Source organism: Pseudomonas benzopyrenica (assembly GCF_036884265.1).
In the GTDB taxonomy this organism is placed as follows: Bacteria; Pseudomonadota; Gammaproteobacteria; order Pseudomonadales; family Pseudomonadaceae; genus Chryseomonas; species Chryseomonas benzopyrenica.
Map to the genome: position 1 here is coordinate 1,477,107 of NZ_CP145723.1, position 56,405 is coordinate 1,533,511.

Sequence of the window (56,405 nt, forward strand, 5' to 3'; positions counted from 1 at the left end):
TTGCCGTACTTCAGCACGGTGTTGGAGATGCGGACTTTGACCGCAGCGCCGGCGGTGGAGTACTCGTCAGCAGGCTCGAGTCGGCTGTTGCGTGGCAGGTTGCCGGTGCCGGAGGTGCCCGCGCCGCCGTCGAGCTTGATGCCCAGGTAGCCAAAGGCGTCGACGCCGACACCCACGGTGCCTTGCGTAAAGCCCGATGCGTAGTTCAGCAGGAAACCATGGCTCCAATCGATACGGTCGTTCTGAGTATTCTTGAGATCCCGGTTGAAGTAGTAGTTACGGTTCAACAGGGTCAGCTTGCTGTCTTCGACAAAGCCCTTGGATTCGGACTGCTGGTCGGCGAAAGCCAGTTGAGTGGTCCCTGCAGCTACGGCCAGGGCGAGAATGCTCCACTTCATCGCTTGCATCAGAAATGCTCCTTTGGGTTGAAAGTCAGCCATCGTGTCAGCCGTGGCTGTTTGTTCTAATGGCGGCACATATAGCACCTCTCTTGGAGGGGCGATAGGCTTCATCAAAATTTTGCGTGTGATGAGCGGATTAACCAAGACTCTTAAGAAAATTCTTTAAGAGTTCCCTTCCGATCGTCGTACCCGGATCGTGATAGCAAAAAGCGTGCACAAAACGGCAATTCCTGTGCCCGCCTGTCTATCGCTCGGTTGTTCTCCAGGCAATGGGCAGTTTCGGAAGGACTGATTGCACCTTTGTGACACCAAAGGTTTCATTCACCCAAAGTCATGCACACTTTTAGTGCTGACCTGTGTTGGCAGGAGATGAGATGTTCCAAATCGATCCACGACTGGCGAGCGATTCCCTGGAAGTGGCGTCCTTGACGCTGTGCCAGGTGTTGCTGCTGAACGATCGCCGCTATGACTGGCTGGTGCTGGTACCCCGGCGCGAAGGTGTTACCGAGGTCCTCGATCTGTCACCCCAGGATCAGGCGCAACTGTGGCGAGAGGTGACACTTGTTGCCCAGGTGTTGCGTGGCGCTCAGCCAGCTCTAAAATTGAACATCGGTGCCCTGGGCAACATCGTCAGGCAATTGCACCTGCATGTTTTGCTGCGGCAGGAAGGTGACCCGGCCTGGCCCGGCCCGGTATGGGGGCACTCGCCACGTGAGCCCTATGGCGAAGCCGCCGGCCGCGCGGCCGCGCAGCGCTGGCAGGGGCTGCTCGAACAGGAGGCACAGGCATGACCCTCGAAGAACGTATCGCCGACCTGGAAATGCGCCAGGCGTTCCAGGACGACACCATCCAGACCCTCAACGACATCATCGTCGAGCAGCAGCGGACCCTGGATCGTTGCGCGGCGCAGATCCGCCTGCTGGCCGAACGCCAGGCGGAGTTGCAGAGCGCAGGGGGTGGCGGCATGCCGGACGAAGCCCCGCCGCCACACTATTGAGATCCGTTCCGCAGCTGAATCTTGTTGTCGCCCTGACGTACGTGCGCAGGCGGCTTTGCCGGCTACTCTAGCGGCACTGCATCCTTGCACTTTTTTGGTGCAGTCCGGCCTCGTCCCCTGTGGAACTCGCTCCGGGAGAGGCCTGTCCTCTGCGGAGCGAAGCCCACAGCACCTTCAGGACGGAGTACGGTTATGGCGTTTTTCACCGCTGCCAGCCAAGCGGATTTCCAACAACAACTCAAGAATGCCCTCGCGGCCCATGTCGAAGGGGATACCCTCGAACAGCTGGATCGCTTCACCGCCCAGTTCTTCGGCATCGTCCCGCTAGAAGAACTCACCCAACGTCGGCTGTCCGATCTGGTCGGTTGCGTGCTGTCGGCCTGGCGCCTGCTGGACGTCTTCGATCCGGCCGAGCCGCGGGTGCAGGTCTTCAATCCGGATTACGAGCGACACGGCTGGCAATCGAGCCACACTGTGGTCGAGGTACTGCACGCCGATTCGCCGTTCCTGGTGGACTCGGTGCGCATGGAACTCAATCGCCAGGGCTACAGTGTCCATACCCTGCAGAACAGCGTTCTCAGCGTCCGTCGAGATGCCCAGGGTCGTCTGCTCGAGCTGCTGCCCAAGGGCCAGCAGGGCGAAGGAGTGACCCGCGAAGCCCTGATGTTCCTTGAGATCGACCGCTGCGCGGCAACCAGCGAGTTGCGCGCCTTGGAGGCAGCGCTGCAGGAGATCCTCGGCGAGGTCCGCCTGACCGTGGGTGACTTCGCCGCCATGAAGGCTAAGGTCGGCGACCTGCTGACCTGGCTGGATCGGCGTCCGGCGGGCGTGGAGGAGGGGGAGCTGGCCGAGGTCAAGGCCTTCCTCGACTGGCTGCGCAACGACAGATTCACCTTCCTCGGCTACGAGGAATTCACCGTCGAAGGCGATGGCGAGACCGCGGTGCAACGCTATGTGCCCGACTCCCTGCTGGGGCTGTCGCGGCGCCTGCGCGGCCGTCCCGAGACGGCCGAGATCAGCCTGTCCGGTGATCCGCTGCGTTACCTGCGCGAGCCGGTGCTACTGTCCTTTGCCAAGGCGGCCGACCCGAGCCGGGTGCATCGTCCGGCCTATCCCGATTTCGTCTCCCTGCGCGAGGTGGACGCCAATGGCCGGGTGGTGCGCGAGCATCGCTTCATGGGCCTCTATACCTCCAGCGTCTACAACGACAGCGTGCGCGAGATCCCCTATATCCGCCGCAAGGTGGACGAGGTGCGCCGCCGCGCCGATTTCGACAGCAGCGCCCATTTGGGCAAGGAACTGGCGCAGGTGCTCGAAGGCCTGCCGCGGGACGATCTGTTCCAGACCCCGGTGGACGATCTCTTCAGCACCGCCATGGCCATCGTGCAGATCCAGGAACGCAGCAAGGTGCGCGTCTTCCTGCGCCGCGATCCCTATGGCCAGTTCTTCTATTGCCTGGCCTATGTGCCGCGCGACATCTACTCCACCGAAGTCCGCCAGCGCATGCAGCAGATCCTCATGGATCGCCTGCACGGCACCGACTGCGAATTCTGGACCTTCTTCTCCGAATCCGTGCTGGCGCGGGTGCAGTTCATCCTGCGCGTCGATCCCCTGCAGCCCCAGGATGTCGATCCGGCGCGCCTGGAGCAGGAGATGGTGCAGGCCTGCCGCAGCTGGAAGGACGATTTCGCCAGCCTGATGGTGGACAGCTTCGGCGAAGCCCAGGGCACCTCCATCCTGGCCGATTACCCGCTGGGTTTCCCGGCCGGCTACCGCGAGCGCTTCGCGCCGCACCTGGCCGTGGTGGACATGCGGCACCTGCTGGCCCTGAAGGACGATCGCCGTCTGGCCATGGGCTTCTACCAGCCGCTGACCCAGACCGGCGACAACATTCTGCACTGCAAGCTCTACCACGCCGACACGCCCCTGGCGCTGTCGGACGTCTTGCCGATCCTGGAAAATCTCGGCCTGCGCGTGCTCGGCGAATTCCCCTACGAGCTGCGTCATCGCAATGGCCGCCGCTACTGGATCCATGACTTCGCCTTCACCACCGTGGCCGGCCTCGAGCTGGATCTGCAGCAACTCAACGACACCTTCCAGGATGCCTTCGTCCAGGTGGTGGAAGGCCAGGCGGAAAACGACAGCTTCAATCGCCTGGTGTTGACCGCCGGGCTGCCCTGGCGCGACGTCGCGGTGCTGCGCGCCTATGCGCGCTATCTCAAGCAGATTCGCATCGGCTTCGACATCGGCTACATCGCCGCCACCCTCAACGCCCATGTCGATATCGCCCGGGAGCTGGTGCGGCTGTTCCGCATGAAGTTCTATCTGGCGCGGCGCATGACCAGCGAAGACCTGGACGACAAGCAGCAGCGGCTGGAGCAGGCCATCCTCAGCGCCCTCGACGACGTCGCGGTGCTCAACGAAGACCGCATCCTGCGACGCTATCTGGACCTGATCAAGGCGACCCTGAGAACCAACGTGTTCCAGACCGATGCCGCCGGCAAACCCAAGGCCTACTTCAGCTTCAAGCTCGATCCCAAGGCCATTCCCGAGTTGCCGCGCCCGGTGCCGCGCTACGAGATCTTCGTCTACAGCCCACGCGTGGAAGGGGTACACCTCCGCTTCGGCAACGTCGCCCGTGGTGGCCTGCGCTGGTCGGATCGCGAGGAAGACTACCGCACCGAGGTGCTGGGCCTGGTCAAGGCGCAGCAGGTCAAGAATTCTGTGATCGTGCCCGTGGGCGCCAAGGGTGGCTTCGTGCCGCGCCGGCTACCCACCGGTGGCTCCCGTGATGAGATCCAGGCCGAGGCCATCGCCTGCTACCGCATCTTCATCAGCGGTCTGCTAGACATCACCGACAATCTCAAGGATGGCGAGGTGGTGCCGCCGGCCGCGGTGGTGCGCTACGACGGCGACGATCCCTATCTGGTGGTGGCGGCCGACAAGGGCACCGCGACCTTCTCCGACATCGCCAACGGCATCGCCCAGGACTATGGTTTCTGGCTCGACGATGCCTTCGCCTCCGGTGGTTCGGCGGGTTACGACCACAAGAAGATGGGCATCACCTCCCGGGGTGCCTGGGTCAGCGTGCAGCGTCACTTCCGTGAGCGCGGCATCGATGTCCAGACCGATCCGGTCACCGTGGTGGGCATCGGCGACATGGCCGGCGACGTCTTCGGCAACGGCCTGCTGCGTTCGCGCAGCCTGGAGCTGGTGGCGGCCTTCAACCACCTGCACATCTTCATCGATCCCAACCCGGACGCCGAGCGCAGCTATGTCGAGCGCGAGCGGCTGTTCAACCTGCCGCGGTCGAGCTGGACCGACTATGACGCCAGCCTGATCTCCCAAGGCGGTGGCATCTTCCCGCGCAGTGCCAAGCGCATCGCCATCAGCCCCGAGATGAAGGCGCGCTTCGACCTGACCGCCGATCACCTGACGCCCAACGAGCTGATCAACGCCCTGCTCAAGGCGCCGGTGGACCTGATCTGGAATGGCGGCATCGGCACCTACGTCAAGGCCAGCTTCGAAACCCACGCCGATATCGGCGACAAGGCCAACGACGGTCTGCGCGTCGATGGCTGCGACCTGCGCGCCAAGGTGATCGGCGAGGGCGGCAACCTGGGCATGAGCCAGCTGGCGCGGGTGGAGTTCGGCCTGCACGGCGGCGCCTGCAACACCGACTTCATCGACAACGCCGGGGGCGTGGACTGTTCCGACCATGAGGTCAACATCAAGATCCTGCTGGGCGATGTGGTCTCCGCCGGCGACATGACCGTCAAGCAGCGCAATACGCTGATGGGCGAGATGACCGACGAGGTCGGCGAGCTGGTGGTCGCCAACAACTACATGCAGACCGGGGCCCTGTCCCTGGCGGAGTATCGGGCGCGGACCCACCTGGCCGAGTACCAGCGACTGATCGTGGATCTCGAAGGGCGCGGCAAGCTGGATCGTACCCTCGAATTCCTGCCCAGCGATGAGGTGCTCGCCGAACGCGCGGCCAAGGAACAGGGGCTGACCCGGGCCGAGCTGTCGGTGCTGATTTCCTACAGCAAGATCGACCTCAAGGAACAGTTGCTGGCCTCTTCGGTGCCGGATGATGACTACCTCGCCCGCGACATGCAGGGCGCCTTCCCTCAACGCCTGACCGAGCAGTTCCCCGAGGCCATGGCGCGCCACCGCCTCAAGCGCGAGATCGTCGCCAACCAGATCGCCAACGACCTGATCAACCACATGGGCATCACCTTCGTGCAGCGCCTGTGCGAATCCACCGGCATGAGCGCGGCCGATGTCGCCCGCGCCTATGTGGTGATGCGCGACGTGCTGCACCTGCCGCACTGGTGGCGTCAGGTGGAAGCCCTGGATCATCAGGTGCCGGCTGACCTGCAGCTGCGTCTGATGAGCGAACTGATGCGCCTGGGGCGCCGGGCCACCCGCTGGTTCCTGCGCAGCCATCGCAGTGGTCTGGATGCCGGCGCCGTGGCGGCCTTCTTCGGGCCACGCATCGCCGCTCTGGGCGTACGCCTGGATGAACTGCTGCAGGGCGAACCGCGTCAGGACTGGGAAGAGCGCTTCCGCGCCTATACCGAAGCGGGCGTACCCGAGCTGCTGGCGCGCGTGGTCGCCGGGACCAACCACATCTATACGCTGCTGCCGGTGATCCAGGCGGCGGAGGTCACCGCCCAGGATCCGCTGGCGGTGGCGGCCACCTGGTTCGCGGCGGGCGATGTGCTGGATCTGGCCTGGTATCAGCAGCAACTCAACCAGCTGCCGGTGGCCAATGCCTGGCAGGCCCTGGCCCGCGAGGCGTTCCGCGACGAGGTGGATGTGCAGCAGCGCACCATCACCGTCGCCATGCTCAATCTGAGCGAGGCGCCGAGCGATCCGGAAGCCCGGTTGTCACTGTGGCTGGAACGCCATAGGGCGGCGGTGGAGCGCTGGCGGGGCCTGCTGGTGGATCTGCGCAATGCCAGCGGCCAGGACTATGCGATGTACAGCGTCGCCAGCCGTGAACTGGCGGATCTGGCCAGCAGCAGCGTCTGAGGCGACGGGTACCCGCGACTGGATCTTGCGGGCGCCCTGATCCGACAGCGCCATGAAAAGGCGGCGTACCCTCGGGTGCGCCGCCTTTTTTACCGGTGGAAGCGGGTCAGGGTTTGGGCGGCGCCGAGGGAGCCTTGCGGGTGCTCAGCCCTTGCAGCAGTGCCTGGTGAAAGCGTTCCGGCGCCTGCATCTGGGGCGCATGGCCCAGATCCTCGAATTCCACTAGGGTCGCCTGGGGGATACGCCGCGCCGCCGCCTTGCCCAATTCGGGATAGCGGCCTAGCTGCGCCTTGAGCTCGGCTGGCGCGGCATCCTTGCCGATGGCCGTGGTGTCGCGCTGGCCGATCAGCAGCAGGGTGGGCATGCGCAATCGCGCGAATTCATAGACCACCGGCTGGCTGTAGATCATGTCGTAGATCAGTGCCGAGTTCCACGCCACCCGCTCCTTGCCCGGCCCGTTGTTGAGACCCGCGAGCATGTCGACCCAGCGGTCGTAGTCCGGCGACCACTGGCCGGCGTAATAGGTGCTGCGCTCGTAGTCGCGGATGCCATCGGCGGAGGTCTTGAGTTCCCGGGCGTACCACTGGTCGATGCTGCGATAGGGCACGCCCAGGGCCTTCCAGTCCTCCAGGCCGATGGGGTTGACCAGTACCAGCTGTTCGGTGGCCTCGGGATAGAGTAACGCATAGCGGGTCGCCAGCATGCCGCCGGTCGAGTGACCGATCAGCGTCGCCCGGGCGATGCCCAGGTGGTCGAGCAGGGCGCAGGTGTTGGCGGCGAGTTGCTGGAAGCTGTACTGATAGTGCGCCGGCTTGCTGGATTTGCAGAAACCGATCTGATCCGGGGCCACGATCCGATAGCCGGCAGCGCTCAGCACCTGGATGCTCTGTGTCCAGGTACCGGCACAGAAGTTCTTGCCGTGCAGCAGGACCAGGGTTCGGCCGTTCGGTTTTCCGCTCGGCGCGACATCGAGATAGGCCATCTCCAACGCTTGGCGCTGAGAGTCGAAGCTGAAGGTCTTGACCGGGAAATCGTAGTCGAAGCCTTCGAGACGTTCGCCATAGACGGACTGCGCCTGAGTGAGTGGGCTCAGCAACAGGGTGGCCAGGGGGAGGGCGAGGCGCAGGGACATGAATGGATTCCTGGGGCTAAACCAGGTCCGACCAGACGCCAGGGGTGAAGATTCCGGCTTGCCCCGGACGGGCTATCGCCTTTCGGGCAGGTGGTCAGGGTGGGTGCCGTTTCGCTTCGCCTCCCGCCCAGGGTCTGGTAGTCTGGACGATTCTTGATTCCCATTTTGCGCACCTCTTTCCTGCGTTTCTCCCCGATCACACGAGGTTCCCGGTTTGGCGCTCGAGTCACCCTCCAAGACGCAGCCCGATGCTCTGGCCGATTGTGCCAATGAGCCGATCCACATTCCCGGCAGTATTCAGGAACATGGCTTCCTGTTCGCCGTGGAAGAGCCGGATCTGCGCATCGTGCAGGCCAGCGCCAATGTGCTCGAGTACCTCGGGATCGCCGTGGAAGAGGTGCTGGGACGCACCCTGGGCGAATTGTTGCCGGATCGGGATCTGCCCGCGATGCTCGGCGCCCTGGCCCAGGAAGAGCAGAATCCCATCTATCAGGGCGACGTGACCCTGGGACCGCGACAGCAGACCTTCGCCCTGTTCATGCATCGCTTCGGCGGGGTGCTGATCGTCGAGTTCGAGGCGCCGGTGGACAGCCGACTCGGCCTTAATACCCTCTATCCCATGGTGCGGGTATTCATCGAGCAACTGCATCAGGCGGAAACTGTCGATGCCATCGCCACGCTCGCCGTGCGCGAAGCCAAGCGTATCTCCGGTTTCGATCACACCATGATCTATCGCTTCGACGACGACGGTCATGGTCAGGTCCTGGCCGAGGAGTGCGCGCCGGGGGTACCCACCTACCTGGGGCTGAGATTCCCCGCCTCGGACATTCCGGCCCAGGCCCGGCGCCTGTACCTGGCCAACCGTATCCGGGTGATCGGCAATGCCTGCTATCAGCCCTCGCCGCTGCAGCCGCCGATCAATCCATCGACCGGGCAACCGCTGGATCTCAGCTTCGCGCAGCTGCGCAGCGTGTCACCGGTGCATCTGCAGTACATGAGAAACATGGGCACCCTGGCATCCATGTCCATCTCCATCGTGGTCGGCGACCGCCTCTGGGGGCTGGTGCTCTGCCATGATCGTCAGCCCCAGCGAGTGTCGTTCCAGACGCGTACCGCCTGCGAGCTGTTCGGCCGGGTGCTGTCGCTGCAGATCGATGCGGCCGAGACTCACGCGGAATCCGACCGCCGTCTGGCCCTGCGCCAATCCATGGTGCAGATGCTGTCGACCATGGCCGACCGCGACAGTGTCTGCCAGGGGCTGCTGGAACTGCCGCAGGTCTATCTGGATTTCGCCCGGGCCCAGGGTGCCGCCATCATCTCCTCCGACGGTACCGAGCTGATCGGCCAGGTACCACCGCGCGAGGTGGTGGACAGCCTGGTCGAATGGCTGTCGGTCAACGTCAAGGATCATTACGTCACCGATAACGTGGCCAAGGACATCGCCGAGCTGCCCGAGCTCGCCGGGTATGCCGCCGGAGTCCTCGCCGTACCCATTTCCGAACTGCATTCCCACTACCTGATCTGGTTCCGCAGCGAGCTGGTCCAGGTGGTCAACTGGGCGGGGCGCCCGACCAAGCAGGAAGGCAGCGATGGGCGCCTGTCGCCGCGACAGAGTTTTGCGCTGTGGCAGGAGACGGTACGTGGTCTGTCGCTGCCCTGGTCCCCCCTGGAGTTGGAAAGCGCCATCGAACTGCGCAACGCGGTGCGCGGGATCGTCCTGCGCAAGGCCGAAGAAATGGCCGAGCTGGCAGAAGAGCTGCAACGCAGCAACAAGGAGCTGGCGGCCTTCTCCTACAGCGTCTCCCACGATCTGCGTGCGCCGTTGCGCCATATCGCCGGCTATGCCGAGCTGCTGGGCGACATCGAAGGCGGCAAGTTGTCGGATCGCGGTCGGCGCTTCCTGGAGAACATTGGCTCCTCGGCGCGCTTCGCCGGCAGCCTGGTTGACAATCTGCTGAGTTTTTCGCAGATGGGCCGGGCCGCTATTCGCTATTCCGACGTCAACCTCACGGCCTTGGTGGAAGCCATCCGTGAAGAAATGGCGCCGGACTATGAAGAGCGTCAGGTGGAGTGGCACATCGGCCCCCTGCCGGTGGTCATCGCCGACGCCGCCTTTGTCCATCTCGCCTTGCGCAATCTGCTGGCCAATGCCATCAAATACAGTCGCTACGAAGACCCCGCGGTGATCGAGATCGGCACCTTGCCGAGCGATTCCGAGGACATCGTCTTTGTCCGGGACAACGGCGTCGGCTTCAACATGGATTATGTGGGCAAGCTGTTCGGCGTCTTCCAGCGCCTGCACCACGCCGACGAATTCGAAGGGGTCGGCATCGGCCTGGCCAGCGTCAGACGCATCATCGAACGCCATGACGGTCGTGTCTGGGCAGAGGGCGCCATCGGCGAGGGCGCTACCTTCTATTTCGCCCTTCCCAAACAACGACCGTCGCCGGTACACAAAAGGTAGTTCTGTTCATGCTCAAACCCATTGTGCTGGTCGAAGACAATCCGCACGATCTGGAGCTCACCCTGGTAGCTCTGGAGCGCAGCCAGCTGGCCAACGATGTCGTGGTGCTCCGCGACGGCGCCGAAGCGGTGAACTATCTGCTGCGGCGAGAGCCTCATGCTGACCGGGAGCCCGGTAATCCGGCGGTGATGCTGCTGGATCTCAAGCTGCCCAAGGTCGATGGCCTCGAGGTGCTCGAACTGGTGCGCGGTACCCCCGAATTGTGCAGCATCCCCGTGGTCATGCTGACGTCGTCACGCGAAGAACCTGATCTCGAGAAGGCGTACGAACTGGGCGTGAACGCTTACGTGGTCAAACCGGTCGAGTTTCGTGATTTCGTCGCCGCGATCAGCGATCTCGGCGTATTCTGGGCTGTGCTCAATGAGCCGCCCCCAGGATCGCGACGTGTCACCAGGCGGACTGGCCGCTAGCGAGTGAGCAAGCTCAGTTCATCCGTATCCAGTTATCCGCGACAGGCAGACATGCGCGAACCGGTTCCCCTGAGCGAACAGATTCAAGGCCGACGCCCGTTTATGCCTCTCTCGAAACAGATCAAGATCCTGCTGGTGGAAGACAGCAAGCTCGATGCCGAGCTGATTCTGATCGAGCTGGAAAGACATGGATTCGAGCTGCAATCCAAGATCGTCTATGAGCGTACCGGTCTCACCCTGGCCTTGAGCCAGCAGACCTACGACATCATCCTCTCCGACATCATCCTGCCAGGCTTCTCGGGTGCCGAGGCCTTGCGGGTGGCGCGGGCGCTGGCTCCGGAAACGCCCTTCATCTTCGTCTCGGGCATCTTCGGTGAAGTGCACGCCGTGGAAATGATGCGCCTGGGTGCCAACGACTATGTGCTCAAGCAGAGCATGGAGCTCTTGGCCAAGGCCGTCGAGCGAGCGCTGCTGGTGGTGCACGAGCGCCGCGAGCGGCGTCGGGCCGAAGAAGCCCTGCACAGTCTCGAGGTCAGATCGCGCCTGGCCATGGACGCCTCGCGACTGGGCATGTGGGAATACCTGCCCGCCAGTCGTACCCTGGTCTGGGACGAACGCTGCAAGGCCATGTTCGGCCTGCCAGCCGATGCGGTGGTCGATCTCGAGGTGTTCGCACGGCTGTGCGGCAGCGACGGCCTCGAGCGCTTTCTCGACACGGTCCGCCAGGCGGGTGCCGACGAGCGCGACGACGACTACCGCAGCGAGTACCGCATCCGTCTGGACAACGGCGCCCAGCGCTGGGTCGAGACCCGTGGCCAGCCCTTTTTCGAAAGCGGCGTCTGCACCCGCTTCCTGGGGGTGATGCTCGACATCACCCAGCAGCGCGATGCCGCGGAAAAGCTCGAGCGGCTCAACGTCAGTCTCGGCGAACGCGTCGAAGAACGTACCCGCGAGCGTGATCGGACCTGGGATCTCACCCGCGATCTGCTGCTGGTGTGCAAGCCGGATGGCACCCTGGTGGCGCTCAATCCGGCCTGGGAAGAGAATCTCGGCTGGTCCCGCGTGGAGCTGCTCGATTCCTCGCTGCTGACGCTGGTGCATCCCGACGAACGCTTCATCACCGACAACGAACTCAAGCAGCTGGCCAATGGCGCGACCAGCCAGCGCTTCGTCAACCGTATCCGTCACCGCGACGGCAGCTATCGCTGGATTTCCTGGACGGCGGTACCGGATGCGGGCATGACCTATTGCTCGGGTCGCGACATCTCCTCGGAAGTCCTGGCGATGGAAGAGCTAGCCGCGGCGAATCGCCAATTGCGCGAGCAGATCGACGAGCGCGAGCGGGTGGAGGCGACCCTGCAGCAGATGCAGCGGCTGGAGGCCGTGGGCCAGCTCACCGCGGGCGTGGCCCACGACTTCAACAATCTGCTCACCGTGGTGCTCAGCAGCGCTAGCTTCCTCGAGCGCGACCTGACGCGCCTGGCGGCCAGCGACAAGACCCAGGGGCGGGTGCAGAACATCCGCGAAGCGGGCGAGCGGGGCGCCAAGCTAACCGCTCAGCTGCTGGCCTTTTCCCGCCGGCAGCGCCTGGCGCCCAAGCCGGTCAAGCTCAACGAAACCGTCGAGGGTATGCTCGAACTGCTGCGCAGCACCATGGGTGGCAGCGTCTGGATCGAGACCCATCTGCGCGCCGATTGCTGGCATGCGCTGGTTGATCCGACCCAGATCGAACTCATCATCCTCAACCTGGCGATCAATGCCCGGGATGCCATGGCGGTCGGCGGTACCCTGCGCCTGAGCACCTCCAACCAGACCATCAGCGAGCCGCCTCAACGTCCCGAAGAACCCGAACCCGGTGAGTACGTACTGCTGGCGGTGCAGGATTCCGGCACCGGCATGAGCGAAGAGGTGCTGGCCAAGGCCTTCGAACCCTTCTTCACCACCAAGGAGGTGGGCAAGGGCTCCGGTCTGGGCCTGGCCCAGGTGTTCGGCTTCGCCAAGCAGTCCGGTGGCGGTGTGCGCATCGAGACGCAGATGGGCAGCGGTACCACGGTGCTGGTCTATCTGCCCCGTACCGAGGCGGAGGATGCCCTGGATCCGATCGGGCTGCCCGCCATGGATCGTGACGAACAGGCCGCCGAACGCCGCATTCTGCTGGTCGACGACGATCACGCGGTACGCAACGTGACCGCCGCCCTGTTGGCCGATCTCGGCTATCAGGTGGTGGAAGCCAGCAACGGCTTCGCGGCGTTGAGCGCGCTGGAGCGTGATCCGCAGATCGATTTGTTGCTGGCGGACTTCGCCATGCCCGGCATGAACGGTGCCGAACTGGCCCGTCAGGTGCGCAAGCGGCTGCCACAGTTGCCGGTGGTCTTCATCACCGGCTACGCCGAACTGGGCGAGCTCGATCCGGAACAATCATTCATCGTACCCAAGCCCTTTCGCGAAGCGGACCTGGCAGCACGGCTGCAGGCAGCCCTGCGCGGCGAGAAGCCCCAGCCTTCGCCCCTCTGAAGGCCGCCGTCACCATGAGGTATTTGCGTGTCCACCATCCGTGAAATGTTGCGCGCCGAGGGCGGTGCCCTGCACGAGCAGGTCGATGCGACCTTCGGCCGCTATGCACTGCAGACCCGGCCCCATTACACCGCCTTTCTGCAGGCCCATGCCCAGGCGCTGATCGGCCTCGAAGCGCTCCTGGAGCGCTCCGGCATCCAGCGTCTGCTGCCCGATTGGGCCGAGCGTCGCCGTACCGAAGTGCTGGGGGAAGATCTGCAGCAACTGGCCGCCGCCCCGCCCGAACCCGTCGCCCTCGAGCGTCTGCTCGATGAGGGTGAGTGCTGGGGGGTGGCCTATGTGCTGGAGGGATCTCGGCTGGGATCGCGGTTGCTGGATCGCCATGCCGGCGAGAGTCCCGATGAGGCGGTACGCGATGCCCGGGCCTATCTGGGCCACGTACCCCCCCAGGGCGCCTGGCCGGGATTTCTGCAGCGCCTGGACGAGGCCGGCCGCGATGCGCGTTTGCACCCGGCGATGCTGGCCGGCCAGCGGCTGGCCTTCGAGGTCTTCCTGGCGGCGGGGCAGCGTCACGCGCCTGCGGTCATCGCCTGCTGAGCGATCGCTAGAGCGCCTGCAGGTAGCCGATCACCTCGGCCGCGCCCAGGCGTTCGAGAATCTCGGCGAGGACCCGGGTGCTCGCCACCTCGTTGGGCAGTAGCAGCCATTCCAGATCCTGGCCCGGTGCGGGCAGTGGCAGGCGCGCATAGTCGAGCTTCAGCCCCAGCAGCACCTGGATGAAGTCCGGGTGATTCCAGACCGCGTTGGGCAGGGCGTAGAGGGCAAAGGCCTCTTGCAGGCGGTCGATGGCCGCCGGGTCCAGGCGCAGACGCTGGATCTGCGCCGGCACCTCCACGGCGATGCCGCGAATCCGGGCATAGGCGATGATGCTGGCAAAGGCGAGCGTGGTGGCTGGGTCGTTTTCCAGGAATAGCCGAGTACCCCGCCAGCTGGCCTGGCGCAGACGCAGAGTCTGTTCCGCGGACAGATTCGGCAGGGTGCGATAGAGCGCCGCCTGAAAATCCCGATAGCCGATGATCCGCACCTGCTCGCGCGCCGCGGGCAGGGCGGCCAGCTCCTCCAGATGCACCACTGTCGCGGGTGTGCTGTCGCCTAGACGCTGGCAGAGTCCATCGATGGCGCGCAGGTCGAGAGCGGCGACCTGAACGGTTTCAGCCACCACCAGTTGACTCAGCAGGGCATGGGCCCGGCTCTTGATCTCCTGGGTCGGGCCGGACAGGGCGGCGCGTGGCAGGCCGAGGAGCAGATGCAATGGATGGCCTTCGTCCCACCAAAGGCTGTCGGTTGGCGCGGGCAAGGGGACGAAGGCGTCGGCCAGCCGCTCCAGGCAGCGCTGGATGCGGCGGCTGGCCAGGGAAGGATGCAGATGCAAGGCCAATGAAGACCAGGGGCTGCCCAGGAGGTTGGCACTGTTGCTCATGGGATCTCCGGGGCGGATAGGAACTGCACGGCCGATTCTAGCGTGGCAAAGACCGCGCTATCGTCAAATGATTCCCGAAAGGTAGGATCTTTTGTGCGAGTGACCGTTCGAGTCCGGCGCGAGCGACGTATGGCCGCTGGCAAGCCTGTATAATGCGCGTTTTCCGAATTGCCTGTGAGTCCGCCATGTACGACGCGCTCCGTCCTCTGCTTTTCAAAATGTCTCCCGAAGGATCGCACGATCTGGCGCTGGACCTGATCGGTGCCGCCGGTCGTCTGGGCCTGACCGGTCTCGGACGGCGGCCGGGTCGGCTGCCGGTCCAGGTCATGGGTCTGGAGTTTCCCAATCCGGTGGGCCTGGCCGCCGGACTCGACAAGAACGGCGCCGCCATTGACGGCTTCGCCGGCCTGGGTTTCGGCTTCGTCGAGATCGGCACCGTGACGCCACGGCCGCAGCCGGGCAATCCCAAGCCGCGGTTGTTCCGTCTCGAACAGGCCGACGCCATCATCAACCGCATGGGTTTCAATAATGCGGGTGTCGACGCCCTGATCGAGCGGGTCAAGGCGGCGCGCTTCCAGGGTGTGTTGGGGATCAACATCGGCAAGAACGCCAGTACCCCGGTGGAGCGGGCGGTGGACGACTACCTGATCGGCCTGGACCGGGTCTATGCCCATGCCAGCTACATCACGGTGAACGTGAGCTCGCCCAACACGCCCGGCCTGCGCAGCCTGCAATTCGGCGATGCGCTCAAGAGCCTGCTGGAAGCCCTGCGCCAGCGCCAGGAAGACCTGGCGGTCCAGCATGGCCGGCGGGTGCCCATCGCCATCAAGATCGCCCCGGACATGACCGATGAGGAAATCGTGCTGACCGCCCAGGCGATCCGCGATGCCGGGATGGACGCCATCATCGCCACCAACACCACCCTGGGGCGCGAAGGGGTGGAGAATCTGCCCTATGCCGCCGAGGCTGGTGGCCTGTCGGGCGCCCCGGTGCGGGAAAAGAGCACCCATGTGGTACGGGTCTTGGCGGGCGAACTGGGTGGCCGGCTGCCGATCATCGCGGCGGGCGGGATCCTGTCGGGGGAAGATGCGGCGGAAAAGATCGCCGCAGGGGCCAGTCTGGTGCAGCTCTACAGCGGTTTCATCTATCGCGGACCGGCGTTGATCCGCGAAGCCGTGGACGCGATCGCGGCAGCACGCCGCTGAGGGATAGGGGGCTCGCTGGGAGCCCCCGTGGGACCTGGTCCCTGATCCTGGGAAGGGATCTGACTGGAACAAAACCAGAACGCTGGTGGAAGCCCTCGGGCTTCCGCTAGTGAAATCGAATTAGCCTACGGCTTGAAGTTGATTCACGCGTTGAAGACCGGCGGTGCCTACGTAGCCGTCCCATTGGTCGCTACGGCCCTCACGCCAGCCATTGAGCCAGGCCTGCCGGACGGCGTCCTGGGTGAAGGGGCAGAGGTCCCGCGATTTGCCCACAATGCCGTGCTGATAACCACGCTGGAAAGCTCGTTCCATTGGATCACGCTTGAGTCTTCTCATAGGGTAGTGCCCTCGTAGGTTGACTTGCAGATTGTCCATGGCCCGTTGCAGGCCTGGATGCCAGAGCCGGCGTCCTGACATCCGCCCCGCACCTTCGCGCTGCGGGTGGTCAATTACTAACCAATGAGACCCTGGCTGGGAACGACCTTTTAGCTATAAGACGTAATCAAATCGAAATGAAATGGCGATAAACCGCCGCTGGAATGCCGTCACTGCGGCTTGTTGAGACGCAGTCAAACTTTCACGGGAGGCGCTGTCCTTACCGGTCAATCCGACCAAAGGCAGAGAAGCGCCTTTCGCTAACCTATGGATTCAACGATGTCCGCGATGCAACAACTCATCCTCACCTGTCCCAAGGGGCTCGAGACCCTGCTGCTGGAAGAGGCCCAGGGCCTCGGCCTGCAGGAAGCCCGTAGCCAGACCGCGGCGGTGCGCGGCGAGGCGAGTCTCGCGGACGCCTACCGCCTCTGCCTCTGGTCGCGCCTGGCCAACCGGGTGCTGCTGGTGCTAGCCCGCTTCCCGGTGGAAGACCCCCAGGGGCTGTACCTGGGTGTGCATGGCGTGGAGTGGGAAGAGCACCTGGCGCCCAACGGCACCCTAGCGGTGGGCTTCAGCGGCCAGGGCGCGGGCATCGACAACACCCATTTCGGCGCCCTCAAGGTCAAGGACGCCATCGTCGACCGCCTGCGTGAACGGACCGGGCAACGACCCACGGTCGACAAGGTCGCCCCGGACCTGCGCGTCCATCTGCACCTGGAGCGGGGTCAGGCCATCCTGTCGCTGGATCTCTCCGGCCAGAGCCTGCACCAGCGCGGCTATCGCCTGCAGCAGGGGGCGGCGCCGCTCAAGGAAAACCTGGCGGCCGCGGTGCTGATCCGTGCCGGCTGGCCGGCCCTGGCCGCGGCGGGCGGGGCCTTGGCCGACCCCATGTGTGGGGTGGGTACCTTCCTGGTCGAGGCCGGGCTGATGGCGGCGGACATCGCGCCCAACCTGCGCCGCGAGCGCTGGGGCTTTTCCGCCTGGCTGGGCCATGTGCCCGCGCTCTGGCAGCAGCTGCATCAGGACGCCGAAGCGCGGGCGGCGGCTGGCCTGGCCAAGACACCGGCCTGGATCCGCGGTTACGAAGCCGATCCCCGACTGATCCAGCCGGCGCGCAACAACATCGAGCGCGCCGGTCTGTCCGAGTGGATCAAGGTCTACCAGGGCGAGGTGGCCAACTTCGAGCCGCGGCCGGACAAGGGCCAGACCGGTCTGGTGATCTGCAACCCGCCCTATGGCGAGCGCCTGGGCGATGAAGCCAGTCTGCTGTATCTCTACCAGAATCTCGGCGAGCGGTTGCGCCAGGCCTGCCTGGGCTGGCGCGCGGGGGTCTTTACCGGTGCGCCCGAACTGGGCAAGCGCATGGGGATCCGCAGTCACAAGCAATACGCCTTCTGGAACGGCGCCTTGCCCTGCAAGCTGCTGATGTTCGAGGTGGAGACCCGCCAGTTCGTCACCGGCAGCCGCAGCGGCGAGCGCTCGGCCATCGATCAGGCGGCGGAACCGGCCAAGCTCAGCGAAGGCGGGCAGATGTTCGCCAATCGCCTGCAGAAGAATCTCAAGCAGCTCGGCAAGTGGGCGCGCAACCAGGGCGTGCAGTGCTATCGCCTCTATGACGCCGACATGCCCGAGTACGCGGTGGCCGTGGATCTCTATGGTGACCGGGTGCACGTGCAGGAATATGCACCGCCCCGTTCCATCGATCCGGACAAGGCCCAGGCGCGCCTGCTCGATGCCCTGGCCGCCATTCCCCAGGCCTTGAACATCGATCCGGCGCGGGTGGTGGTCAAGCGGCGCGAGCGGCAGAGCGGCACCAAGCAGTACGAGCGTCAGGCGGCCCAGGGTGAATTCCTGCAGGTGGAGGAGGCGGGCGCCAAACTGCTGGTGAATCTCACCGATTACCTGGACACCGGCCTGTTCCTGGATCATCGCCCGCTGCGCCTGCGCCTGCGTCAGGAAGCCCAGGGCAAGCGCTTCCTCAACCTGTTCTGCTACACCGGCGCCGCCACGGTGCAGGCCGCAGTGGGCGGAGCGCGCAGCACCACCAGCGTCGATCTCTCGCGGACCTACCTGGACTGGGCCCGGCGCAACCTGGCGCTCAACGGCTTTTCCGAGCGACACCGCCTGGAGCAGGGCGATGTCTTGCACTGGCTGGAGAACGATCGCGGCGAATACGATCTGATCTTCGTCGATCCGCCGACTTTCTCCAATTCCAAGCGTCTGGAAGGCGTGTTCGACGTCCAGCGCGATCACGTCGCCCTGATCGATTCGGCCATGGCCCATCTGAGTCGCAACGGCGTACTGTACTTCTCCAACAACTTCCGCAAGTTCGAGTTGGATGTAGGTCTCGCCGAGCGTTATCGCGTCGAGGAGATCAGCGCCAGCACCCTGGATCCGGATTTCGCGCGCAATCCCAAGATCCACCGTGCCTGGCGTCTCAGCCTGCAATGAGACCAGCCGCCTGAACTGCCGCTGAACGGGTCGAGCATCGATCCGTTCAGCCTGTGATCCGGCGCAATCCCGCCTTTTCCCGGGAACACCCGATCCGCCCAGGCCGTCCACAATGACGGCGCGGCGCTGGGTCGTGCCTGGCGGGACGAGGAGGGAAAGGTTCTACAATGCTGGTTTCACTGCAGGCTCTCAGGGCCCTGGCCGCCTGGCTGGTGGTCTTTCATCACTTCATGCAGGTGTTCTTCGACTTCCACGCCGACAGCCTCGGCGGCCATCTGCTCTCCACCCGGGGACAGGTCGGGGTCGATATCTTCTTCGTGCTCAGCGGCTTCGTGATCTACCTGTCCACCGCCGGCCGATCGCTCAGGCGCAGCACCTTCCTCTGGCACCGCATCGCCCGTATCGTCCCGGCCTATTGGCTGTACACCGCGGTGACGGCGCTGATCCTCTATCTGGCCAGCGACGTGATGCCGGTCTACGGGATCGCCGCACGGGAACTGCTGCTCTCGCTGTTCTTCATTCCCAGCGAGAATCCGGCGGGCTTCGGCCACTACCCGATCCTGCCGGTAGGCTGGACACTCAACTTCGAGATGTTGTTCTACCTGCTGTTCGCCCTGTCCTTTGGCGTGGCCGAGCGCTGGCGCATCGGCGTGGTCAGTCTGCTGGTGATCCTCGTCAGCCTGGTGCTGGCCCGCGAGTCCTTCGTCAGCAGTTTCTATCGCAATCCGATCATCTTCGAGTTCCTGCTGGGCGTGAGCCTGGCGGCGCTCTATCGGCGCGGCGCCCTGCGCGGCTCCAAGCCGCTGGCCCTGACGGCTGCTCTGGCGGCACTGGTCTGTCTGGTGGCCTTTCCGGCGGACCATCCCTGGCGGCTGCTGACCTGGGGCGTGCCCAGCGCGGTACTGGTTGGCACCTGCGTGATTCTCGAACCCTGGTTCGCCGGCTCACGTCTGTGCAAGGCACTGGGGGACTGGTCCTATTCGGTCTACCTGGTGCACGTCATCGTGCTCTGGCTGGGCGACTACTGGCTGCACCAGCAGTGGGGACTGAGCCCCTACCAGACCCTGGCGGTCTGCCTGCCGGTGATCCTGCTGCTAGCCTGGGGCAGCTACGAGTGGATCGAGCGTCGTCTCTCGCGCACCCTGCGCCAGTTGGGCGAACGCCTGGCGGGACGGCGTCCGCAGTGGGTGGCGGGTCAGTAGGAAACGCGTTCGGCAGCCGTGAGTTCGGGCACTAGCGCCCGACCTTCCGCCGAGGAACGCTGTGCCGCTTCCAGCAGGGCCATGAGGGCGCAGGCCTGGGCGGGAGGGACGGGATTGGCGGCGCGCCCGGCAAGAGCCTCGACCAGGGCAAGGTAGTAGCGGCGGTGATCTCCCGCTGGCGTCGGCAACGCCTGGCGTTCGCCATCGCCCGTGATGAGCCAGCCAGAATCAGGATCCTGGCCCCAGTCCGGACCACCGGGGCGCACGCCGGCCTTGAGCGCGTCTTCCTGGCGATCCGCGCCCTGCTTGATCCAGCTGCCCGCTGTACCCTGGGCCAGGAAGCGCGGTACGCCATCGGCGGCCAGCATCCCGGCTCTCAGGGTCACCTGGCGGGCGCCGTAGTCCAGTTGCACCTGGAACCAGTCGTCGGTGAGGGCGCCGGCACGCTGCCGCACCAGCTGCGCCTGCAGGCGCTCGGGCAGACCGAACAGGCAGAGCGCCTGATCCAGCAGATGGGGGCCAAGATCGAACCAGAGTCCGCTGCCGGGGAGCGCCGCTTCGCGCCAGCGTGTCCGCACCTCAGGGCGAAAGCGTTCGATGCGCGATTCCAGACTGGTCAGTTCGCCCAGGGCGCCGCTGGCCAGTACCTCCTGCAGTCCGAGAAAATCACTGTCCCAACGGCGATTCTGGAACACCGACAGCAACCGCCCGGCCTGTTCGGCTTCGGCGGCCAGTTGTCGGGCTTCGGCGAGGGTGACGGTAAAGGGTTTGTCGACCACTACATGCTTGCCGGCGGCCAGGGCGGCGCTGGCGAGGGGCGCATGGGTCTGGTTGGGCGAGGCGATCACCACCAGGTCGATGGCCGGATCCTGCACGGCGGCCAGGTAATCCGCCGTCACCCGGACTTCGGGCAGGTCCGCGTGCACACGCTCGGCATCCCGCGAGGCCACCAGTTCCAGCGCAAGGCCTGGGATCGAACGCAGCAGTGGGCCGTGGAAGGTCTGACCGACGAAACCATAGCCGATCAGGGCGACGCGAAGAGGAGAAGGCATGGAGCATCCTTTTTGCCGGGCTGAAAAAGACCGGGGCCGCTCGATGAGCGGCCCCGGTTGTATGCTGAAGCCAGAGGTTGCCTTACTTCAACTCGTGATCGTGAGCCAGTTGCTCCCGTTCAAGGAATTCGTCCTGCCGCAAGGAATCCTTGAACTCTTCGGAATCCTCTAGGGCAAGGGGGTCATTGAGTTCGCCGCCGGAAAGGCGCTTCTTCTCCAATTTGCCAGACAGGTGGGTGATGGCTCGCAGCAACTTGTCCGCTGCGCCATCCACTGCCAGGTCGAGGGACTCTGCCTTGTGGGTGACCGAGAGGGGTTGATGGCCCTTGATGCGCGCTTCCATTTGGCAGCGCTTGTCCTGGGCACCGGACTTGCCGGCGTTTTCGTCGTTGAGGTGCACCTCGACGCGGGTCAGGAGTTCGTCGAAACGATCCAGGCGGTCTTCCACCACGGACGTCACCCAATTCTGCAAACCGGCGCTGCCTTCGATGTTGTGGTCACTGTTGACTTGAACTTGCATGCGGCTTCCTCTTTTTGACGGGCCTGACCATTGGATGAGGCCGGTCAGGCCGAGGTTCAAGGCTGTTCGTCTGGTGCTCGTGTCACCCGATGTTTCCTTCTGGCAGTGTCTAGGCGCGTCGTAGCTATCGGTAAACGACGTTCAGGTCGCGGGTCGCTGGCGTTTTGCCCTTATCCACTGATAATGCGCGACCTTTCATCGTCCGTCGCAGTGGGGATCGCCAATGCCAGATGCGCTCACGCGTGGCCACAGTTTCGCCCGGCGGCTTTGGCTGCCCCGGGCGGTTGGCCTGTTGCTCAGCCTGAGCTGCATCGTCTCGGTCCAGATCACCCAGCCGGTATCCGTCGGCCTGTGGATCCTGCTGCTGGCCAATGCGCTGCTGTGGTCGCCGCTGGCCTATCTGCGCGCCGTCCGCGCCCGGGATCCCTATCGCGCCGAGTTGAGCAACCTGTTGCTGGATTGTGGCTCGGCGGGCTTCTGGGTGGCGAGCATGGGCTTCAACCTTCTGCCCAGCGTGACCCTGCTCGCCATGACCAGCCTCAACATGCTGGGCGCCGGTGGCCTGGTGTTCTGGCGCCGCGGCCTGCTCGCGCAGCTGGCCGGCATCCTCATCGGCTTGGTCGTGCTGCGCCACCCGGTCGCCATCCAGACCTCGACGGCGCAGATCTATGCCTGCCTGCCGATGATCGTCGCCTATCCCTGGGCCCTGGGCCTGGTGAGCTTTCGCCTGGCGCAGCAGCTGTCGCGGCGCAAGCAGGAGCTGGAGCTGATCAGCAAGCAGGATGGCATGACCGGCCTGCACAACAGAACGCACTGGGATCAGCTGCTGCAGCGCGAGTTCGCCCGCTGCAAGCGCAGTGGCGCCGAGGCCAGCCTGTTGATGATCGACCTGGACAACTTCAAATTGGTCAACGATCGCTTCGGCCACCAGGCCGGTGACGAGATGCTGCGCCAATTTTCCGGTCTGCTGGCGCGCACCATCCGCGCCAGTGACCTCGCCGGTCGTTTTGGCGGCGATGAATTCGGTATCCTCTTACCCGACACCTCGCCCGAGCGGGCCCTGGATCTGATCCGGCGGCTGCAGCAGCGTTTGCACGAGATGCAGGCGGGCGGCCCCGGCGACCGGCAGAACGTGCGCGTCGGCCTGAGCTGCGGCATCGCCGGCTTCGACCGCACCTACGATGACGTCGCCCACTGGCTGCAGGCGGCCGACTTCGCCCTCTACCGGGCCAAGGCCCAAGGGCGCGGAAGGGCGGAGGTGGCCGATCCCCAAGGAGTGCTGGCATGACCCCGGCGATAGCGTTGCTCAAGAAGAGCCAGGTGCCCCACGAGGTGCTGAGCTACCACCATGATCCCAAGGCCGCCTCCTACGGCCTGGAAGCCGCCGAGAAACTCGGTCTGGCGCCGGCGACGGTGTTCAAGACCCTGCTGGCGGCGAGCGAGAAGCAGGAACTACTGGTGGCCATCGTGCCGGTCGCCGGCACCCTGGATCTCAAGGCCCTGGCCCAGGCGGCCGGGGTGAAGAAGCTGGAGATGGCCAAGCCCGAGCAAGCCCAGCGCAGCACCGGCTACCTGGTGGGTGGCATCAGTCCGCTGGGGCAGAAGAAGCGGCTGCGTACCTTTGTCGACGAGTCCGCCGCGGAGCTGCCGAGCATCCATGTCAGTGCGGGACGCCGCGGACTGGAAGTGGCCCTGGCACCGACGGACCTCGCCCGGCTGCTGGATGCGCCCTTCGTGCCGATCGGCAAGGCCTGAGACGTAGGTTGGTGCTGAGCGCAGCGAAGCCCAACGATGTAAAGGTACGGCTATGTTTTGTTGGGCTTCGCGGTGCTCAGCCCAACCTACGGCTGAGTCTCCATGGGGTGAAAACCGCCTGGCGTTTTCCACCCCTCCGCTCGCTAGGCTACCCCGTAGCTCTCCCGCAGTTGCTGCCGATAGCGCTGGTAGGCCGCCTCGTATTCGGCGACCCGCGCGGGATCCGGTTCGGCGCGACTGGCCGGATCCAGGTGCACGCAGCGTTCTGTGAGGCTGTCGAGCGATTCCGGACGATCCTGTTCCCGACTCCAGCACCAGGCCGCCTGCAAGGCGCCGCCCAGGGCCGCGGCTTCGCCGTGGACCGGGCAGACCACCGGGGTGTTCATCAGATCGGCGATCAGTTGGCGCCACACCGGGCTCCTGGCGCCGCCGCCGATGAGTCTCAGGGTGTCGCCGGGCATGCCCAGGTCGCGCAGCAGATCGAAGCCGTATCTCAGGGCGAAGCTCACCCCCTCGACCACCGCCCGGCACAGGTTGGCGCGCGTCAGGTTGGTGGCGGTCAGGCCGTGCAGGCTGGCGGTCGCCGTCGGCAGTGCCGGTACCCGTTCGCCGTTGAGGAAGGGCAGCATCAGCACCCCTTCGGCGCCGATGGGTGATTCCGCCACCAGCCGGGTGAAGTCGGCGAGATCCAGACCGAGCAGCTCGCGGATCTGGCCACTGGCATTGGTCAGGTTCATGGTGCAGATCAGCGGCAGCCAGCCGCCGTTGGAGGAGCAGAAGCCCGCCACGGCGGGATGCTCGCTGATGCGGGGTTCGTCGGAATAGCCATAGAGGGTGCCCGAGGTACCCAGGCTCAGGGTGATCTGGCCAGCGCGGCTGTTGCCGGTGCCCAGGGCGCCCATCATGTTGTCACCGCCGCCGCTGGAGACCAGCGCCTGGGGATTGATGCCCAGTTGGCTGGCGACCTCCGGCCGCAGCCGCCCGACCGGCTGGTCGGCTTCGATCAGCGCCGGCAGGGCGCGTTCCAGGCGACCGCTGGGGTCGATATGGCGCAGCAGTTCCAGGTCGTACTGGCGCGTGCGCACATTGAAATAGCCGGTACCCGAGGCATCGCCGTATTCGGCCACGGCCCGGCCGGTCAGCCAGAAATTCAGATAGTCGTGGGGCAGCAGCACCTGGGCGATCTGGTCGAACACCTCCGGATGCTGCTCCTTGGTCCAGAGCAGCTTGGAGACGGTGTAGCCCGGCGCGATGGCCAGACCCAGGCGCTCGATGGAGCCTGCCGCGCCACCGAGATGCTCCAGCAGACGCTGGTTTTCCGGGGTGGACTCGGTGTCGCACCAGAGCTTGGCCGGACGCAGCACCTTGCCGCTGTCGTCGAGCAGCACCAGACCATGCTGCTGGCCCGAGACGCCAACACCGAGGATGTCCTGGCCATCGCTGCCGGCCTGGGCCAGGGCGGCGCGGGTAGCCGCTACCAGCGCCCGGACCCAGTCCGCCGGATTCTGCTCGCGACGGCCATTGGCGCCCTCGGTCAGGGGGTGAGGCGCATTGCCTTCACCCAGTACCACGCCGCGCTCGACATCCAGGATCACCGCCTTGGTGCCCTGGGTACCGCAGTCGATCCCGAGAAACTTCATGCCTGGCCGCTCCTTGTTGTTAGGGCTTGTATGAACCATCGACGCTACCTAGGCAGCGTTTTGCCAAGGCTAGTCGCCGAGCAGGGTCTGCAAGGTGGCGCTGACCCCATGGGTCCGCAAGTTGTACAGCTGCCGCTCGAAGGCGGCAACGAAGGCGGCGGATTTCGGGATGTGCTTGCCGAAGATTTCCTCGGCGCCCAGCAGGCGCTCGGTGAGGTTCTTCTGCTCCTGCACCAGCTCCTCGCAGTAGTTGGCCCGCGGATCGGGGATGCGATAGGTCGCCCCGCTCTCGTCCACGCCGCGCAGATAGACCGCCCAGGCGGCCACCACCAAGGCGGCGCGATCCATGGCCTGGTCGTCTTCGATCAGCCGGTTGATGGTCGGCACGGTGAACTTGGGAAACTTCGAGGAACCGTCGGAGCAGACCCGCTCCAGCTGGTCGGCGATCGCGCGATTGGAGAAGCGCTCGATCAGGGTGTCCTTGTACTGGTCGAGGTCGATGCCCGGAACCGGCGCCAGCTGCGGGGTCACGTCCTCGTCCATGTAGGTGCGGATGTAGCGTACAAACAACGGATCGGCCATGGTCTCGTGGACGAAGCGATAGCCCTTGAGGAAGCCCAGGTAGGTGAGGGCCAGGTGGCTGCCGTTGAGCAGCTTGATCTTCATCTCCTCGTAGGGGGTGACATCATCGGTGAACTGCACGCCGACGTCTTCCCAGGCCGGACGGCCGGCGACGAATTTGTCTTCCAGCACCCACTGCAGGAAGGGCTCGCAGACCACCGGCCAAGCATCCTCGACGCCGTGTTCGGCCAGCAGGGCCTCGCGATGGGCGGTGCTGGTCATGGGGGTGATGCGATCGACCATGGCATTGGGGAAGCTGACGTGCTCGGCGATCCAGCCGTGCAGCTCTTCGTCCACCAGGCCGGCATAGGCCAGCAGGGCCTTGCGGGTCACCTGGCCATTGTGCGGAAGGTTGTCGCAGGACATCACGGTGAAGGGACCGGTGCCCTCGGCGCGGCGTTTGGCCAGGGCTGCCAGCAGGAAGCCGAAGACGCTGCGCGGATCGCCCGGATGCTGCAGGTCGTGCTGGATCTGGGGCAGCTTGAAGTTGAATTCGCCGGTACTGTCATCCATGCAGTAGCCGCCCTCGGTGATGGTGAGGGAGACGATGCGGGTGCTGGGATGGGCCAGCTTGTCGATCAGCGTTTGGGTGCCTTCCTCGGCCAGCAGCATGCCGCTGATGGCGCCGACGACGCGGACCTCGGTGTCCGGCTCGTCGGCCAGCACCACCTGGGTATAGAGGTAGTCCTGTCCGGCCAGGGCGTCACGCATGGCGCGGTCCTCGGCGCGCAGGCCGACGCCGCAGATGCTCCAGTCCAGGTCGCGGCCCTGGTTGAGCAGGGCTTCGGTGTAGATGGCCTGGTGGGCGCGGTGGAAGCCACCGACGCCGATGTGGACGATACCCTGACGCAGCTGGCAGGCGGCGTAGGAGGGCTTGGCGATGTATGCGGGAAGCTGGTCGAGATTCTGGCGATTGAGTTTCATGAGAGGGATCCTGGCAGAAGGCGCTCCTGGTCATGGTCGGCCATGACCAGGAGAGAAGGGGAGATCAGGCGGCCTGGCGCAGCAGCGGCGCCACGGCGCGGCCCTGTTCGTCGAACAGGTGACAGAAGTCCACGTCCAGGGCCAGGCGCTGGCGTTCGCCGTAGGCCACGGCGCAGTCACCCGGCACGCGCACGGTCAGCGGCTCCTCGGCCTCGGTGACCATGTGGCAATAGGTGTCGCTGCCCAGGCGTTCGGCCACATCGCTGATTACCGGCAGCTGGCCGTCGGCGGCCAGGCGCAGGTGTTCCGGGCGAATGCCCAGGGTCACCGGACTGCCAACCGTCAGGCCGTCACCGCGCCGCGGCAGGTGCAGGCGCGGACCGGCGGCCAGCTCCACTTCCACGCCCTGGGCGTCGGTGGCCAGCACCTTGCCCTTGAGAAAGGCCATCTTCGGCGTGCCGAGGAAGCCGGCGACGAAGAGGTTGGCCGGATGGTGATAGAGCTCGAGGGGCGAGCCGACCTGCTCGACCCGCCCGCCATTCAGTACCACCACCTTGGTGGCGAGGGTCATGGCCTCTACCTGGTCGTGGGTCACGTAGATCATGGTGGCCTGCAGTTCCTGGTGCAGGCGTGCCAGCTCCAGGCGCATCTGCACGCGCAGGGCGGCATCTAGGTTGGACAGGGGTTCGTCGAACAGGAAGATCTTTGGCTGGCGCACGATGGCGCGGCCGATGGCCACACGCTGGCGCTGGCCGCCGGAGAGCTGGCGCGGCTTGCGCTCCAGCAGGGGTGTCAGTTCGAGGATGCGGGCGGCATCGGTGACCTTGCGCTCCACTTCCTGCTTGTCGATCTTGGCCAGATCCAGGGCGAAGGACAGATTCTTGCGCACGCTCATGTGCGGATAGAGGGCGTAGGTCTGGAACACCATGGCCAGGTCACGTTTGGCTGGCGAGACCTCGGTGATGTCGCGCCCGTCCAGTTCCAGGGTGCCGCTGCTGACCTCTTCCAGACCGGCGATGAGGCGCAGCAGGGTGGACTTGCCGCAACCCGAGGGACCGACGAAGACCACGAACTCACGGTCGTTGATGTCCAGGTCGACGCCCTTGATGATTTCCAGCGAGTCGAAGCCCTTGCGCAGGCTGCGGATTTTCAGATTGGCCATGACAGGAGTCCTCTTGTTCTTATTTCACCGCGCCGAACGACAGGCCGCGGACGAGTTGTTTCTGGCTGATCCAGCCAAAGATCAGGATGGGCGCGCAGGCCAGCGTCGAGACGGCCGACAGCTTGGCCCAGAACAGTCCCTGGGGACTGGAGTAGGAGGCGATCAGCGCGGTCAGCGGCGCGGCGTTGGACGAGGTCAGGTTCAGTGACCAGAAGGCCTCGTTCCAGCACAGGATCAGCGACAGCAGCATGGTCGAGGCGATGCCGCCCTTGGCGATCGGCAGCAGCACCCGGACGATTTCCTGGTAGGTGGTGGCGCCATCCAGGCGCGCGGCCTCGAGGATGTCCTTGGGGATGTCCTTGAAGTAGGTGTAGACCATCCAGACCACGATCGGCAGGTTGATCAGGGTGTAGACGGCGATCAGCAGCAGCCGGCTGTCGAGCAGTTCGAACTGCTTGGCCAGCAGATAGATGGGCACCAGTACGCCCACTGCCGGCAGCATCTTGGTGGAGAGCATCCACAAGAGCAGGCGCTGGGTGTGCTTGGTCTCGTGGAAGGCCATCGAGTAGGCCGCCGGCAGCGCCAACAGCAGGCTGAGCAGGGTGGCACCAAAGGAGATCACCACCGAGTTCAGCGCGAAGTGGAAGTAGTCGCTACGCGCCTGAATGGTCAGGTAGTTCTCCAGGGTGGGGATGAAGAAGAACTGCGGCGGCGTGGCGAAGGCGTCGATCTCGGTCTTGAAGCTGGTCAGCACCATCCAGAAGATCGGGAAGAACAGCACCAGGGCCACCAGCCAGGCGAGCAGGCCCAGCAGCAGGCTCTGCAGGCGCCGGGATTGCTTGAGCGTCAGCATGTCAGGGTCCTCACTGTTGGGTCAGGTTCTTGCCAAGCATCCGCACCAGGATGATGGCGGCGATGTTGGCGATGAGCACGGCGATCAGGCCGCCGGCGGACGCCAGGCCGACGTCGAACTGCAGCAGGGCCTGGTTGTAGATCAGATAGGCCAGGTTGGTGGAGGCGAAGCCCGGGCCGCCGCTGGTGGTGGTGTAGATCTCGGCGAACACCGACAGCAGGAAGATCGTCTCGATCATCACCACCACGGCGATGGGCCGCGCCAGGTGTGGCAGGGTCAGGTGCCAGAAGATGGCGAGCGGGCCGGCACCGTCCAGGCGAGCCGCTTCCTTCTGCTCCTGGTCCAGCGACTGCATGGCGGTCATCAGGATGAGAATGGCGAAGGGCAGCCACTGCCAGGAGACGATCAGGATGATCGACAGCAGCGGATGGGTGGCCAGCCAGTCCACCGGGGTGGCGCCGAACAGCTTCCAGACCGCGGCGAGAATGCCGGAGACCGGATGGAAGATCAGGTTCTTCCAGATCAGGGCACTGACCGTGGGCATGATGAAGAAGGGCGAGATCAGCAGGACGCGGACGATGCCGCGGCCAAGGAACTCGCTGGCTTCCAGCAGCGCCGAGATCAGTACGCCGAAGACCACGCTGATCAGCAGCACGCTGCCCACCAGCAGCAGGGTATTGGTCATGCCGGGCCAGAAGCCGGCATCGGTGACGAAGTATTCGAAGTTCTCCAGGCCGACGAAGCCATGCTCGCCGGGATACAGCAGGTTGTAGCGGATCAGCGAGAACCAGATGGTCATGCCCAGGGGCACCAGCATCCACACCAGCAGCAAGGCCACCGAAGGACTGATCAGGAACCAGCCGGGACCGGCACGACGGCGTTGACGCCGGGCGGGGGCGGCAGGAGTTTCGACGGCAGGCGTCTTGAGGGTGGAGGTCTGCATGGCGATGCTCCGCAAGGCAGTGGGCCGTGACGAGGCACTGGCGTCTCGCGAGGCCAGTGGCGGATCAGGCAGGGAAAGCCGCTAGGCCGGGATCCGCGCGCGGCGGATCCCGGTATCCAGCGCTACTTGGGATAGCCGGCGCGCTTCATTTCCCGGGCGGTGGACTGCTGGGCCGCCTGCAGGGCCTGCTCGACCGACATCTGCCCGGTAAGGGCCGCGGCGAACAGCTTGCCCACCGAGGTGCCGATGGCCTGGAACTCGGGAATGGTCACGTACTGGATGCCCACATAGGGCACCGGCTTGGCCGAAGGGTGGGCCGGGTCGGCGTGCTGCAGCATGTCCAGGGAGACCTTGGCGAAGGGCGCCGCGTCCATGTAGGCCTGGCTGTAAGTGGACTTGCGGGTACCCGGCGGCACGTTGGCGATGCCGTCCTTGTCCGCGACCAGCTTGGCGTAGTCCTTGGAGGTGGCCCAGGTCACGAAGGTCTTGGCGGCATCCTTGTGCTTGGAGGAGGTCGGGATACCCAAGGACCAGGCGTACAGCCAGGAGGAACCCTTGTCGGTGACCTCGCGCGGCGAGCCGGCGAAGCCGACGCTGTCGGCGACCTTGCTCTGACTCTTGTCCATGGTGAAGGAGCCGGCGACGCTGGCATCGACCCAGATGGCGCACTTGCCGCTGTTGAACAGCGCCAGGTTCTCATTGAAGCCATTGCTGGAGGCGCCGGGCGGGCCGTACTTCTTCATGTTGGTGACGTAGTAGTTGGCCGCCGCGGTCCATTCCGGACCGGTGAATTCCGGCTGCCACTTCTCGTCAAACCAGCGCGCGCCGAAGGCGTTGGCCATGGTGGTGACCAGGGCCATGTTCTCGCCCCAGCCGGCCTTGCCTCTCAGGCAGAGACCGTATTGGTCCTTGTCCGGCTGGTGCAGCTTGCCGGCGAACTCGGCGATCTGTGTCCAGGTGGGCTGGGCGGGCATGGTCAGGCCAGCCTGCTGGAACAGGTCCTTGCGGTAATAGGTGATGGAGCTTTCGGCGTAGAAGGGCAGCGCATAGAGGGTGCCCTTGACCGACAGGCCTTCGCGAACCGACGGGAAGAGGTCGTCCAGGTCGTAGTTGGCGGGCAGGTCCTTCATGGGCTCCAGCCAGTTCTGGGCGCCCCAGAGGCCGGTCTCGTACATGCCGATGGTCAGGACGTCGAACTGACCGCCCTGGGTGGCGATGTCGGTGGTCAGGCGCTGGCGCAGCACGTTTTCTTCGAGCACCACCCAGTTGAGCTTGATGTCGGGATGCTGTTCTTCGAAGGTCTTGGACAGCCGCTGCATGCGGATCATGTCACTGTTGTTGACGGTGGCGATGGTGACCGTTTCAGCGGCCTGAAGGGCCAGTGAAAAGGTCAGGCCTGCAGAGAGGGTGACAGCGGACAATAAAAGCGCTTTTGGTGTGGTTTTCATCTTGCACTCCGCGTCCCGTGCCAATGCAGCAGACGCTTTTCTTGTTGTTGTAACCCACTACGCGACCGGCTATTGCGGCCTTGGCAGCGGAAGCCTCGGACTGATTACAGCCCGTAGCCGCCTGGGAAACAAATGCTGGAAGACACCAAAATCGGTATTTTTTTGCACATCCCTTCCAGGCCGTGCGTTAACCTCCGGCAAGGGCGTCCGCTCTGCCTAGAGGCTTTCCGCCTTGACCTTGGTGATGCCGTCCTCGCGATAAAGCTGCAAGGTTCCGGGGGTAGATTCGATCACCCGTTCGTTTTCGATGAGGAAGGAATAGACCGGCGTCGCGCTACCCGGGGCGCGCAGGTTGCGATATTCGTAGACCACTAGGCGATCGAGCTGCGCGACTCGCTGCGGCGAGCCGAAACTCTGCCGGAGTTGCTCCTGGGTACGGCCGCCGAATTGCGAGGGGTCGGCCGGAGGAGAGGTAGGCGCCGAACTGCATGCCGACAGCGCGGCGAACAGGAGAAGGGACAGGCGTTTCATGACGGCTCCGCATGCAGGTCGAAAGGGCAGACGGGGTGAGCTGCCCATAGAACCAGACGGACCTGGAAAACGGCGATTCATTCCCTGGGCGGGATTAAAAAGCATACGAATTGGAAGCCATCCGTCGACATCAATCGAACGGACTAGAATACCCAGCGCTGTTCTTGAACAAAGGTCTGACGTTCGTTCAGCCAGCGGGCGCTATTGATTGGCTGTCGAGTGTCACGGGGCTGGGCGTCGGCTCTGCTAGGGAGAACCTCGGTACTTGCGGCGGGAGCCTTGAGCGTAAGATCCGCCAGCTTGAGCGGCGGTACGGCGGGAAGGGTGGCAGCCTGGGCGTGAAGGGCTGCAAAGGTCGCAATGACACTGGCCAGAATACGAATTCCCATTCCTTGGGTCTCCTGGTAGATCCGAAGCGCGAATCTACCATTACCCTGCCTATTTGGTTCCTTCTTAGTCTGACGTTACTGCGTAACTGTGATCCCGTTCGTCATCCTGAGTACCGGTCGGTCACACCACCGACAACTGGATGCCGAACCGTTCAGTCGACCGATAGCGGCTCGCGGTGCTTGGCTGCCAGATAGGCGAAGAGCGGCGGGCAATCCGAGACCAGGCTGACCAAGGTCTGGCTGGCAGCGGGCTCTTGTCGCAACAGGACTTTTTCACCACGCGCATTGAGGTAGAGGGTGTATTCGGGCGTACTGGACTGAGCCATGAACCCCTCACCCATGAGCGCGCTACCCAGGGCCATCCGCTGCGGCAGGTCGCAGCTGCCTTGCCACTGGAAGGCACGGATGCCGAGGTATTCCAGGGTTTCGGCGATGGCACAGTCGATCATCAGTGGCGGATGATCGAAGAGTGGGAATTCGCTCGACAACAGCTCCAGATGGCGCTCCAGACACTCGAAGTGCTTTCTGGGTATCAGTCGGCGCAATTGCTGCAACTGACCATTGCCGTGAAATAGCGAAGTTTGTGCGGTCATGGCGTCCTCCCGGTACATCGAGCGCTTGAATGTTCTGACCGGCTGCTGGCGGATTTGGTGCGGTCCGCTTCCACATTTCGCCGTATCGACTGCCAATACCCGACAGCCTGCAGCTTGCAGATGACATGGTGGTGACCGCCTGGTACTGGTAGAGCTTAAAGAGTAAGGACGACGTCAATAAGGATTAGTCATATGTTCTATCGCTTTCCTCCTGGCACCTTAGGTAGCGCCAGTCTCGCCTATCAACGACCTTATCCAAATCCACTGGCAGTTGCAGGCGGCGATATCGTTCAGCCGGTAATCGATGGCTCGCAAGAGATCACGGATATGCTGGGCTGGACATGGTGCAAAGCTGTGGATGGTCGTTCTGGTTGGGTGCCCAACGCCTGGTGCCAGCCTTGCGCCGATGGCTGGCAACTCAAGCGGGATTTCGCAGCCTTGGAATTGAATGTCCGCGAAGGCGACCAATTGAGATTGCATTACAGTGAGAGCGGATTTGTATTCTGTACCACTATGACTGGAGACACGGGTTGGTTGCCGGACGCCGTAATTCTGCTTGAGGACGATGACCTGGTGCCGTCCCGTATGGAGCATTTGCATCTTGGTTCCGAGCTGGCACCCTGGCGCTTTTCAACTGCTCCAGGAGTCTTCATGGTCAACATTGCCCCCGCCATCGCCGAACGCTACCGCGCCGTCCAGGAGATCGCCCGGGAAGCAGCGCAACTCGGCCTCGACTTCTATCACCGGCGCGGCGCGCTGCAGGTGGACCACAAGGGCAGCGACCTGCAGGACGTGGTGAGCATCGCCGACAAGACGCTGGAGGAGCTCATCCGCCAACGCCTGAGCGAACGCTTTCCAGAGGATGGCCTGCTGGGCGAGGAGGGCGGTGCAACCGATCTGGCTGCCCCCTATCTCTGGGTCATAGATCCCATCGACGGCACCGCGCCCTTTCTCAATGGACTGCACAATTGGTGCGTGTCCATCGGCCTGATGCACGAGGGGGAGCCCTTGCTCGGCGCGATCATGGATCCGAATCACGACGAACTCTTCCATGGACTGCGGGGGCATGGTGCCTTCGTCAACGATCAGCCACTGCGTGTCCATCCCGCCACCGAGATCCGCCAGGGCTTGACCGGCCTGGGTACCACCCATAGACGTGGCAAGGAAAACTTCCTGCCCTTCGTGACCGGTCTGCTGGCCGAAGGCGGGCAGTTCTTTCGCAATGGCTCGGGCGCCCTGATGACCGCCTACGTCGCCGCCGGCCGGCTGATCGGCTATTACGAGACCCTGATCCATGGCTGGGACTGCCTGGCGGGCCTGGTCCTGATCCAGGAGGCGGGCGGCCGCCACAACGCCTTCCTGCGTAACGAGGGCCTGGTCAATGGCAATCCCCTGCTGGTGGCAGCGCCAGGGGTCTACGACCAGCTCGCCGCCTTGGTAGGGCCTTCGCTGGACAGGTGAGCGGGCAGTTCCGGCGGAACGAAGAGGCAAGAGGGCAGGTTGCCTGGCTATTACCGGTCACCTTGCCGCCGTCGGACGTGGCCGGTGTGACCGAAGCCATGCGCCGCGTCCTAGCGCTGCTCTTTGCGATAGAGGCTCGGCTTCCAGTAGTCCTTCAGCAGCAGATGCAGCGGACCGCGCCAGCCGCGCTTGCGCAGTTGCCAGGCGATCAGGACGTTCATGATGCCGTGTCCTAGCAACAGCACCGAGCCGTGGCGTTCGGCCAGTTCGATGAGTCGATCGGCCGCCTGGCCAGCGCGCACCGAAGAGCTGCCGATGGATTCGGTATGGGCGGCGAAGCCCAGGAACCAGGCGGATCTGAACAGCAGGCGCCAGGCCTTGACCGGCAGCCGCGGCGCATCGAGTTCCAGATAAGGCAGGTGCGCTTCGGCATAGACCTCATCGACCGGGCTGTCCGTGCGCCCCATCAGGTATTCCAGCGAGCGTACGCAACGTCCCAGGGGGCTGCTCACCACATAGCCCGCCTCCTGCGCCAGCCGCCGTGTTTCCGCAGGCTCCTGGCCTGCCGGCACCGGCGCCTCCTGGTAGCGCGCGACCCAGTCCTTCATCTCCCGCGGGGTGCAGCGAGCCTTACTGGAAAGATCGGGTTTGCCGTGACGGACCAAAATGATGTGCATGGAAGGCGACCTGGGAAAGATGGTCACTAGACCGCAGTTATCAGCGTTCGTCTCGCGCTGTCCCGCCCCGTAATGGTGATATCAAATCGCCACTTGTGCTGCTGGCTATGCCGCCTGGCTTGTTTATCTGGTAGAAGGTGATTGGGTTCACGAGCCTAGTGCCAGGCTCGCTGGGTAGCAGGCTGCTTCGGGAAGTTGCCTGGGCGCCTGCTGCAACCCGCGTTGCCTAGTCAGAGACCGTCCAAGCACGTCGTCCATCCAAGGACAGGAAAGCATGAAAAGAATACTGTGCGCGTTGGCGCTGCTCGGTGTGCAGGTGCTGGGATCACCACTGGTGACTGCCGCGGAAGAGTCCCACGTCGCGCTGATCAAGAGCGTGTCGGGCAGCGTCACGGTGCTGCGTCAGACGACGACCTTCCAGGCCCAGGCCGGCACCACCCTGCAGGTGGCCGATCGCTTACAGGCGGGCCCGGAATCCACCGCGGCCATCGTCTTTCTCGACGGTACCCTGCTCACCCTGGGCAACGACGCCGATGTGCAGCTGCGCGATTACCTGTTTGAACCTAAGAGCAGCCGTTATGGCTTCTCGGTCTACCTCACCAAAGGCGCGGCCATCTACTCGTCCGGCAAGATCGGCAAGGTCTCGCCCGACTCGGTGAAGATCGAGACGCCTTCCGCCACCATCGGCGTGCGTGGCACCCGCTTCCTGGTCCAGGCCCAATGAGCGCCGTGATCGCTGCCTCGTCCCAGGGTCGCCTGCTGCTAGGTGTCCTGCTGTCGGCGCTGGTGCTGGGCGGCTGTGCCAGCCCGCCGCTGCCCCAGACCAGGGTCACCCTGATGCCCGACGAGGATGGGCACGTCGGTGCCGTCTCCGTCACCAGCTCCGCCGGGCGCCAGGCAATCGACCAGGGCTTTGCCGAGGTTACGGTAGCCGGACCGAATCAGGCGCCGACTGCCGCGCAGTCAGTGGCCCAGCCGCTCTTCGAGCAGCAGCACCGCCAGGTGCTGGCGGCCCAGCCCTCGCCGCCAAAGACCTTCGTGCTCAACTTCCGGTCCGACAGTATGGAGCTGACACCGCAATCCAAAGCGCTGCTACCAGAGGTGCTGGACGCTGCGCGCCAGCGCATGCCTACCGAGATTTCGGTATTCGGCCACGCGGATGCGTCGGGTACGCCTTCCTACAATCTCGACCTCTCAGGGCAGCGCGCCCGCAAGGTGGCCGGTCTGCTACAGCGGCTCGATCCCAAGCTGCGTATCAACGTCGAGTTCTTCGGCGACACGGTGCCACTGGTGCCGTCTCGCCCGGGAAAGTCGGAACCGCGCAATCGCCGTGCCGAAGTCCTGATTCTCTAGGGTCTGGTGCATGAAGTCCGTCACCCACCCGTTGCGTCGTCGTGCGCCCTGGATGTTCCTGGTCAGTCTGGGGCTGTCGCTGGCCTTTGGCTTCGCCGCCTTGCTGCAATGGACGCCACTGCAGTATCTCGACCGCCTCGCCTACGATCAGCTGAGCCGCTTTTCGGCCAGCGATGAAGAGGCGACCGGGGTACAGGTGGTCAGCATCGACGAAGCCAGCCTGGCGGCACTGGGCCAGTGGCCCTGGCCCCGCTATCGGATAGCCGAGCTGCTCTCCCGCATCGCCGAAGCCGAGCCCGCCGCGATCGCCGTCGACGTCTTGTTCAGTGAGCCGGACCGCACCTCGCTCAAGGCGTTGCAGCAGAGCTTCAAAGACGACTTCGGCATCGACCTGAGCTTTTCCGGCGTGCCTGCGGAGTTGCAGGACAACGACGGCTATCTTGGCTACGTCATGGGACAGACGGGGGCCATCGCCGCCCGCTTCTTCTTCCTCGATCTGCACCAGCCCGCTTCCAGCGGCCTACGGCCCGGGATTGGCTTCAGCGGTGCCCTCGACGCCCTGGCGCTGCCCGAGGCCACTGGCGCGCTGGACAACGTAGCCCCCATCGCCAGCCAGACGCGCTTCAGCGGCTTCATCAACAGCCAGCGTGACAGCGATGGCATCCTCAGGCGCACCCCCCTGCTGCTCAGTCACCAGGGCATCATCCATCCCAGTCTGGCCCTGGCCGCCACCATGCGCGCCCTGGGGCTGACCGAGGGCGTGGTGGAGACCAGCATCGCCGGACCGGTGCTGCGGCTTGGCGATCACCGTCTGCCGCTCGACAGTCGAGGCCAGGCGCTGCTGCACCTGCACAGCACTGCCGAGCATTATCCTGAGGTCTCGGCGCTGGCGGTGCTCAGTGGCGCGGTGGCGCCCGCCAGACTCAAGGACAAGGTGGTCTTCGTCGGCGTATCTGCCGCGGGCTTCAATGATCTGCACACGACGGCCCTGGGCCAGACCTTTTCCGGCGTCAGGCTGCAGGCCGCCCTGACCCAGGACCTGCTGGACGACGCCTTGGTGCGGGTCCCCCAGTTCGCTGGAGTACTGCAACTGGCGTTGTGCCTGATCGGCGGCCTACTGCTTTCCGCCGGGTTTTTCTACAACCACAATCAGCGCCGCTTCGCCCTGTTGGCGACCGCGTTGATCGTCCTGCCACAGCTGCTGGGCATCTGGCTGTTCGTGCGCTACGACGTCTTCCTGCCCCTGGCCGCGCCCCTGCTGCTGGTGGCGATGCTGTCGGGCCTGGCGTTGGTCACCCGGATCATCCTGGCGCGCCAGTACGAAGAGCGCTGGCGCCGGCAACTGGAACGGTCACGCCAGGTCACTATCGAGTCGATGGCCGCGGTGGCCGAGACCCGGGATCCCGAGACCGGTGCCCATATCAAGCGCACCCAACACTATGTCCGTGCCATCGCCGAGCAGATGAGACGCACCGGTCAGGCGGCGGACCTGCTGACGCCGGACTATATCCAGCTGCTGTTCCTGTCCGCGCCGCTGCATGACATCGGCAAGGTCGGGGTGCCGGATGCCATCCTGCTCAAGCCCGGGCGGCTGACGCCCGAGGAAATGCAGGTGATGCAACGGCACGCCGAATTCGGTCGCCAGATCATCCTCAGCACCGCCAGCCATCTGGAGGATGACAACTTCCTCGCCCTGGCCGCCGAGATCGCCAGTACCCACCATGAGAAATGGGACGGCAGCGGCTATCCCAACAGGCTGTCTGGTACAGACATCCCCTTGGCCGGGCGCATCATGGCGGTGGCCGACATCTACGATGCGCTGATCAGTCGTCGCTGCTACAAGGAGCCTTTCAGCCACGAAGACTCGCTACAGATGATGCGCGAGATGCGTGGCAGCACCTTCGATCCCCAGGTGCTCGATGCCTTCCTGGCCATCGAGCCGCAGATCCTGACCATCGCCCAGCATTTTCGCGATGAAGGGGCGGGGGGAAGTCGGCGCCTGGTCTGAACGGGTGCGGCACCGACCGGACGGCGGTCCTGTACAGGGTGTTCGGATGCCGAATCGGAGATGCCCCATGGTCAGGAAGCGTCCCTCGCGTAACGGATCAAGCCTTCAGCCCTGGCACCAACTTCACGCAATTGGCCTTGACGCTGGGATAGGTCAGGCATTTCTTACCCAGCCGCTGCTGGGCGGGCTGGTCCTTGAGTTGTCGTGCAACATGGATCTTCTGCACGATGAACATTTCTTCGGAGCCGAAGTTCTGCTCGCCTTGATCGATCAAGGCGAGCGCACCCTGGGGATCGCCGTTGTTCAGGCGTGCGGAAATTGCCAGCTCGTAAAGCTCCGGACTCGCCAGGCGCCAGTTCTCGATGGCCTGCAGGGTTGCCGCCGCCTGCTGCCGATTACCCTGGGCCAGGTGAAGATTGAAGGCTGCACGGCGGATGCCGGGTTGGTTGGCTACTGGTGATGACAGGGCACGTTCGACCAGGGCTTGAGCACCTCGCAGATCCTTGCGTTCCAGGGCCACATTGGCGCCATAGGCATCGCGGTAGGCACTGAGTGCGGCCCGTACCCGAGGATCCTCACGCAGGTGCGACCAGCGCGAGCGCTCCACCTGGGCGCGCCGCTCGCCCTGATACTCCCGCTGCAGGTACTGGCGCAGGTCCTTATCACGTTGCATGGGCGACATGTGCGAGCGCTGCAGGTAGTCACTGGCCGTGGTAATGCTTACCAGCATGCCTTGATTGAGGAATGTCTGAGCTTCCTTGAGCACCCCATTGACATCCAGCTTGGTAACCGCCGCCGTGAGGCCCAACTGGCGTTCCTGAAGAAAGGTGGCCATCAGCGGGGTCTGCTTGCCCTGGTAGTCGTCCAGGCGTTGCAGGCTGTGGCTGGCGGCCCGCGGTGCATAGCCAGCACGGATCAGCAGGTCGACGCCGAGCAAATCTGCCTGATCCTCCTGGACGCGGCCCCAGGCCGTGTTCCAGACATTGTCGGAAAAGCTGTTGATCAAGGCGCTGTAGAGGAGGGTACGGTTGATGATCTTGCCGGTTTCTGCGGGATTCTTCTGGTTGAAGCGGACCTGATCGCCAGCGCGATCCATGCGCGTGTCGGTCACTGTCGCACCCAGGATCGCCAAGGTCGCCATGCGCGTGACGTTCTCTTTCTGCTGGATGAACGCCTTACGGCGATCATGGTGCCGCAGCAGAACGTGGCTCATTTCATGAGCCAGCATGGCGGCGATTTCATCTTCGCTGGCGACGTTTTCCAACATCCCCAGGGGCACGAAGATGTTGCCGTAAGGATCGGCCGAAGGGCCGAAGGCGTAACTATCGACCAGGCCGATCTTGAGGGGTGGCATCTCACCCGGCCAGCCCCGCCCGAGTTTTTGCACGATGCCATCCAGATACTCCTCTAGCGGAGCAATGGCGACGAGGTTCTGCTGGCGCACCTCATTGGCTGGAAGACTGCGGCCATCGTAGCTGAGGCGCAGGTTTTCGACGTGCCGGGCATCGAGCGTGCGGTGGGCTCGCACATCCGGTTGATCTAGATAGTGGCCGTCGAAGGTGGCATACGTATGCTTTCCTGACAGATTGGCCAGGGCATCGGGCGCACCGGTGAGCGTCCCACATCCGCTCAGCGCAAGGCAGCCAAAGAGCAGCGGTAGGACAGCGCGGGCGGTGTTCATCGCTACTCCTTGGCGCAGCCGGCGCCGTAGCCCAAGGTGGCCCCACTGCTGCGGTCGGCCGTGCCACTGGCCAGCTTGGCGCACGGCATCTTTACCTCTGCGCCCTGGTTCAGGCGCACGTCCATCCGGTCCAGCCAGACTCGCCGACCATCCAGTTGTACCTCCACCAGATCCAATTCATTGGTGGACAAGACCGGCAGCGGCAGCTGGGGCAGGCGATCCCGAGACAGGCTACCCAAGGGTTTGCCGAGTGGGTCAAGCAGGCTCAAGGGGTCGCTCTCGATCGCCACGACCGTGAGGGGAGCGGCCTGAAGCTCAAGCGATACCACGAGAATTGCGCTGGTGAGCCACGCTTTGATCATGATTGTTCTCCTTGCCGGATGTGCTCTCGGGTCTCCGCCCGAGCTTCTAGGTGATTGCGGAAAAGGGTGAGGCTGAGCAGTCCCAGACCGACCACGTTGAGCGGCGTCAGGCTCAGCAAGTAGCAGACGGCCATGGCGGCCAACAGGAGGATTACCAGCACCGTTCTCAGGTAGAGCCTAGTGAACCAACCTTGCTCGCGAACCAGGACAATGGCGAGGATGGCAGCTGCAAACACCAGGCTGACGATACTGATGACATCCAGTGAGGTGTCGCCCAGGCTTGGCGGGTCTCGGTAATAGTCGGCCTGTAAGGTAATGAGATTGTCCAAGGCCATGGCGTGCTGATAGACCGCCGGAATCTGTCCGTGAACCGGTGAATGGATTCGATCCGCCGCTCCCGTGATGTCGGCACCCACCAGAACCAGGCGCCCTTGTAATACGCTGCGCAGCAGCGCCCGCTCTTCGGGCAGGGTCGTTTCCAGTTCCGCTGCATTCAGGGTGAGGGTATAGGGGCAGGGCAGGGTCGCGGGAGTGGAGAAGCGCCAGAACAACGCGGTCAGCACCATCTGGAAGGTCTCCGCCAGGGCACTGGAGCGCAGTTGGCAATGCTGGCTGTTGCTGAGCAGAGGCTGCTGGCTAGCCGTATGCAGTCCCCATTGCACGGCGATGGGAGGCGCGTCCGCTGCCATCTCACGTGGCTCGCAAGTCTGGCGTTGACAGTATTCCTGATAGAGCGCTTGGGCAGGTGTAGGCAGCGGCTGACCGTCGCTGCCGGTTACGGTGAGGGGATAGCGGTCCCCCTGGTCATCCCATTGGATGATGGCCGGCTTCGTCACCTTCGCCAGCTCAGACAGAGTATCCGCCTGATTCGTCTGCGGGAGCGTCTGCCCGGTGCTGGCGAGTAACACTGGAATGTCCTGCTGGGCATAGCGGGCGAAGACGTTGGCCAGTACCTGCGGCGTCTCGTTCGCCCGGGAGTGATCGTGGCTATACAGCAGGTCGACGAATACCGCCTGGGGCCGATAATGCAGCAGCCGCGCCAACACCTTGGCCTGTTCCTGATAAGGCAGAGGCCAATGCAGATCGTGCCGAAGCAGAAAGGCATCGTCCAGCAACAGCAAAACGATCTGTTGCTGGCCGCGATCGGAGTAGAAGGCCGACAGCAGTCGATTGAAGAATTGTTCGCTGGCCTTGTCCGTGGCGCTGGACAAGCCCAAGGGATCACAGGCCAGGATCAGCAGCCCCAGTACGCCTAGCAGCAGCCCACGACGCAGACGGGTCATGGACCTTGGTGGCATTCCTTGGCACATCAAAACGTTCCTTGTTTCAAGCGAGAGCAACTCTGCGGCAATGGAGGACTTTTTGCAAATTGCGTCACGTTTTTCGTCTAGGAGTAGCTTGCGCGCTCTCTTGCTTTGCTCCAGCCCTGGTACCCATGTTCCGCCAATGTATTGGATGGAATGGATCAGGCAGCTCTTTACCTGAAGTGCACCCAGCTCCCGCAACTTCACGGAACCGCAGCCTAGAGCGCAAGAATACCAATGGGTAACGTTCGCGTATATTTATGATACTAATTTGCATTTACAGATAGGACGTCATCTCATAGTCTTTCAGCCCGCCGCTGGCGGCGTTGGATGCAGGTCCATGGACCCGGGAGCCGGGTCTGTCGAGTCCTTACGTGGGGTATGGACGGACCGCTTCCATTCTGAGGACGAACCTAGATGCAGCACTTCACTCTTCGCGCCCTGGCGCTCTCCGTTTCTCTGGGCGTGACAGCCTTGGCCCAGGCAGCACCCATCGCCCTGTCGCAACCGGCGCAGCCGCTGGCCGATGCCCTGCAGAGCTTTGCGCGCGCCAGCGGCCTGAAGGTGAACTACGATCCCGCGGCCCTGGCCGGCAAAGGTGCGCCGGCGCTGTCGGGGCGGATGGAGCCGGACGTTGCCTTGCAGCGGCTGCTGGCCGGCAGTGGCTTGGCCGCCTCGCTGTCCGGCAACGTCGCCACCGTCGCCCCGGCAGCCACCCAGGCCGGGACCGGTAGCGTGGCGCTGGATGCCACCACCATCACCGCCGACGATGGCTCGCTCGTGGGACGAGCGAGCACCGAGGGCACTCGCTCCTACACGACCGGGGCGATGAGCACCTCCACCGGCCTGCCGTTGTCCATCCGCGAGACGCCCCAGTCGGTCAGTGTCATCACCCGACAGCGCATGGAAGACCAGGGCATGACCGATCTCAACGACGTGGTCCGCTACGCGCCGGGGGTGACGCTGAACAAGTTCGGCGGCGACCGCCAGGAATTCCTCGCGCGCGGCTTCCGTATCGACAACATCATGTACGACGGCCTGCCCACCACGGCCGGGACCTTCACCCTCGACACCCTGTCCTCGGCGGACCTGTCCATCTACGACCGGGTCGAGGTGGTGCGCGGCGCGACCGGCCTGATGACCGGTGCTGGCGACCCTTCGGCCACCCTGAATCTGGTGCGCAAGCGCCCGACCGCCTTTCCGCAGGTCAGCGTCACCACCAGCGCCGGCAGCTGGGATCGCTACCGTACCGAGGTCGACGCCTCCAACAAGCTGAATGAAGCTGGCACCCTGCGCGGTCGCGCCGTGGCTGCCTATGAAGACAGCAACAGCTTCCAGGACGTCCGCGAGCGCAAACGCCAGACCTTCTATGGTGTCCTTGAAGCGGATCTCAGCGACTCTACCACCTGGACCATCGGCGCCTCCAAGCAGCGCGAGGACAAGACCTCCGACTGGGGCAGCCTGCCCAGCGGTCCCAATGGCGAAGACCTGCACCTGTCACGCTCCACCTTCCTGAGCGGCGACTGGGCGTACTGGGATCAGGACACCTACACCCTGTTCTCGGACATCACCCACACCTTCGACAACGGCTGGAAGGCCAAGCTGGCAGCGCAGCAGGTCTGGGCGAATTCGGATACCTATTCCAATTACCTGACCTCTGTAGCGCCGGACTTCAGCTATTCCTCCGTCAGCGATCTGGCCACCGCCTCCGGTGCCTATCGGACGGATTCCGACCAGCTCAACCTCGATGCCTCGGTGAGCGGCCCCTTCCAGTTGCTGGGTCGAGAGCATGAGTTGATGGTGGGCATCAGTCGGCGTCAGGAAAAGTTCTACCAGCGCGGGGGCTTTTCCGGCGCAACCCCGGTCGACATCTACAACTTCCGTCCCAGCAGCATTCCCAAGCCGGCCAAGGACAGCTTGACGCCTTACGCCAGCAAGAACACCTCCACCGAGGAAGCGATTTACGCTGCTGCGCGTCTCAATCCGATCGATCCCCTGCACGTCATCGTTGGGGGACGCGTCAGCTGGTACGACTTCGACAATCTCTACAGTGACAACGACTACAAGGCCACACGCGAATTCACGCCCTATGCCGGCATCATCTATGACCTGAACGACACCTACTCGGTGTATGCCAGCTATACCGAGATCTTCAAGCCGCAAAGCGAGCAGAACACCGGAGGTTCGGTACTTGAACCCCGGACCGGCAAAAGCTACGAGATCGGGCTGAAGGGCGCCTATTTCGATGGCGCCTTGAACGCTTCCGTCGCGCTCTTCGACACCGTCCAGGAAAATCGCGCCTACCTGCCGAGCAACCAGGCGACCTTCTGCCCGGGCTATCCGGTGCAAAGCTGCTACACCGCCGCTGGCGAGGTTCGCAGTCGCGGCATAGATGCGGAAATCTCCGGTCAATTCGCACCCAACTGGCAGGCGTCGGCGGCCTACACCCTGGTGCTGAGCGAGTTCACGAAAGACGCTGTTTACGAAGACCGCCGCTTCGCGCCGGAGCAGCCCAAGCACCTGTTCAAGGCCGCCACCAGCTATCAGCTCACCGGCGAGCTGAGCAAGTGGCGCATTGGCGCCGATCTGCTGGCTCAGAGCGGGACCTTCGAGCGTGTCGGCAACGGCGAAGCCAAGCAGGATAGCTACGCACTGGTGGGCCTGATGGCGGGTTACCGCTTCAACGAGCACTGGGATGGTCGCGTCAACTTCAACAACATCTTCGACGAGAAATACTGGCAGGGCATTCCAACGGGCACTGGTACCGGCGTCTACGGCGATCCCCGCAACGTCATGCTCAGCCTGAAGTGGACCCTCTGATCCCACGACTCCGTTAGCGGGCTTACGCTTCGCCCTTGTCCGACCCACCGGACTTGGGCGAAGCTGCGGACTTCTGCGAAGGAGTGCCGCCCATGTCCAGCTCGATCGTCCATCTGGAACGCTATGCTGATCGCCATGCCGAGGGTCTCGCTGCCCTCTATGGCGATCCGGCCGTGGCGCGGCAGGTGCTGCAGCTACCCTATCAGAGCGCCGAACAATGGCGGCAGCGTCTGAGCGGCGAGCGCGAAGGGCGGATAGGATTGGTCGCCCTGCGGCAGGGGCAGGTGGTGGGTAGCGCCAGTCTCGAACAGCAGCAGCGCATTCGCCGCCAGCACTGTGGCGCCCTCGGCATGGGCGTGGCCCGGGATTGCCAGGGGCAGGGCATAGGTACCCAGCTGCTGACGGCCCTGCTCGACCTCGCCGACAACTGGATGAATCTGCAACGGGTCGAACTGACCGTCTTCAGCGACAACGAGCCGGCCCTGGCGCTCTATCGCAAGCTGGGTTTCGAAGAAGAAGGGCTGCTGCGGCGCTATGCCCTGCGCGATGGGGTGTTCGTCGACGCCTACAGCATGGCGCGCTTCAAACCCTGATCGCGGTGTATGAGAGAAACTTGAGTTCACCACAAGAAACCTGAGTTTGTTTCATGGGTCATGCGCGATGACAATCTTCACCTTGTCTGGTGGAGGTGTGCAATGGTCAAGATTCATTCCCAGAGTTCCGCGCGGCGCGAGCAACAGGGTGACGCGTCCCTGGCGACGATGGCGTCTCTCGACGATTGCGACCGGGCCGCCCTGATCGCCCAGGGACGTCAGCAGCGTCAGCAGGCGTGGCGCGCCCAGCAGGCCGCGGGTTGTGAGTGGCTCGCAGTAGGCGACTTCGGCTGGGGCGATCGGGTTCTGGCGCATTCGTATCTGGTCGGCGCCGCCACTCGCACCGAGGCGGCAGACGATCTGGGATTCGCCGGCCCCTGTCAGGTCCCGGTATTCACCGCGGACCAGTCCTTTGCCATCGGCTGGGAGCAGCTGTTCGACGAGGTCGCCGAGGCCCAGGCGCTCGGTCTGCTGGTCAAGCCGGTGATCCTCGGACCTCTGAGCTATCTATGGCTCGGTCGCTCGCTCGATCCCGCGTTCGACCGCCTCGAACTGCTGGAAGCGTTGCTGCCGGTCTACGGCGAGATCTTCGCGCGGTTGGCCGCCCAGGGCGTGGAATGGATCCAGATCGACGAGCCGCTGCTGACGCTGGAACTGCCGCTGGCCTGGCGTACCGCCTTCGAAAGAGCCTACAACCTGCTGCAACGCGAGCCGCTGAAGAAGCTGCTGGGTGTGCGTCATGGTGAGTTGATCGAGAACCTGGGGTTGGCTGCCGGTCTGCCGCTGGAGGGGCTGCATGTCGATTGGCCACGGTCGGTCCAGGCCCAGCAGGGGCTGCTCGATCGACTGCCGGCCTACAAGACGCTGTCGCTGGGCTTGGTCGAAGAGACTGAAGCCGGACCCGTAGGCCAGCAACGGCGGCTGCACTTCGTTCGCCAGGCCGGCGAACGCCTGCAGGAGCGCCTCTGGCTGTCCCCCGCGGTCCTTTCCAGGGACGCCGACGCGACGCAGGCCGATGCGGTGGCGGCCGAATTCGCCTGTCTGGTGCTGGCCGCTCGCCAGGCCGCCATGGGCAGGCCAGCAGTGCGCCCGGAAAGGCCTTGGTCGGCGATAGAGGCGGCCCTGGCGAAGCTGGGCGCTGCCCAGTCCCACCTGGTAACGTCCTGAGCTAGCGGTGAGCGGTCAGCAGCAGGCCGCCTGCGCCGGCAAAGAAGGCGCCGGTGGCCTGGTTGAGGCGGCGCACTCCGCGGGGCCCGCGGATGAAGCGGCGGATCTGCCGGCCGAACAGGCCATAGATGAAGGCCGCGACCATTTCCGCGAACAAGTGGGTACCACCCAGGTAGACGAATTGTTGGGTGGTCGGCTGGGTGGGGTCGATGAATTGCGGAAAGACCGCGGCGAACAGCAGGATCGCCTTGGGGTTGCTGATGCCGATGAGAAATTCCTGCAGCATCAACCGATGCAGCGCGCGTGGTTGCGCCGCGCCGTTCTCGCTTAGGTCCAGGCCGTCGAAGGCCCGGCTGCGCCAGCTCTTCACGCCCAGGTAGAGCAGATAGAACGCACCGATCCACTTGATGACGGTAAAGGCCGTCTCCGAGGCCAGCAGCATGGCGCCCAGGCCCACCGCCGAAATCACCAAGAAGATCACGAAGGCCACATTGCGACCCAGGGCCGCAAGGCCCGCCGTCACCGCGCCGTGACGGATGCCATTGCCGAGCGAGCAGAAGTTGTTGGGGCCGGGTGTCAGGGCGATGAGCAGGGCGACCGGAAAGAACAGCAGGGCATCGACGAGATTCATGGCGGTCGCCTGGTGCGCCGCGAGGGCGCCGAAGAGGAGGGGTGGTCGGCTATTTAAACCGTCTTTCCACGCCTTTCTCCACCAGAATCTTCGCCGAGATCTCCTCTACGGAAAAATGCGTGGTGTTGATGAAGGAGATGTTCTCGCGGCGGAACAGACTCTCCACCTCGCGCAGTTCGAATTCGCACTGGGCGAAGCTCGCATAGCGGCTGTTGGGCCGGCGCTCGTGGCGGATCGCCGCCAGGCGCTCGGCGTCGATGGTCAGGCCGAACAGCTTGTCCTTGTAGGTCTTGAGCGAGGCGGGCAGCTGCAGGCGCTCCATGTCCTCTTCGGTCAGCGGATAGTTCGCCGCGCGGATGCCATATTGCAGCGCCATGTAGAGGCAGGTCGGCGTCTTGCCGCAGCGCGAGACCCCCACCAGGATCAGATCGGCCTGCGCATAGTGGGTCGTGCGGGCGCCGTCGTCGTTTTCGAGTGCGAAATTGACGGCCTCGATCCGCTCCATGTAGTGACTATTGTGCATGATCGAATGTGACTTCCCTACCGAATACGAAGATTCGGCGGAAAGTTCCCGTTCGAGCGGGGATAAAAACGTGGAGAAGATGTCGATCATGAACCCGTTCGACTGGTCCAGAATGGCCCGGATGTCGCGGTTGACGATGGTATCGAAGATGATGGGTCGCGCACCGTCCTGGACGGCGGCGGCATTGATCTGCTGTACCATCGCCCTGGCCTTGTCCAGCGTATCCACGTAGGGGCGGGTGACCTTCCTGAAGGTGATGTCCCCGAACTGGGCCAGGAGGCTCTGACCGAGGGTTTCGGCCGTGATGCCGGTACCGTCGGAAATGAAAAAGGCGGTTCGTTGCATGGAGGGACGTCCTGGTGGCGTACGGGGCAGGGATCGCTGCACTGTAACCTACCGCCGTCCACTGTCCATGGGGCGAGCGCCGAGGCGTACTGCTTTCCCACAAAGACACAAGATGGAGAGAAGACCTTGGACGAGTATGTAATTTCACTGGAGCAGCTTGGCGTGCACGACGTCGAGCGCGTGGGCGGCAAGAACGCATCCCTCGGCGAGATGATCGCCAACCTGGCCAACGCGGGCGTCTCCGTGCCGGGCGGGTTCGCCACCACGGCCCAGGCCTATCGCGATTTCCTTGAGCAGAGTGGGCTGAACGAGCGTATCCACGCGGCCCTCGATGCCCTGGATGTCGATGACGTCGTCGCCCTGGCCAAGACCGGCGCCCAGATCCGCCAGTGGGTCATGGACGCGCCTTTCCCCGAGCGCCTGGACGCCGAAATCCGCCGGGCCTTCGCCGAGATCTCGGCAGGCAACCCCAATCTCGCTGTCGCCGTACGCTCCTCGGCGACCGCCGAAGACCTGCCGGATGCCTCCTTCGCCGGTCAGCAGGAAACCTTCCTCAATATCCGCGGCGTCGACAACGTCATCCGCGCGGCCAAGGAAGTCTTCGCCTCCCTCTTCAATGACCGCGCCATCGCCTACCGCGTGCACCAGGGCTTCGATCACAAGCTGGTCGCCCTGTCCGCCGGCGTGCAGCGCATGGTGCGTTCGGAAACCGGCGCCGCTGGCGTGCTCTTCACCCTGGATACCGAATCCGGTTTCCGCGATGCGGTCTTCGTCACCGCCGCCTATGGCCTGGGCGAGACCGTGGTGCAGGGCGCGGTGAACCCGGACGAATTCTATGTCCACAAGCCCACCCTGGAAGCCGGGCGCCCGGCCATCCTCAGGCGCAACCTGGGCAGCAAGGCGATCAAGATGGTCTATGGCGAAGAAGCCAAGGCCGGTCGCTCCGTGCGCACCGTCGACGTCGAGCCCGCGGATCGCGCGCGTTTCTCCATCACCGATGCCGAGGTCACCGAACTGTCCAAGCAGGCGCTGATCATCGAGCGTCACTATGGTCGTCCGATGGACATCGAATGGGCCAAGGACGGCGACGACGGCAAGCTCTACATCGTCCAGGCGCGCCCGGAAACGGTGAAGAGCCGGGCCAGCGCCACCGTCATGGAGCGCTACCTGCTCAAGGACAAGGGCCAGGTGCTGGTGGAAGGCCGCGCCATCGGCCAGCGCATCGGTGCCGGCAAGGTCAAGATCATCCGTGACGTCAGCGAGATGGATCGTGTCCAGCCCGGTGACGTCCTGGTCTCCGACATGACCGATCCCGACTGGGAGCCGGTGATGAAGCGCGCCAGCGCCATCGTCACCAATCGCGGCGGCCGTACCTGCCACGCCGCCATCATCGCCCGCGAGCTGGGCATCCCGGCCGTGGTCGGTTGCGGCAACGCCACCAGCCTGCTTAAGGACGGCCAGACCGTCACCGTCTCCTGTGCCGAAGGTGACACCGGCCTGATCTACGAAGGTGAACTGGACTTCGACATCCGCCAGAGCTCGGTGGATGCCATGCCCGAGCTGCCGTTCAAGATCATGATGAACGTCGGCAACCCCGACCGCGCCTTCGACTTCGCCCAGCTGCCCAATGCCGGCGTGGGCCTGGCCCGCCTGGAATTCATCATCAACCGCATGATCGGCGTGCACCCCAAGGCGCTGCTCAACTACGACAGCCTGCCCTTCGAGGTGAAGGAAAGCGTCGACAAGCGCATCGCCGGCTACTCGGATCCGGTCGGCTTCTATGTCGAGAAGCTGGTGGAAGGGGTGTCCACCCTGGCCGCCGCCTTCTGGCCGAAAAAGGTCATCGTGCGCCTGTCGGACTTCAAGTCCAACGAGTACGCCAATCTGATCGGCGGCAAACTCTACGAACCTGAGGAAGAGAACCCCATGCTGGGCTTCCGCGGTGCCTCTCGCTACATCAGCGAGAACTTCCGCGACTGCTTCGAGCTGGAATGCCGCGCCATGAAGAAGGTGCGCGAAGAGATGGGCCTGACCAACGTCGAGCTCATGGTGCCCTTCGTGCGCACCCTGGACGAGGCGGCGCGGGTGGTCGAGCTGCTCGGCGAGAACGGCCTCAAGCGCGGCGAGAACGACCTGCGCGTCATCATGATGTGCGAGCTGCCCTCCAACGCTCTGTTGGCGGACGAGTTCCTCGAGCACTTCGACGGCTTCTCCATCGGCTCCAACGATCTGACCCAGCTCACCCTGGGCCTGGATCGGGACTCCGGCATCATCGCCCACCTGTTCGACGAGCGTAATCCGGCGGTCAAGAAGCTGCTGGCCAATGCCATCGCGGCCTGTAACCGGGCCGGCAAGTACATCGGCATCTGTGGTCAGGGTCCCTCGGACCACCCGGACCTGGCCAAGTGGCTGATGGAGCAGGGCATCGAGAGCGTCTCGCTCAACCCCGACTCCGTGCTCGACACCTGGTTCTTCCTGGCTGAAGGCAACGCCTGATCCCAAAGGTCACCCTGCCTGCCTGAGGCGGGGTGACTCTTTCCGGGATTAATCCCCCATTCCCCACGAGCGTGGCCCTGCGCCCAGCTGGAGTCACGTTCGCCGGATCGCCTCACCACACGGGGGCAGGATCCTTGTACGAGACACCAGATGCAGCAGTACGACAGTGATGTGGAACAGGGCCTCGTCTATGGCTACCTCCTCGACGGCCGCGGTGGTGGACGGCGCCTGAGTCGCCGTGAACTGGCCGAGGTCGAGCCGGGTCCCGGCGAGGTGCTGTGGCTGCACTGGGATCGCAGCGTGCCCGAGGCCCAGGCCTGGCTCCGGCAATCCAGTGGTCTGAGCGAATTCGCCTGCGATCTGCTGCTGGAAGAGGCGACCCGCCCACGCCTGGTCAATCAGCCCGACGACAGCCTCCTGCTGTTCCTGCGCGGGGTGAACCTCAATCCTGGCGCCGTGCCCGAAGACATGGTGTCGCTGCGGGTATTCGTCGATAAACGCCGGGTGATCTCGCTGCGCATGAGGCCCATGAAGGCTGCCGCCGAAGTCCAAGAGGACCTGGAGGCGGGCATCGGCGCCCAGAATGCCGAGGAGCTGGTGCTCTACCTCGCCAGCTACATGACCAGTCGGGTCGATGACCTAGTGCGTGGCCTGTCCGATCAACTCGATAGTCTCGAGGAGCAGGTCGACCAGGACGAGGGCAGCCTGCCCGACCATGCCCAGGTGCTGACCCTCAGGCGCCGCTCCACCGGGCTGCGCCGTTATCTGGCCCCGCAGCGTGACATCTATGGCGACCTGGCTCGTGGCAAGCCGGCCTGGTTCGTCGAGGCGGCCAGTCAGGGTTACTGGAGCGAATTGCACAACAGTCTGGTGCGCAACCTGGAAGAGCTCGAGGTCGTGCGCGAGCGGGTCGCGCTGCTGCAGGACGCCGAGCAACGGGCGACCACGGAAAAGACCAACCGCACCCTCTATCTGCTGGCCATCATCACCGGCTTCTTTCTGCCCATCAGCTTCATCACCGGTCTGCTCGGGATGAACATGGGGGGCATGCCGGGTTCGTCATCCGCCTTCGGCTTCGTGGCCGCCTGCCTGCTGATCGGCGCGGTGGCGATCTTCCAGGTCTGGCTGTTTCGCCGACTGCGCTGGCTGTGACCCGTCTCCACCTCGCTGCGTCAAGAGGAAACGACCAGCGAGGTGCCTATGCACGATCCCTTCGAAGCGTCCCTCAAGGCGCTCCTCAATACCCCGGCCAATGCTCAGGACGAGGAGGGCGATGATCAGGCACGATTGCATCGTGTGCTCAAGACCGCCAATCGTCAGGTGGGCGCGGGTGCGCTGTTCGATCTGATCGGGCGGCACTGGGCATCGGCGCTGCTGCTGGCACTGGGCAACGGCGCCCCTCATCTGAAGCCGCGCTCGCGCCGTACCGCACGTAGCGAATCTTCCCCGGAGATCCTGAAGTAGATGGAATTCGATATCTGGACCCAGAGTCTGCTGTCCGCCATGACCACCCTGTGGAGCAAGGTGGCCGGCTTCATTCCCAACGTCTTCGGCGCCCTGGTGGTGATCCTGGCGGGCTTCGCGGTCGCCAAGATTCTCGACACCGTGCTGTCGAAGGTCCTCGCCAAGCTCGGCCTGGACCGCGTGCTCGCCGGTGCCGGCGTGACCAAGCAACTGGCCAAGATCGGCATGCGCATGCCGGTCACCACTTTGATCGGCCGGATCGTCTACTGGTTCGTCCTGCTGGTGTTCCTGGTGTCGGCGGCCGAGTCCCTGGGTTTGCAGCGCGTTTCCTCCACCCTGGACGTCATGGCGCTTTATGTGCCCAAGATCTTTGGCGCCGCCCTGGTGCTCATCGTCGGGGTGCTGCTGGCGCAACTGGTCAGCGGCCTGGTCCACGGCGCCGCCGAGGGCGTCGGCCTGGATTACGCCGCAGGGCTGGGGCGTCTGGCCCAGGGCCTGGTCATCATCATTGCGATCTCGGTCGCGGTCGGTCAGCTGGAGATCAAGACCGAACTGCTGAACCTGGTCATCGCCATCGTGCTCACCGCCTTCGCCCTGGCTGCAGCCCTGGCCCTGGGGCTGGGTAGCCGGGGACTGGTGTCGCAGATTCTGGCCGGTATCTACGTGCGCGAACTCTACGAAGTCGGCCAGTGGGTGACCTTGGCGGACGTCGAAGGCGAGATCGAGGAGATCGGTACCGCCAAGACCCTCATCATGACCGAGGAGGGCGATATCGTTTCGGTTCCGAACCGTCTATTGCTGGAGGCTCAGGTCCGCAGCCGCTGACAGGCGCCGCGGAGATGGCTATCATGCCCGCCACTTTTTGGTAGCCAATTCCGTCTTGAACAAGCCTGCCCCTCATGCCTACGATCCGACCACGCTCAGCGATGAAGAGCTGGTCCAGCGCGCGCATGGTGAACTCTTCCACGTGACGCGAGCCTACGAAGAACTGATGCGCCGCTATCAGCGCACCCTGTTCAACGTCTGCGCCCGTTACCTGGGGAACGACCGGGATGCCGACGATGTCTGCCAGGAGATCATGCTGAAGGTGCTTTACGGTTTGAAGAATTTCGAGGGGAAATCGAAATTCAAGACCTGGCTGTACAGCATCACCTACAACGAGTGCATCACTCAGTACCGCAAGGAACGCCGCAAGCGGCGGCTGGTGGAGGCATTAAGTCTGGATCCGATGGAGGAAGCCTCCGAGGAACGGGCGCCGAAGCTGGAAGAAAAGGGAGGGATGGATCGCTGGCTGGTCCATGTGGGGCAGGTCGATCGGGAGATCCTGGTGCTGCGTTTCGTCGCGGAGCTGGAGTTCCAGGAGATCGCCGACATCATGCACATGGGGCTCAGCGCCACCAAGATGCGATACAAGCGGGCACTCGACAAACTGCGTGACAAGTTCGCAGCTGAAGTTGAGGGCTGACCGGATGTGTCAGCTGTAAGTTTTTGAACTTCACGAAAACTTGTTGTCGAAGCCTCCGGAGATTGCCGGAATTAGTACCACTAAAATGGGGATACAAAGGATGAAACTGAAGAGCACCTTGGGCGTCGTGATCGGCTCCCTGCTGGCAAGCGCCTCGCTGAGCGCCCTGGCACAAGGTCAAGGCGCCGTCGAGACTGAGCTGTTCGGCAGCCGTCTGTTCACCGACAGCCAGCGCAACATGACCAACGCCGACCTGTACGGCGGTTCCGTTGGCTACTTCCTGACCGACGACGTTGAGCTGGCGTTGTCCTACGGTGAGTACCATAACGCTCGTGGCGACCGCGACCTGGGCCACAAGAACATCAAGGGCAGCCTGGCCGCTCTGGATGCCTACTACCACTTCGGTCAGCCCGGCGTCGGCCTGCGTCCGTACGTGTCCGGTGGTTTCGCTCACCAGTCCATCAGCAACCGCGACATCAACGAAGGTGGTCGTGATCACTCCACCTACGCCAACCTGGGTGCCGGCCTGAAGTACTACTTCACCGAGAACCTGTATGCCCGTACCGGCGTGCAAGCCAACTACAACATCGACTACGGCGACACCGAGTGGAGCGCTGCTGTTGGTGTTGGTCTGAACTTCGGTGGTTCCACCAAGAAAGAAGTCGCTCCGGCTCCGGCTCCGGCTCCCGTTGCTGACGTCTGCACCGATTCCGACAACGATGGCGTTTGCGACAACGTCGACAAGTGCCCGAACACCCCGGCCAACGTCACCGTTGACGCTACCGGCTGCCCGGCTGCCGCTGAAACCGTTCGCGTCGAGCTGGACGTGAAGTTCGATTTCGACAAGGCCGTGGTCAAGCCCAACAGCTACGCCGACATCAAGAACCTGGCTGACTTCATGCAGCAGTACCCGCAGACCTCGACCACCGTTGAAGGCCACACCGACTCCGTCGGCACTGACGCCTACAACCAGAAGCTGTCCGAGCGTCGTGCCAACGCCGTGCGTAACGTGCTGGTCAACCAGTACGGCGTGCAGGGTGGCCGTGTGAACGCTGTTGGTTACGGTGAGTCCCGCCCGGTTGCTGACAACGCTACCGAAGCCGGTCGCGCTGTTAACCGTCGCGTAGAAGCCGAAGTCGAAGCTCAGGCCAAGTAATCTGCCTGATCCAGACATGAAAAAGCCCGCCTAGTGCGGGCTTTTTCATGCCTGACGTTCTTGGCGTCAGACGTAGATCCAGGCACTGCAGGCATAAAAAACCCCGCCGAAGCGGGGTTCTTCTTTACGGATCGATCAGCCGCGATCGTCCGAGATATCACGTTGGACAACGCCGGTGTACAGCTGGCGCGGCCGGCCGATCTTGTAGGGGCCGGACAGCATTTCCTGCCAATGCGAGATCCAGCCAACGGTCCGCGCCATGGCGAAGATCACGGTGAACATACTGGTCGGAATACCGATCGCCTTGAGGATGATGCCGGAGTAGAAGTCCACGTTCGGATAAAGGTTGCGCTCGACGAAGTAGGGGTCCTTGCGGGCCAGTTCTTCCAGGCGCATGGCCAGTTCCAGTTGCGGATCGTTGATGCCGAGCTCGGCCAGGACTTCGTCGCAGGTCTGCTTCATCACCGTGGCGCGGGGATCGAAGTTCTTGTAGACCCGGTGGCCGAAGCCCATCAGCTTGAACGGATCGTTCTTGTCCTTGGCCTTGGCCACGAACTTGTCGATGTTGGCAACATCGCCGATCTCGTCCAGCATCTTCAACACGGCTTCGTTGGCGCCACCGTGCGCCGGACCCCAGAGGGCCGCAATGCCGGCAGCGATGCAGGCGAAGGGGTTGGCGCCCGAAGAGCCGGCCAGGCGGACGGTGGAGGTGGAGGCGTTCTGCTCATGGTCGGCATGCAGGATGAAGATGCGATCCATGGCACGGGCCAGCACTGGGCTGATGGGTTTTTCCTCGCACGGGGTGTTGAACATCATGTGCAGGAAGTTTTCCGCATAGCCCAGGTTGTTGCGGGGATACATCATCGGCTGACCCATGGAGTACTTGTGCACCATGGCGGCCAGAGTCGGCATCTTGGCGATCAGGCGCATCGCCGAAATCTCGCGGTGCTGCGGATCGGTGATGTCCAGGGAGTCGTGATAGAAGGCCGACAAGGCACCGACCACGCCGCACATGATGGCCATGGGATGCGCATCGCGACGGAAGCCGTTGAAGAAGTTCTTCAGTTGCTCGTGAACCATGGTGTGGTTCTTGATGGTGTCAACGAAATGCGCTTTTTCTTGCGCGTTCGGCAACTCACCCTTGAGCAGCAGGTAACAGGTCTCGAGGTAGTCGGATTTCTCCGCCAATTGCTCGATCGGGTAGCCACGATGCAGCAGGATGCCCTTGTCACCGTCGATGTAGGTGATCTTGGACTCGCACGAGGCAGTGGACATGAAGCCCGGGTCGAAGGTGAACACACCAGTGGAGGTGAGGTTGCGAACATCGATCACGTCCGGGCCGAGGGTGCCGGACATAACGGGCAGGTCAACCGGATCCGCTCCCGAGATGATCAACTGCGCTTTCTTGTCAGCCATTAGGCCTCCTTATTTTGCTTTGAAATCATCAATAAACCCTCCACTCAGGGCCTCGCCCACTATAGAGGGATAAATTTGAAAGTCAATTTACGAAAATATCACCCTAGAGGCGCTTTCTGGGCAGATTGTGCGGCGAAAAGACATTAACACGCAGGCTTCTGAATATCAGCTGGCGACGTCGGGATCGGGTATCCGCGTTTGTCATGAGTAGGCTAACTGTCTATAATTCTCGCCCGACCGTGCCGGGTCGGCGAGCTGATGCCGAGCGGTCGAGACGCTTTCAACAGGAAGCGTGTAGCAGATGTGGAATCTCCTATAACTAGCCCGACCGTAATTGGGCCCTCAGTGTGAAAGAAGCCGTGAATAGCAAACGACCTGTAAACCTAGATCTCAGGACCATCAAACTACCTATCACAGCTTATACCTCGATTCTTCACCGTATCTCCGGCGTCATCCTCTTCCTCGGCATCGCAGTCATGCTCTATGGCCTGCATCTGTCGTTGGGTAGCCCGGAAGGCTTCGGCCAAGTGAAAGCTTTTCTGGCCTATCCGCTGGTCAAGCTCGTGATCTGGGGTCTGCTGTCCGCATTGCTCTACCACCTGGTCGCCGGCATTCGGCACCTGATCATGGATGGTGGCGCCGGCGAAACCCTGCAGGGCGGCAAGCTGGGTGCGCAGCTCGTGCTGGTCATTTCCGCAGTTCTGATCATTCTGGCAGGGGTTTGGGTATGGTAACCAACGTCACCAATCTTTCGCGTTCCGGTCTCTACGACTGGATGGCTCAACGGGTCTCGGCAGTCGTCCTCGCGGTCTACTTCCTCTTTCTCATCGGTTTCCTGATCCTTCATCCAGGGCTCACCTTCGAGCAATGGCACGGCCTATTCTCCCACACCCTGATGCGCATCTTCAGCCTGTTGGCGCTGGTGTCCATCTGCGTTCATGCCTGGGTTGGTATGTGGACCATCTCCACCGACTACCTGACCACCATGGCAATCGGCAAGGGTGCTACCGCCGTGCGTTTTCTCTTCCAGGCGGTATGCGGGTTCGCGATGTTCGCGTTCTTCGTCTGGGGCGTGCAGATCTTCTGGGGTGTTTGATCTATGTCCACAATTCGTCATATTTCGTTTGATGCCATCATCGTAGGTGGCGGCGGCGCCGGTATGCGCGCCGCCCTGCAACTGGCCCAGTCCGGCCACAAGACCGCGGTGATCACCAAGGTTTTCCCGACCCGCTCCCATACCGTGTCCGCTCAGGGCGGCATCACCTGCGCCATCGCTTCGGCCGACCCGAACGACGACTGGCGCTGGCACATGTACGACACC

Annotated in this window: 50 protein-coding genes and 1 pseudogene (2 of these 51 cut by a window edge); 29 read left to right on the forward strand and 22 right to left on the reverse strand. The window is 63.8% G+C overall.

Going from position 1 to position 56,405, the window contains the following annotated elements:
- Positions 1-407 carry the start of an OprD family porin gene (locus V6W80_RS06785; protein WP_338546311.1) on the reverse strand. The gene continues 907 nt to the left of window position 1, outside the view, so the window shows 407 of its 1,314 coding nt (coding positions 1-407); it begins with the start codon at positions 405-407; its stop codon lies off the left edge, out of view.
- A gap of 368 nt (positions 408-775) precedes the next feature.
- On the opposite strand from V6W80_RS06785, the gene V6W80_RS06790 reads away from it, so the two are divergent.
- The 3 genes from V6W80_RS06790 to V6W80_RS06800 all read left to right on the forward strand — a co-directional run bounded on the left by V6W80_RS06790 (position 776) and on the right by V6W80_RS06800 (position 6,438).
- Complete coding sequence (locus V6W80_RS06790) at positions 776-1,192, forward strand: HIT family protein (protein ID WP_338546313.1); 417 nt, start codon at positions 776-778, stop codon at positions 1,190-1,192.
- Positions 1,189-1,398, forward strand: coding sequence for a SlyX family protein (locus tag V6W80_RS06795; protein ID WP_017638936.1), 210 nt, complete (start codon positions 1,189-1,191; stop codon positions 1,396-1,398). Before V6W80_RS06790 ends, V6W80_RS06795 begins: the two co-directional genes overlap by 4 nt.
- 192 nt (positions 1,399-1,590) lie before the next feature.
- On the forward strand, positions 1,591-6,438 hold the full coding sequence (locus V6W80_RS06800) for an NAD-glutamate dehydrogenase (RefSeq protein ID WP_338546315.1): 4,848 nt from the start codon (positions 1,591-1,593) through the stop codon (positions 6,436-6,438).
- 106 nt (positions 6,439-6,544) lie between these two features.
- Here the strand turns inward: V6W80_RS06800 and V6W80_RS06805 are convergent, their stop codons facing one another.
- Positions 6,545-7,570 (reverse strand): alpha/beta fold hydrolase, encoded by a 1,026-nt coding sequence (locus V6W80_RS06805; RefSeq protein ID WP_338546316.1) that lies wholly within the window; start codon positions 7,568-7,570, stop codon positions 6,545-6,547.
- A 214-nt stretch (positions 7,571-7,784) separates the two neighbouring features.
- Between V6W80_RS06805 and V6W80_RS06810 the strand changes: the two genes are divergently transcribed.
- The 4 genes from V6W80_RS06810 to V6W80_RS06825 all read left to right on the forward strand — a co-directional run bounded on the left by V6W80_RS06810 (position 7,785) and on the right by V6W80_RS06825 (position 13,615).
- The gene (locus tag V6W80_RS06810) at positions 7,785-10,034 is read left to right on the forward strand and encodes an ATP-binding protein (protein WP_160922838.1); all 2,250 of its coding nucleotides are present in this window, start codon (positions 7,785-7,787) and stop codon (positions 10,032-10,034) included.
- 8 nt (positions 10,035-10,042) lie between these two features.
- A complete protein-coding gene (locus V6W80_RS06815; RefSeq protein ID WP_017638932.1) occupies positions 10,043-10,504 on the forward strand; it encodes a response regulator in 462 nt (153 codons plus the stop codon).
- Between the two features lie 102 nt (positions 10,505-10,606).
- Positions 10,607-13,018 carry a response regulator gene (locus tag V6W80_RS06820; protein ID WP_026083594.1) on the forward strand — a complete coding sequence of 804 codons (2,412 nt, stop codon included), beginning with the start codon at positions 10,607-10,609 and terminating at the stop codon, positions 13,016-13,018.
- 27 nt (positions 13,019-13,045) lie between these two features.
- Positions 13,046-13,615: a biliverdin-producing heme oxygenase gene (locus V6W80_RS06825; RefSeq protein WP_026083593.1), complete on the forward strand. Its 570-nt coding sequence runs from the start codon at positions 13,046-13,048 to the stop codon at positions 13,613-13,615.
- Between the two features lie 7 nt (positions 13,616-13,622).
- Here V6W80_RS06825 and V6W80_RS06830 read toward each other — a convergent pair whose 3' ends face one another.
- Complete coding sequence (locus V6W80_RS06830) at positions 13,623-14,498, reverse strand: hypothetical protein (RefSeq protein WP_338546319.1); 876 nt, start codon at positions 14,496-14,498, stop codon at positions 13,623-13,625.
- Positions 14,499-14,683: 185 nt separating this feature from the next.
- Here V6W80_RS06830 and V6W80_RS06835 point away from each other — a divergent pair, with 185 nt between their 5' ends.
- On the forward strand, positions 14,684-15,703 hold the full coding sequence (locus V6W80_RS06835; protein WP_017638928.1) for a quinone-dependent dihydroorotate dehydrogenase: 1,020 nt from the start codon (positions 14,684-14,686) through the stop codon (positions 15,701-15,703).
- A 120-nt stretch (positions 15,704-15,823) separates the two neighbouring features.
- Here V6W80_RS06835 and rmf read toward each other — a convergent pair whose 3' ends face one another.
- Positions 15,824-16,039 (reverse strand): ribosome modulation factor, encoded by a 216-nt coding sequence (gene rmf, locus V6W80_RS06840; RefSeq protein ID WP_081594565.1) that lies wholly within the window; start codon positions 16,037-16,039, stop codon positions 15,824-15,826.
- A 318-nt stretch (positions 16,040-16,357) separates the two neighbouring features.
- On the opposite strand from rmf, the gene rlmKL reads away from it, so the two are divergent.
- Both rlmKL and V6W80_RS06850 read left to right on the forward strand, forming a co-directional pair.
- Positions 16,358-18,529: a bifunctional 23S rRNA (guanine(2069)-N(7))-methyltransferase RlmK/23S rRNA (guanine(2445)-N(2))-methyltransferase RlmL gene (rlmKL, locus tag V6W80_RS06845; RefSeq protein WP_338546322.1), complete on the forward strand. Its 2,172-nt coding sequence runs from the start codon at positions 16,358-16,360 to the stop codon at positions 18,527-18,529.
- A 167-nt stretch (positions 18,530-18,696) separates the two neighbouring features.
- The gene (locus tag V6W80_RS06850) at positions 18,697-19,731 is read left to right on the forward strand and encodes an acyltransferase family protein (protein WP_338546324.1); all 1,035 of its coding nucleotides are present in this window, start codon (positions 18,697-18,699) and stop codon (positions 19,729-19,731) included.
- Here V6W80_RS06850 and V6W80_RS06855 read toward each other — a convergent pair.
- Together V6W80_RS06855 and V6W80_RS06860 are read right to left on the reverse strand one after the other, a co-directional pair.
- Positions 19,725-20,783, reverse strand: coding sequence for an oxidoreductase (locus V6W80_RS06855; RefSeq protein ID WP_338546326.1), 1,059 nt, complete (start codon positions 20,781-20,783; stop codon positions 19,725-19,727). The genes V6W80_RS06850 and V6W80_RS06855 overlap by 7 nt on opposite strands.
- 82 nt (positions 20,784-20,865) lie before the next feature.
- Entirely contained in the window at positions 20,866-21,303 is a 438-nt protein-coding gene (locus tag V6W80_RS06860; RefSeq protein WP_017638924.1) for an HPF/RaiA family ribosome-associated protein, read from the reverse strand.
- 223 nt (positions 21,304-21,526) lie between these two features.
- Between V6W80_RS06860 and V6W80_RS06865 the strand changes: the two genes are divergently transcribed.
- Together V6W80_RS06865 and ybaK are read left to right on the forward strand one after the other, a co-directional pair.
- Positions 21,527-22,591: a diguanylate cyclase gene (locus V6W80_RS06865; RefSeq protein ID WP_338546327.1), complete on the forward strand. Its 1,065-nt coding sequence runs from the start codon at positions 21,527-21,529 to the stop codon at positions 22,589-22,591.
- Complete coding sequence (gene ybaK, locus V6W80_RS06870) at positions 22,588-23,058, forward strand: Cys-tRNA(Pro) deacylase (RefSeq protein WP_064306668.1); 471 nt, start codon at positions 22,588-22,590, stop codon at positions 23,056-23,058. Before V6W80_RS06865 ends, ybaK begins: the two co-directional genes overlap by 4 nt.
- 143 nt (positions 23,059-23,201) lie before the next feature.
- Here the strand turns inward: ybaK and xylB are convergent, their stop codons facing one another.
- From xylB to V6W80_RS06915, 9 genes are all read right to left on the reverse strand, one after another.
- A complete protein-coding gene (gene xylB, locus V6W80_RS06875; protein ID WP_338546329.1) occupies positions 23,202-24,698 on the reverse strand; it encodes a xylulokinase in 1,497 nt (498 codons plus the stop codon).
- A gap of 69 nt (positions 24,699-24,767) precedes the next feature.
- Entirely contained in the window at positions 24,768-26,243 is a 1,476-nt protein-coding gene (locus V6W80_RS06880) for a mannitol dehydrogenase family protein (protein WP_338546330.1), read from the reverse strand.
- A gap of 64 nt (positions 26,244-26,307) precedes the next feature.
- Positions 26,308-27,405 (reverse strand): ABC transporter ATP-binding protein, encoded by a 1,098-nt coding sequence (locus tag V6W80_RS06885; RefSeq protein WP_017638919.1) that lies wholly within the window; start codon positions 27,403-27,405, stop codon positions 26,308-26,310.
- Between the two features lie 19 nt (positions 27,406-27,424).
- Positions 27,425-28,258 carry a carbohydrate ABC transporter permease gene (locus tag V6W80_RS06890; protein WP_184291321.1) on the reverse strand — a complete coding sequence of 278 codons (834 nt, stop codon included), beginning with the start codon at positions 28,256-28,258 and terminating at the stop codon, positions 27,425-27,427.
- Positions 28,259-28,268: 10 nt separating this feature from the next.
- Positions 28,269-29,201 (reverse strand): carbohydrate ABC transporter permease, encoded by a 933-nt coding sequence (locus V6W80_RS06895; RefSeq protein WP_093249784.1) that lies wholly within the window; start codon positions 29,199-29,201, stop codon positions 28,269-28,271.
- 122 nt (positions 29,202-29,323) lie between these two features.
- Positions 29,324-30,649, reverse strand: a complete 1,326-nt coding sequence (locus V6W80_RS06900) for an ABC transporter substrate-binding protein (RefSeq protein WP_068385265.1) — start codon at positions 30,647-30,649, stop codon at positions 29,324-29,326.
- 216 nt (positions 30,650-30,865) lie between these two features.
- A complete protein-coding gene (locus V6W80_RS06905; protein WP_064306661.1) occupies positions 30,866-31,180 on the reverse strand; it encodes a hypothetical protein in 315 nt (104 codons plus the stop codon).
- Between the two features lie 143 nt (positions 31,181-31,323).
- A complete protein-coding gene (locus tag V6W80_RS06910) occupies positions 31,324-31,569 on the reverse strand; it encodes a hypothetical protein (protein WP_017638914.1) in 246 nt (81 codons plus the stop codon).
- Positions 31,570-31,721: 152 nt separating this feature from the next.
- Positions 31,722-32,162, reverse strand: coding sequence for a hypothetical protein (locus V6W80_RS06915; RefSeq protein WP_338546333.1), 441 nt, complete (start codon positions 32,160-32,162; stop codon positions 31,722-31,724).
- Positions 32,163-32,354: 192 nt separating this feature from the next.
- Here V6W80_RS06915 and V6W80_RS24000 point away from each other — a divergent pair.
- Together V6W80_RS24000 and V6W80_RS06920 are read left to right on the forward strand one after the other, a co-directional pair.
- Positions 32,355-32,504: pseudogene (locus tag V6W80_RS24000) on the forward strand (hypothetical protein); the annotation flags it as partial.
- A 309-nt stretch (positions 32,505-32,813) separates the two neighbouring features.
- Positions 32,814-33,623: an inositol monophosphatase family protein gene (locus tag V6W80_RS06920; protein WP_338546334.1), complete on the forward strand. Its 810-nt coding sequence runs from the start codon at positions 32,814-32,816 to the stop codon at positions 33,621-33,623.
- Positions 33,624-33,733: 110 nt separating this feature from the next.
- Here V6W80_RS06920 and V6W80_RS06925 read toward each other — a convergent pair whose 3' ends face one another.
- Complete coding sequence (locus V6W80_RS06925) at positions 33,734-34,300, reverse strand: histidine phosphatase family protein (protein ID WP_017638911.1); 567 nt, start codon at positions 34,298-34,300, stop codon at positions 33,734-33,736.
- 274 nt (positions 34,301-34,574) lie between these two features.
- Here V6W80_RS06925 and V6W80_RS06930 point away from each other — a divergent pair, with 274 nt between their 5' ends.
- The 3 genes from V6W80_RS06930 to V6W80_RS06940 are packed head-to-tail and all read left to right on the forward strand — an operon-like array spanning position 34,575 to position 37,661.
- Positions 34,575-35,024 (forward strand): FecR family protein, encoded by a 450-nt coding sequence (locus V6W80_RS06930; RefSeq protein ID WP_338546335.1) that lies wholly within the window; start codon positions 34,575-34,577, stop codon positions 35,022-35,024.
- Positions 35,021-35,653, forward strand: coding sequence for an OmpA family protein (locus tag V6W80_RS06935; protein WP_160922853.1), 633 nt, complete (start codon positions 35,021-35,023; stop codon positions 35,651-35,653). The genes V6W80_RS06930 and V6W80_RS06935 overlap by 4 nt, the downstream gene beginning before the upstream one ends.
- 10 nt (positions 35,654-35,663) lie before the next feature.
- Entirely contained in the window at positions 35,664-37,661 is a 1,998-nt protein-coding gene (locus V6W80_RS06940) for a CHASE2 domain-containing protein (protein ID WP_338546336.1), read from the forward strand.
- Positions 37,662-37,758: 97 nt separating this feature from the next.
- Here V6W80_RS06940 and V6W80_RS06945 read toward each other — a convergent pair whose 3' ends face one another.
- The 3 genes from V6W80_RS06945 to V6W80_RS06955 are packed head-to-tail and all read right to left on the reverse strand — an operon-like array spanning position 37,759 to position 40,987.
- On the reverse strand, positions 37,759-39,342 hold the full coding sequence (locus V6W80_RS06945) for a M48 family metallopeptidase (protein ID WP_338546337.1): 1,584 nt from the start codon (positions 39,340-39,342) through the stop codon (positions 37,759-37,761).
- Between the two features lie 2 nt (positions 39,343-39,344).
- Positions 39,345-39,704 carry a hypothetical protein gene (locus V6W80_RS06950; protein WP_017638906.1) on the reverse strand — a complete coding sequence of 120 codons (360 nt, stop codon included), beginning with the start codon at positions 39,702-39,704 and terminating at the stop codon, positions 39,345-39,347.
- Complete coding sequence (locus V6W80_RS06955; RefSeq protein ID WP_338546339.1) at positions 39,701-40,987, reverse strand: CHASE2 domain-containing protein; 1,287 nt, start codon at positions 40,985-40,987, stop codon at positions 39,701-39,703. Before V6W80_RS06955 ends, V6W80_RS06950 begins: the two co-directional genes overlap by 4 nt.
- Positions 40,988-41,425: 438 nt before the next feature.
- Here V6W80_RS06955 and V6W80_RS06960 point away from each other — a divergent pair, with 438 nt between their 5' ends.
- From V6W80_RS06960 to V6W80_RS06970, 3 genes are all read left to right on the forward strand, one after another.
- A complete protein-coding gene (locus V6W80_RS06960) occupies positions 41,426-43,828 on the forward strand; it encodes a TonB-dependent siderophore receptor (protein ID WP_338546341.1) in 2,403 nt (800 codons plus the stop codon).
- Positions 43,829-43,920: 92 nt separating this feature from the next.
- Positions 43,921-44,421, forward strand: coding sequence for a GNAT family N-acetyltransferase (locus tag V6W80_RS06965; protein WP_338546344.1), 501 nt, complete (start codon positions 43,921-43,923; stop codon positions 44,419-44,421).
- 102 nt (positions 44,422-44,523) lie between these two features.
- Positions 44,524-45,588, forward strand: a complete 1,065-nt coding sequence (locus V6W80_RS06970; RefSeq protein ID WP_338546346.1) for a hypothetical protein — start codon at positions 44,524-44,526, stop codon at positions 45,586-45,588.
- A 1-nt stretch (position 45,589) separates the two neighbouring features.
- Here the strand turns inward: V6W80_RS06970 and V6W80_RS06975 are convergent, their stop codons facing one another.
- Both V6W80_RS06975 and ppsR read right to left on the reverse strand, forming a co-directional pair.
- Entirely contained in the window at positions 45,590-46,219 is a 630-nt protein-coding gene (locus tag V6W80_RS06975; RefSeq protein ID WP_017638901.1) for a LysE family translocator, read from the reverse strand.
- Positions 46,220-46,268: 49 nt separating this feature from the next.
- A complete protein-coding gene (gene ppsR / locus V6W80_RS06980) occupies positions 46,269-47,087 on the reverse strand; it encodes a posphoenolpyruvate synthetase regulatory kinase/phosphorylase PpsR (RefSeq protein WP_007159264.1) in 819 nt (272 codons plus the stop codon).
- A gap of 126 nt (positions 47,088-47,213) precedes the next feature.
- On the opposite strand from ppsR, the gene ppsA reads away from it, so the two are divergent.
- The 6 genes from ppsA (at position 47,214) to V6W80_RS07010 (ending at position 53,668) form a co-directional block, all read left to right on the forward strand.
- Entirely contained in the window at positions 47,214-49,583 is a 2,370-nt protein-coding gene (gene ppsA, locus V6W80_RS06985; RefSeq protein WP_160922861.1) for a phosphoenolpyruvate synthase, read from the forward strand.
- 150 nt (positions 49,584-49,733) lie between these two features.
- Positions 49,734-50,735 carry a zinc transporter ZntB gene (locus tag V6W80_RS06990; protein ID WP_338546349.1) on the forward strand — a complete coding sequence of 334 codons (1,002 nt, stop codon included), beginning with the start codon at positions 49,734-49,736 and terminating at the stop codon, positions 50,733-50,735.
- 48 nt (positions 50,736-50,783) lie between these two features.
- Positions 50,784-51,047, forward strand: coding sequence for a hypothetical protein (locus V6W80_RS06995; protein WP_017638897.1), 264 nt, complete (start codon positions 50,784-50,786; stop codon positions 51,045-51,047).
- Positions 51,048-51,872, forward strand: coding sequence for a mechanosensitive ion channel family protein (locus tag V6W80_RS07000; protein WP_017638896.1), 825 nt, complete (start codon positions 51,048-51,050; stop codon positions 51,870-51,872).
- A gap of 55 nt (positions 51,873-51,927) precedes the next feature.
- Positions 51,928-52,512 (forward strand): RNA polymerase sigma factor SigX, encoded by a 585-nt coding sequence (gene sigX, locus V6W80_RS07005; protein WP_007159259.1) that lies wholly within the window; start codon positions 51,928-51,930, stop codon positions 52,510-52,512.
- Between the two features lie 100 nt (positions 52,513-52,612).
- The gene (locus tag V6W80_RS07010; RefSeq protein ID WP_017638894.1) at positions 52,613-53,668 is read left to right on the forward strand and encodes an OmpA family protein; all 1,056 of its coding nucleotides are present in this window, start codon (positions 52,613-52,615) and stop codon (positions 53,666-53,668) included.
- Positions 53,669-53,803: 135 nt separating this feature from the next.
- On the opposite strand, the gene gltA is transcribed toward V6W80_RS07010, so the two are convergent.
- The gene (gene gltA / locus V6W80_RS07015) at positions 53,804-55,084 is read right to left on the reverse strand and encodes a citrate synthase (RefSeq protein ID WP_338546350.1); all 1,281 of its coding nucleotides are present in this window, start codon (positions 55,082-55,084) and stop codon (positions 53,804-53,806) included.
- A 347-nt stretch (positions 55,085-55,431) separates the two neighbouring features.
- Here gltA and sdhC point away from each other — a divergent pair, with 347 nt between their 5' ends.
- The 3 genes in view from sdhC to sdhA are tightly spaced (at most 3 nt apart) and all read left to right on the forward strand, a layout consistent with a single transcriptional unit that may run on beyond the window.
- Positions 55,432-55,818 carry a succinate dehydrogenase, cytochrome b556 subunit gene (gene sdhC / locus V6W80_RS07020; protein WP_026083585.1) on the forward strand — a complete coding sequence of 129 codons (387 nt, stop codon included), beginning with the start codon at positions 55,432-55,434 and terminating at the stop codon, positions 55,816-55,818.
- Complete coding sequence (gene sdhD / locus V6W80_RS07025; protein ID WP_017638892.1) at positions 55,812-56,180, forward strand: succinate dehydrogenase, hydrophobic membrane anchor protein; 369 nt, start codon at positions 55,812-55,814, stop codon at positions 56,178-56,180. Before sdhC ends, sdhD begins: the two co-directional genes overlap by 7 nt.
- Before the next feature lie 3 nt (positions 56,181-56,183).
- Positions 56,184-56,405, forward strand: the 5' portion of a protein-coding gene (sdhA, locus tag V6W80_RS07030) for a succinate dehydrogenase flavoprotein subunit (RefSeq protein WP_026083584.1). The gene runs 1,551 nt beyond the window's last position; only the first 222 of its 1,773 coding nucleotides appear in the window; it begins with the start codon at positions 56,184-56,186; its stop codon lies beyond the right edge, outside the window.

What these genes read in the sequence shown, in the direction of transcription:
- V6W80_RS06790 (WP_338546313.1), top strand. Translation starts at nt 776, where the DNA reads ATGTTCCAAATCGATCCACGACTGGCGAGCGATTCCCTGGAAGTGGCG.
- V6W80_RS06795 (WP_017638936.1), top strand. Translation starts at nt 1,189, where the DNA reads ATGACCCTCGAAGAACGTATCGCCGACCTGGAAATGCGCCAGGCGTTC.
- V6W80_RS06800 (WP_338546315.1), top strand. Translation starts at nt 1,591, where the DNA reads ATGGCGTTTTTCACCGCTGCCAGCCAAGCGGATTTCCAACAACAACTC.
- V6W80_RS06805 (WP_338546316.1), bottom strand. Translation starts at nt 7,570, where the DNA reads ATGTCCCTGCGCCTCGCCCTCCCCCTGGCCACCCTGTTGCTGAGCCCA.
- V6W80_RS06815 (WP_017638932.1), top strand. Translation starts at nt 10,043, where the DNA reads ATGCTCAAACCCATTGTGCTGGTCGAAGACAATCCGCACGATCTGGAG.
- V6W80_RS06820 (WP_026083594.1), top strand. Translation starts at nt 10,607, where the DNA reads ATGCCTCTCTCGAAACAGATCAAGATCCTGCTGGTGGAAGACAGCAAG.
- V6W80_RS06830 (WP_338546319.1), bottom strand. Translation starts at nt 14,498, where the DNA reads ATGAGCAACAGTGCCAACCTCCTGGGCAGCCCCTGGTCTTCATTGGCC.
- V6W80_RS06835 (WP_017638928.1), top strand. Translation starts at nt 14,684, where the DNA reads ATGTACGACGCGCTCCGTCCTCTGCTTTTCAAAATGTCTCCCGAAGGA.
- rmf (WP_081594565.1), bottom strand. Translation starts at nt 16,039, where the DNA reads ATGAGAAGACTCAAGCGTGATCCAATGGAACGAGCTTTCCAGCGTGGT.
- rlmKL (WP_338546322.1), top strand. Translation starts at nt 16,358, where the DNA reads ATGTCCGCGATGCAACAACTCATCCTCACCTGTCCCAAGGGGCTCGAG.
- V6W80_RS06850 (WP_338546324.1), top strand. Translation starts at nt 18,697, where the DNA reads ATGCTGGTTTCACTGCAGGCTCTCAGGGCCCTGGCCGCCTGGCTGGTG.
- V6W80_RS06855 (WP_338546326.1), bottom strand. Translation starts at nt 20,783, where the DNA reads ATGCCTTCTCCTCTTCGCGTCGCCCTGATCGGCTATGGTTTCGTCGGT.
- V6W80_RS06860 (WP_017638924.1), bottom strand. Translation starts at nt 21,303, where the DNA reads ATGCAAGTTCAAGTCAACAGTGACCACAACATCGAAGGCAGCGCCGGT.
- V6W80_RS06865 (WP_338546327.1), top strand. Translation starts at nt 21,527, where the DNA reads ATGCCAGATGCGCTCACGCGTGGCCACAGTTTCGCCCGGCGGCTTTGG.
- ybaK (WP_064306668.1), top strand. Translation starts at nt 22,588, where the DNA reads ATGACCCCGGCGATAGCGTTGCTCAAGAAGAGCCAGGTGCCCCACGAG.
- xylB (WP_338546329.1), bottom strand. Translation starts at nt 24,698, where the DNA reads ATGAAGTTTCTCGGGATCGACTGCGGTACCCAGGGCACCAAGGCGGTG.
- V6W80_RS06880 (WP_338546330.1), bottom strand. Translation starts at nt 26,243, where the DNA reads ATGAAACTCAATCGCCAGAATCTCGACCAGCTTCCCGCATACATCGCC.
- V6W80_RS06885 (WP_017638919.1), bottom strand. Translation starts at nt 27,405, where the DNA reads ATGGCCAATCTGAAAATCCGCAGCCTGCGCAAGGGCTTCGACTCGCTG.
- V6W80_RS06890 (WP_184291321.1), bottom strand. Translation starts at nt 28,258, where the DNA reads ATGCTGACGCTCAAGCAATCCCGGCGCCTGCAGAGCCTGCTGCTGGGC.
- V6W80_RS06895 (WP_093249784.1), bottom strand. Translation starts at nt 29,201, where the DNA reads ATGCAGACCTCCACCCTCAAGACGCCTGCCGTCGAAACTCCTGCCGCC.
- V6W80_RS06900 (WP_068385265.1), bottom strand. Translation starts at nt 30,649, where the DNA reads ATGAAAACCACACCAAAAGCGCTTTTATTGTCCGCTGTCACCCTCTCT.
- V6W80_RS06905 (WP_064306661.1), bottom strand. Translation starts at nt 31,180, where the DNA reads ATGAAACGCCTGTCCCTTCTCCTGTTCGCCGCGCTGTCGGCATGCAGT.
- V6W80_RS06910 (WP_017638914.1), bottom strand. Translation starts at nt 31,569, where the DNA reads ATGGGAATTCGTATTCTGGCCAGTGTCATTGCGACCTTTGCAGCCCTT.
- V6W80_RS06915 (WP_338546333.1), bottom strand. Translation starts at nt 32,162, where the DNA reads ATGACCGCACAAACTTCGCTATTTCACGGCAATGGTCAGTTGCAGCAA.
- V6W80_RS06920 (WP_338546334.1), top strand. Translation starts at nt 32,814, where the DNA reads ATGGTCAACATTGCCCCCGCCATCGCCGAACGCTACCGCGCCGTCCAG.
- V6W80_RS06925 (WP_017638911.1), bottom strand. Translation starts at nt 34,300, where the DNA reads ATGCACATCATTTTGGTCCGTCACGGCAAACCCGATCTTTCCAGTAAG.
- V6W80_RS06930 (WP_338546335.1), top strand. Translation starts at nt 34,575, where the DNA reads ATGAAAAGAATACTGTGCGCGTTGGCGCTGCTCGGTGTGCAGGTGCTG.
- V6W80_RS06935 (WP_160922853.1), top strand. Translation starts at nt 35,021, where the DNA reads ATGAGCGCCGTGATCGCTGCCTCGTCCCAGGGTCGCCTGCTGCTAGGT.
- V6W80_RS06940 (WP_338546336.1), top strand. Translation starts at nt 35,664, where the DNA reads ATGAAGTCCGTCACCCACCCGTTGCGTCGTCGTGCGCCCTGGATGTTC.
- V6W80_RS06945 (WP_338546337.1), bottom strand. Translation starts at nt 39,342, where the DNA reads ATGAACACCGCCCGCGCTGTCCTACCGCTGCTCTTTGGCTGCCTTGCG.
- V6W80_RS06950 (WP_017638906.1), bottom strand. Translation starts at nt 39,704, where the DNA reads ATGATCAAAGCGTGGCTCACCAGCGCAATTCTCGTGGTATCGCTTGAG.
- V6W80_RS06955 (WP_338546339.1), bottom strand. Translation starts at nt 40,987, where the DNA reads ATGACCCGTCTGCGTCGTGGGCTGCTGCTAGGCGTACTGGGGCTGCTG.
- V6W80_RS06960 (WP_338546341.1), top strand. Translation starts at nt 41,426, where the DNA reads ATGCAGCACTTCACTCTTCGCGCCCTGGCGCTCTCCGTTTCTCTGGGC.
- V6W80_RS06965 (WP_338546344.1), top strand. Translation starts at nt 43,921, where the DNA reads ATGTCCAGCTCGATCGTCCATCTGGAACGCTATGCTGATCGCCATGCC.
- V6W80_RS06970 (WP_338546346.1), top strand. Translation starts at nt 44,524, where the DNA reads ATGGTCAAGATTCATTCCCAGAGTTCCGCGCGGCGCGAGCAACAGGGT.
- V6W80_RS06975 (WP_017638901.1), bottom strand. Translation starts at nt 46,219, where the DNA reads ATGAATCTCGTCGATGCCCTGCTGTTCTTTCCGGTCGCCCTGCTCATC.
- ppsR (WP_007159264.1), bottom strand. Translation starts at nt 47,087, where the DNA reads ATGCAACGAACCGCCTTTTTCATTTCCGACGGTACCGGCATCACGGCC.
- V6W80_RS06990 (WP_338546349.1), top strand. Translation starts at nt 49,734, where the DNA reads ATGCAGCAGTACGACAGTGATGTGGAACAGGGCCTCGTCTATGGCTAC.
- V6W80_RS06995 (WP_017638897.1), top strand. Translation starts at nt 50,784, where the DNA reads ATGCACGATCCCTTCGAAGCGTCCCTCAAGGCGCTCCTCAATACCCCG.
- V6W80_RS07000 (WP_017638896.1), top strand. Translation starts at nt 51,048, where the DNA reads ATGGAATTCGATATCTGGACCCAGAGTCTGCTGTCCGCCATGACCACC.
- V6W80_RS07010 (WP_017638894.1), top strand. Translation starts at nt 52,613, where the DNA reads ATGAAACTGAAGAGCACCTTGGGCGTCGTGATCGGCTCCCTGCTGGCA.
- gltA (WP_338546350.1), bottom strand. Translation starts at nt 55,084, where the DNA reads ATGGCTGACAAGAAAGCGCAGTTGATCATCTCGGGAGCGGATCCGGTT.
- sdhD (WP_017638892.1), top strand. Translation starts at nt 55,812, where the DNA reads ATGGTAACCAACGTCACCAATCTTTCGCGTTCCGGTCTCTACGACTGG.